Raw genomic sequence first — 55,036 nt, 5'->3', positions numbered from 1 at the left:
TTCAAAATCTATGACGGCAACCCGGAAAATCTTTAAACCCGCTTAGCCGGTCAAGTTCTTCGAGTGGCAAAGGCCCGCCCGCGCGGGCCTTTTCGCTTTTGAGTTCCGTCTTAAAAGAAAAGCCGCCAGACGAGCGGCAGCAAGAGCGCGGTCAAAATCCCGTTCAGCGTCATGGCAACACCCGAGAACGTCCCCATGAGCGGGCTTACCTGAAAGGCGCGCGCCGTGCCGATGCCGTGCGCGGCAACGCCAAGGCCAAGACCGCGCGCGCGCTCGTCCCTGACGCCCAAGAGCGTCAGAAGCGGGCCGCCAAGCGCCGCGCCGATAATGCCCGCCGCGATCACGAAGCCTGCAGTCAGCACCGGCAACGCGCCGATTTCTTCCGACACGCCCATGGCTATCGGCGTCGTGATGGATTTGGCCGACATGGAAAGAACTGTTGCTTTATCCGCCCCAAGCAGAAAGGCGATACCTACGCCGCTTAAAATAGCGGTGAGCGAGCCTGCGCTGAGCGCAACGAGGAGCGGGCCGATGACATGACGCACCCGCTGAATGTTACGGAAGAAGGGGATGGCGAGCGCCACCGTTGCCGGGCCCAAAAAGAACAGCAGCACCTGTCCGCCAAGATCGTAAGAGGCAAAAGGCGTATCGCTGAGCGCCAGGAAGGCGATGATGGGCGCAGACGCCACCAGCACCGGATTGGCAAGCGGCGAGCCGCCCAGCTTCCGCTGCAGATGCAATGCGCCCCAGTAAAGCGCGAGCGTGACGCCGAGCCAGAAGAAAAGCTGATAGCCCATGAGCCAGTTTTCGATCCTCATTTCCCCTCCTCCCGCCTTTTGAGAGCCCAAGAGAAAACCAGCGCCGTGACGGCGAGGCCCAAAAGCGTGCTCAAAAAGAGCGCGGCGAGAATGGGCCAAAGATCGCGCGCCACGAGCCCCGCATAGGCCATGAGCCCGACACCGGCGGGCACGAAAAAGAGATTGAGATGGCGCAGCAGAAAAGCCGACACATCTTCCAACGATTGCGGGACGTGATGCGCAAGAAAAAGCGCGCCGAGCAGCAGGAGGAGCCCCATCACCGCGCCCGGCACGCCGATGCCTGCCCAGGCGGCAAGCTGGCTGCCCGCCACAAGGCAAAGGCACAGGCCTGCAAAAGCCAGCGCGCGCGGCAGAAAGCTGAGAGGATCGCCGCCCACGGGATCAGGACTTGAAATGTTTGGAGAGCTTGAGACCCTGGCGCTGATAATTCGAGCCGATGCCCGTGCCGTATAGCGCCGTGGGTTTGCCCGTCAGCCGCTCATAGACGAGCCGGCCGATGATCTGCCCGTCTTCGAGGATGAAGGGCACTTCATGGCTGCGCACTTCCAGCACCGCGCGCGAGCCCGTGCCGCCCGCCTCGCCCGCGCCGAAACCGGGATCGAAGAAACCGGCATAATGGACGCGGAATTCACCCACCAGCGGATTGTAAGGCACCATTTCGGCGGCATGGGTGGCGGGCACATGCACCGCCTCGCGGGACGCCAGGATATAAAATTCATCCGGATCGAGAATAATCCGCTTTGCCCCTCGCACATAGACCGGGTCCCAGAAGTCGAGCACCTCGTAAGCGCCGGGCCTGTCCACATCGATGACCGCGGAATGACGCTTGGCCCGGTAGCCGACAAGGCCGGTTTCCCGATCGCCCGACAGATCGACGGTCAGGCCGAGCCCGCCATCGATATTGGGCTCGCCTCCATCCACGAGCTTGTGCTGCTCATGCAAGTGGCGCAGCTCGGTATCCGAATGGCGCGCCTCGCCCCGGCGGAAGCGGATTTGCGAGAGCCGCGAGCCCTGGCGCACGAGAATGGGAAAGGTGCGCGGGCTGACTTCGAGATAAAGGTGGCCCTTGTAGCCCGGCTCGACCTGATCGAACTCGGTGCCGAAATCCGTAATGACGCGCGTGAAAATATCGAGCCGGCCGGTGGAGCTTTTCGGATTGGCGGCCGCCCCCGTGCGCTCGGAAAGGGCGAGCGCCTCCAGAAGCGGAACGAGATAGACGCAGCCCGTCTCCAGCACCGCGCCTTCGGAAAGGTCGATCTTGTGGAGCGCAAATTCCTCCACCTTGTCCATCACCGCGCTCCCCTCGCCGGGCAGGAAGCTCGCCCGCAAGCGGTAGGCGACGGGGCCGAGGCGCAGATCGAGGCTTGCCGGCTGCACCTGCGCATCCTCGATTTCCTTGGCCGCCCAGATCTCTTTTTCGCGGATCAGCGCGCGGATGGCATGGGCAGGCAGAATGCCCGTGGCATGGGTCGCATCACCGCGCACTTCCTTCAGGGAGGCGCCGTCATGATCGGGGAAAAGGTCGCTGGCTGCTTTCGTCATGCCCCCCTTATAAAAGGGCAAGAGGGCGGCTCCAAGCAAAACCGCCACCCCCGCTCCGCGCGCCCTCACGGCCTCTTTTCTTGACGCGGGGGGCCAAAAAGCGTATCAACCTTGCCATTCCCGTGGTGATTTGAGCCGACCGGCTTGCGGCCACGTTAAAGAAACCGCTAAAAAGGTCGGAGGATGCATCCCCGGCCAAAGGTCGGGGTTTTTTATTTGAGGCATCGTCCGATGAGCGCGAAACAAGGCAGCGGCACCCCCAAAACTCCCTCTCAGAACTGGCGCCCCCGCACCAAGGCGGTGCATGGCGGCACCGCCCGCAGCCCCTTCGGGGAGACCGGCGAGGCGATGTTCCTGACCTCCGGCTATGTCTATGACAGCGCGGAAGACGCCGAAGCCCGCTTCAAGGGCGAAGAGCCGGGCTTCATCTACTCGCGCTTCGCCAACCCGACCGTGCGGATGTTCGAAGAACGGATGATCGCGCTCGAAGGCGCGCCCGGGGGACGGACCATCGATGCACGCGCCACGGCAACGGGCATGGCGGCGGTGACGGCGGCCATGCTCTGCCAGCTTTCGGCGGGCGACCATGTGGTGGCCGCCAAGGCGCTGTTCGGCTCCTGCCGCTATATCGTGGAAGATCTTCTGCCGCGCTTCGGTATCACCTCGACGCTGATCGAGGGCACGGATCTGGCGCAATGGAAGGCGGCGGTGCAGCCCAACACGAAAGTCTTTTTCCTCGAAACGCCGTCCAACCCGACGCTGGAAATCATCGATCTTCAGGCCGTCGCCGACATTGCCCATGAGGCGGGCGCGCGACTGGTGGTGGACAATGTTTTCGCCACGCCCGTGCTGCAGCGGCCCTTCGAATTCGGCGCCGATATCACCGTCTATTCGGCCACCAAACATATCGATGGGCAGGGGCGCTGCCTCGGCGGTATTGTGCTCGCCGATGAGGAGTTCATCGCCGAGCATTTGGGCAATTTCCTGCGCCAGACGGGCCCGGCACTCAGTCCCTTCAATGCCTGGGTCATGCTGAAAAGCCTGGAAACGCTGGACTTGCGCGTCAGCGCCCACGCGGCAAACGGGGAGGCGGTCGCCCGCTTTCTCGACGCCCATCCCAAAGTGCAAAAGACGCTCTATCCCACCCTCGACAGCCACCCGCAGGCCGCCCTTGCGCGCCGGCAGATGGCGGCGGGCGGCAATATTGTCGCGCTCGAGGTGAAAGGCGGCAAGGAAGCGGCCTTCCGCCTTGCCAATGCGCTTCAAATCATCCTGATTTCCAACAATCTGGGCGATGCCAAAAGCCTCATCACTCATCCGGCCACCACCACCCATCAGCGCCTTTCCGAGGAAGCGCGGGCGGAGCTGGGGATCAGTGCGGGTCTGCTGCGGCTTTCTGTCGGCTTGGAGGATTCCCAAGACCTGATAGAAGACCTGGACCGGGCGCTCGCCGCCGTTTAAGCGCTGGAAAGCCATATTTCCGCCCGCCCTGCCCGCTAGATTGGTACTGCGAATCGGGACCAAGGGCGGACAGCTTTCCTAGCTGCCCGGTAACCTGGAATTAGGGGCATTTTCATAAACTGTACGTATCGGCCTTGGCGGATGCGTCCAGGGCTCCATAGCTGCCAATGGGATTGGGCCATGTTCTCTGCCACCACCCGCGCCATCAGGGTCGAGGTTGAACCGCATTATCTGGACGATCAGTCGGACCCGGATGAGGACTATTATGTCTGGGCCTATACGGTCGTCATCCGCAACGAAGGCGCGGAGCCCGTGCAGCTGAAAAGCCGCCACTGGCAGATCACCGATCAGCGCGGCTATACGCATGAAGTGCACGGCGAAGGTGTGGTGGGCGAGCAGCCCGTCATTCCGCCCGGTGAATCCTTTCAATATACAAGCGGCACCCCGCTCACCACGCCGTCGGGCATCATGCTCGGCAATTACGAAATGGCGCTGGACGGGGGCGACAGCTTCGAGGTTGACATTCCCGCCTTCTCGCTCGACTGTCCTCACGCAGTCCGGCTCGTGAACTGAGCGGAAGCGCCCCGCGCTCCCAAGGTCTGCACCTTTTTTGGAGAAGGCCCCACCTTCTCTCAGCGGTTGGCCCCCAGCTAGCTTAAGAGGTCAGACCCAAGGCGTTATGATCGACTTCAGACCCATCATTCTCGTCACGGGCATTTTGCTGACCACGCTGGGCAGCGCCATGCTGATCCCGGCGGCCATCGATGCAGGCGCCGGCAATCCCGACTGGCAGGTCTTCGCCCTTGCCGCCACGCTCACCCTTTTCACCGGCGGCAGCATGACGCTCATGACCTGGGGCCATGCGAGCGATCTCACCCTCAAGGAAGCCTTTCTGCTCGTCACCTTCATCTGGGTCTTTCTTCCCGGTTTCGGCGCGCTGCCCTTCGCTTTTTCCGAACTGTCCTTGAGCTATACCGACGCTTTTTTCGAGGCTATGTCGGGCCTGACGACAACGGGGGCGACGGTGGTGGTGGGGCTCGACACCGCGCCGCCCGGCTTTCTTCTTTGGCGCTCTCTGCTGCAATGGCTGGGCGGGCTCGGCATTGTGGTCATGGCCATCGCGCTCCTGCCCATCCTGCAAATTGGCGGCATGCAGATGTTCAAGGTCGAAGCCTTCGATACGGCGGAAAAAGTGCTGCCCAGCGCCGCCCAGCTTGCCGGCTCGCTGACGAGCTTTTATCTCGCAGCTACCGCCGTCTTTGCCTTCTTTCTCTGGCTTGCCGGGCTCAATGGTTTCGACGCGGTCAATCATTCCATGACTTCCATCGCCACCGGCGGTTTTTCGACAAAGGACGCCTCTGTGGGGCATTTCGAAAGCGCCGCGGTCGACTACACCATAGTCGCCGCCATGATCGTCGGCTCCCTGCCTTTCGCACTTTATCTCAGGGCACTGCGCGGCGATGCGCGCCCACTGCTGCGCGATGCGCAAGTGCATATGTTCTTTTATGTCGTGGCCACTCTCGCCATTATCCTCACCGCCTATCAGATGCTCCAAGGCATCAATGGGGCGCTGCCCGACCAGTTCCGCTACGCGCTTTTCAATTCGATCTCCATTCTCACCGGCACCGGCTATGCCACCCATAATTTTTCCGAATGGGGCCCGCTCGCGGTCGCAATCTTCTTCGTCATCATGTTTATCGGCGGCTGCTCAGGCTCCACCTCTTGCGGCATGAAGATTTTCCGCTTCCAAATCGTCTTCGCCTCGCTCTTTACCGAAATGCGCCGCATGGTGCATCCGAACGGGGTTTTCGTACCGCGTTATAACGGCAATCCCATCGGCGACGGTGTCATCGCCTCAGTGATGAGCTTCATGTTTCTTTTCATGCTTTGCTTTTCCGTGATCGCCGTGCTGCTCAATCTGATGGGCCTCGACGTGCTGACCTCGATTTCGGCGGCCGCCACGACCATGGCCAATGTCGGCCCCGGCCTTGGCGAGATTATCGGCCCGGCGGGCAATTTCTCCACGCTGCCCGATGCGGCCAAATGGCTGCTTTCCCTTTCCATGCTGATGGGGCGGCTGGAAGTCTTTACCGTGCTGGTGATTTTCATGCCCTCTTTCTGGCGCAGCTAGGCAGGCCTGAAACTGGTTCTTGCGCCCGCCATCCGGCCCGCTAGGATGCGCGCAAAGGAGCCGCCCATGCCGCAGCATTTCACCCCGCGCCAAATGATAGACAAGCTGATCTCGTTCGACACGGTCAGCCGTCATTCCAACCTGGCGCTCATCGAATTCGTCGAGGATTATCTTTCCGGCTGGGGCATTCCCTCCCGCCGGGTGATGAGCGAAGACGGCACCAAGGCAAATCTCTTTGCAGCCCTTGGCCCGGCGGAAAAGGAAGGCGGGATCGTGCTCTCCGGCCACACGGACGTCGTGCCGGTCGATGGACAAGACTGGTCGAGCGATCCTTTCACCGTCACCGAAAAAGACGGCCGCCTTTACGGGCGCGGCACCAGCGACATGAAATCCTTCATCGCCATCGCGCTTGCCTTCGTGCCGCAGTTCCTGGAACGCGGGCTTAAAGTGCCGCTCTATTTCGCGCTTTCCTATGACGAGGAAGTGGGCTGCCTCGGCGTGCGCTCCATGATCGACGAAATCATCCGCGCCCTGCCCCGGCCCGAAATCGTCATCGTCGGCGAACCCTCGGACATGAAAGTCGTGAACGCGCATAAGAGCATCCATGCTTTTCACACCAAGGTGACGGGCCTTGAGGCGCATTCAAGCGCCATGGATAAAGGCGTCAACGCCATCGTCTATGCCGCCGAGCTGATCGGCTTTCTCGCCCGGATCGGCGCGGAAATGCAGGCCAAGGGCGATGCGTCGGGCCGTTTCGATCCGCCTTATACGAGCATGCAGATCGGCACGATCGAAGGCGGCACAGCGGTCAATATCATTCCGCGCCACTGCGATTTTCGCTGGGAGTTCCGCGCCCTGCCCGACCAGGACCCAGAGGAAATTCCAACCCGCTTCAAAGCCTTTGCCGAGGAAAAACTTCTGCCGCGCATGCGCGCCGTCTTTCCCGGCGCCGCCATCGAAACGGCGGCCCGCGCCTTCGTACCCCCGCTCAAACCGCAAGAAGGCGCACCGGGCGAGGCGCTGGTGCTGCAGCTTGCCGGGCGCAACGAAACCGAGGCAGTCTCCTACGGCACGGAAGCGGGGCTTTTTCAGATGGCGGATATTCCCACCGTCATTTGCGGGCCGGGCAGCATTCAGCAGGCGCATAAGACGGATGAGTTTATCGAGCTTGCGCAAGTCGCCGCCTGCGAGCGCTTTTTCGCGCGGCTCGCGGCGCATCTGGCAAGCTGACGGGAAATCTAACGCAGAATAATGGGAGCAAACGTGCTTTCGACATCCGGCGTCAGCCTATTGTCGAGCTCGCTTGCCACCCGTTCCATGAGCTGGAAATAGGCGATGTCGCGCTCATTGAGCGAGGCGCTTTCCAGCACGTCCCGGCGCGCCTCCACTTTCACGTCCACCGCGCCGGAGCCCTGTCCCGGCAATTGGTATTCAAGCCGCGCGGCCAGCACCGCATGAAGACGCGTGTCCACTTCATCCTTGAAAAGATCGGTAAAGCCCGCCGTCACTTCCAGGCGCTCTTCGCGCACGGACGCCTCATCGATAATGAGCGTTGCCTGGCCGCCCGTACCGCCGGCGCGCAGGCGTTCCTCTGCCCAGCGGCGCGCGAGGCTTGCCGGGTTTTGCCGGTGCAATTGTTCGAGCCGGTTTGCGCCCGAGCCTGAACCCGAGCGGTCCACCACATCGATGGCGGCGACGTTCAAGGTAATGGGCGTGCGGTGCTGATAGGTTATGTCCACGGGACTGGCCGGCGGCGGCGCACTGGTGCAGCCGGCAAGGGCGATGCCCGCGCTTGCCAAAACCAAAACCGCGACTTTCCGGCACAGTGTCATTCGGTTTTTTCCTTCCCCGCTCTCTTCAGCGCTTCCGGATCGAAATGATAAACTTGCGCGCAGAACTCGCAACGCGTTTCGATCGCCCCATCCACCGTCATCTCGTCAATATCGGCGTCATCGAAACGTGTGAGCACTTCTTCCATGCGCTCGGCCGAGCAGCGGCAGCCAAAAGCCACCTCATGAGGCGGATAAACCCTGACCCCGTCCTCATGATAGAGCCGGAAGAGCAGGCGGTCGGGGGTTACCTGCGGGTCCAGCAATTCATGATCCTCGACCGTGTCGAGCAGCACGGCGGCGTGTTCCCAGTCTTTTTCTTCCTGGGTGAGCGGCTGCGCTTCTTCTTCGTCTTCCTTATGACCGGTCAAGCCGCCGTCGCGGGCCAGATGCTGGATCATGATCGCCCCGGCGCGCCATTCGGTCTGGCCGTGGCCTTCCGCGTCCCGGTCGAAAAGCGGGGCGACGGCAAGCCGGATCGAGGTGGCGATCTGTTCGGACTGAGCGAAGTAAGCGTGCGCGCATTCGGCAAGGCCGCGCGGGTCGAGCTCGACAATGCCCTGATAACGCTCCATGTCCGGGCCCTGATCGATGGTCATGGCAAGATAGCCGCTGCCCACCAGGTCCGCGCTCGTCACGCGCCCGTCCGCAATCGCCGCCTCAAGCGCCTCTTCATCCGTATGGGCATAGCCGCGCAGTCTGCCCGGCGCTTCATAATCGGCCACCAGCATGGAGACGGGCCCGTCGCCCTTGGTTTGCAAGGTCAGCCGCCCGTCGAATTTCAGCGCGCTGCCGAGAAGCGCCGCGAGCGTCAGCGCCTCGCCCAGCAGAACCGAGACAGGTTCTTTGTAATTGTGGCGGGTCAGCACTTCATTGACGAGCGGGCCGAGGCGCGCCACACGCCCGCGCACGCTCATACCCTCGATCTGGAAGGGCGTAATAAGATCGTCACCGATATAGGACACGTAAACTCTCGTCCCTTAGTTGAGATTTAAGCGAGGCACCAGGCCAGCACGCCCTTTTGCGCGTGAAGCCGGTTCTCGGCCACATCGAACACCACCGATTGCGGCCCGTCGATCACCCCTTCGCTGGCTTCCTCGCCCCGGTGGGCGGGCAGGCAATGCATGAAAAGCGCATCCTTGGCGGCAGCCGCCATAAGCTTTTCGTTGACCTGATAAGGCGCCAGCAAATTGTGCCGGCGCTCGGCGGTCGCTTCATCGTCGCCCATGGACACCCAGGTATCGGTAACGACGCAGTCCGCCCCGTCCGCCGCGGCAAAAGGATCGCGCGTCACACTTACCTTGCCGCCGGCCTTGCGCGCCCAATCGATCACGTGTTCGGGAATGTCGAGCTCGGGCGGGCAGGCCACGCGCAATTCGAAATCGAATTGCACCGCCGCCTGCACCCAGGTCGTTGCGACATTGTTGCCATCCCCGGACCAGGCCACCACATGCCCGGCAATGGGGCCTTTGTGCTCCTCGAACGTCATGACATCGGCCATGAGCTGGCAGGGGTGGGAATGATCGGTCAGCCCGTTGATCACCGGCACGCTCGCGCATTCGGCCAGCTCTTCCAGCATCTCATGGGCATGGGTGCGGATCATGATCGCATCCACATAGCGCGAGAGCACGCGGGCGGTATCGGCAATCGTCTCGCCCCGGCCGAGCTGCATGTCATTGCCGTTCAAGAGCATGCTTTCCCCGCCGAGCTGGCGCATGGCCACATCGAAGGAGACGCGCGTGCGCGTCGAGGGCTTTTCGAAAATCATCGCCAGCATTTTGCCATCGAGCGGTGCATCCGCATCGCGCGCGCCGTGCGGCAGCCCCTTGCGCTTGCGTTTGCGCGCATGGGCGGCATCCAAAATCCGGCGCAGGGTTTTCTTGTCGATGGCATCCAGATCGAGAAAATGTCTCGCCGTGTCTTTTACCGGCATGTCGATAACGGGCGCACTGCTCATGCCACGCCCTCCTTTTTGTCTGTGTCACCTGCACCTGCCGCCTCCAGTTTGGCGCAGGCCCGGTCGATGGCGCCGATCGCTTCGTCGATCTCGGCATCGGTGACGATGAGGGGGGGAATGACGCGCACGACATTGTCGCCCGCGCCGACCGTCAAAAGATGTTCGCCGTAAAGCGCCCCGATCAGATCCCCGTTCGGCGCTTTGCATTTGAGGCCGAGCAGCAGCCCTTCCCCGCGCACCCCTTCGATGATGGAAGGATGCTCGTCGGCCAGCATGGCGAGTTTCTGTTTCAGCTTGATGCCGGTCTGGCGGACTTTCTCCAGAAAGCCTTCTTCCAGCACCACATCGAGCACGGCATTGCCGACGGCCATGGCGAGCGGGTTGCCGCCATAGGTCGAGCCGTGGCTGCCGGCGGTCATGCCCTTGGCCGCTTCCTCGGTGGCAAGACAGGCGCCGAGCGGAAAGCCGCCGCCAATACCTTTCGCCACGCCCATAATGTCGGGTGTAACGCCGGAAGGTTCATGGGCAAAGAGCCAGCCCGTGCGGCCCATGCCGGTCTGCACTTCATCGAAAATCAGGAGGATACCCGCCTCATCGCAGATTTTGCGGATGGCGCGCAGCTGCTCGTTGGAGAAGGGACGAATGCCGCCTTCCCCTTGCACGGGCTCAAGCAGCACAGCAGCGGTCTTCTCGCCGATCGCCGCTTTCAGCGCATCCATGTCGCCATGCGGCACTTGCGGGAAGCCTTCGACCTTGGGCCCGAACCCTTCCAGATGTTTCTTCTGCCCGCCTGCCGCGATGGTTGCGAGCGTGCGGCCGTGGAAGGCGCCTTCGAAGGTGATGATCTCATAGCGCTCGGGATGGCCGCTCGCAGAATGGTACTTTCGCGCCATCTTGATCGCGCATTCCATCGCCTCGGCGCCGGAATTGGTGAAAAAAACGCTGTCGGCGAAGGTGGCCGCGACAAGCCGCTCGGCCAGTTTCTCCTGGCCCGGCACGCGGTAAAGATTGGAGGTGTGCCAGAGCTTGCCCGCCTGCTCGCCAAGAGCGGCGACAAGGCGCGGATGCGCGTGGCCCAGAAGGTTCACGGCGATGCCCGAACCGAAGTCCAGGTATCTTTCCCCTTCAGGCGTAAAGAGATAGGGCCCTTCGCCCCTCTCGAACTCGATATTTACCCGCGCATAAGTTGGCAGGACTGGCGTAATCATTTCCCGATGCTCCCGAACAGAATAGAAAAAGCCGCCTTTCCTGGCGGCGTCCGAGAAGCGCTAGAGTATGTTGGAGAAGTCTTGCCCTGTCAATCGTTCTTGGATCGGGCGGGCAGGTATTTTCTCTTTCATCTCAATCACTTACTCGTGCCTTGAGAGGTCCCCGCCTCAAACGCCCGAGCTGTGCTCAGGCTTTGAGACGGTATCCTCGTCGCAGCACATAGTCCGTGATGAGCCAGAGAACCACATTCAGCCCCAGTGTGAAGACAACGCCCACCGCCACCGAGCCGTCCGCATGGCCGGTCATGCCGTAGCGGAAGCCGTCGATCAGATAGAAGAAGGGGTTATACATCACCGCTTCCTGAGCGAAATCGGGCAATTGGCGGATCGAATAGAACGTGCCCGAGAGAAAGGCAAGCGGTGTGATGATGAAATTCGTGACTGCCTGCAAATGATCGAATTTTTCCGACCAAATGCCGCCCAGCATGCCGAGCAGCGAGAGCATGAGCGAGGCGGCAATGGCGTAATAAATCACGGCCCAAAGATGCACGATGGCGATATCGACAAAGGCGATCATGCCGAGCGCGGTCACGATACCGACCATCACCCCGCGCGTCACCCCGGCCATGGCGATGCCGACATTCAGCTCGCCCGCCGACAAGGGCGGCATGAGAATATCGACGATATTGCCCTGCACCTTGGAGATCAGCAGCGAGGAAGAGGTATTGGCAAAGGCGTTTTGCAGCATGGTCATCATGATGAGACCGGGCGCAATGAACTCGGCAAAGGGCACGCCCTGCACGTCCGGGCGCAGCCGGCCAAGCGCCAGCGAGAAAATCGCCAGGAACAGCAGGGTCGTGATGACGGGCGCGGCCACGGTCTGCGTGATGACCTTGATGAAGCGGCGCACTTCTTTCACGTAAAGCGTCCACATGCCGAGCCAGTTGACGGCCCCGAAGCGGCGCGTTCCCTGCGGGGGATAATCCTGAAAACTCATCTGCCCTGCCTTCCCATTGCGACCCCAAATAGTCACTCGCAGGCGATTTGGCAATGCACACGCGCGTCAAACTGGGGATAATTCGGGGTCTTGAGCCCATATTTTGTGGTTTTGCGTTCGCTAAGCGCGATTTTTTGTGGATAAGGCGCCTTTGCAGGCCCACGCGCCTTGCGGAAACCTGCCCCTATCTTGTAGTGTTAACCCAATCGCAACACGATATGTAGTGGCGGCGCCGCCAGCGCGTACCGGGCACGGCGCCGGAAATCTCGGGGAAACCTGGGGCACGCAGGCGCGCGCCCGCAGACGAGGGATAAAAGGCATGTGGACGGAAGACAGGGTCGAAACTCTCAAGAAATTGTGGGCCGAAGGCCTGAGCGCCAGCCAGATTGCCAAGCAGCTGGGCGGCGTCACGCGTAATGCGGTGATCGGCAAGGTCCACCGGCTGGGTCTTTCCGGCCGCGCCACCTCGAACCGGCCGAGCCGGGCCCGCCAGCAGCCGGCTGCTGCCGCAGCGCCCGCCGCCCGTCCGCAGCCCGCCCAGGCGAGCGAAGCCCGCGAAAGCGCAGCGCTTGCCAAGGAAAAGCCGCTGCCCGCCCCCGCCCCGCAGCGCCGCCTGACGGATGTGGCCATCGGCGACGGGGCGACCGTTCTCTCCTTGACCGAGCACACTTGCAAATGGCCGATCGGCGATCCGGGCGAGGAAAGCTTCCATTTCTGCGGCGACCGCTCGGCGCCCGGCATGCCTTATTGCGCCGAGCACGCCCGGCTTGCCTACCAGCCCGTGCAGGCCCGCAAACGCAACGACCGGCGGCGTGACTTCGCCGTCTAAGCCCCGTTTCTTGGCGGTGCGCTTGCCTGTCTTTGTTCAGGCGTATTCTGCAAAGGCAAGAGGCGCGCAGGGGAAGAAAGCCGGCCCGATACCTCGAGGGGGAGGTGGGCCGGCTTTTATTTTGCGCTACCGTTTTTCTGAAATTCCGGGGCCGATCACTCGCTCGACGCGCCGGGCACCTGCTCGTCGAGCGCATAGCCCGCGGCCCGCACGGTGCGGATCGGGTCGTGCTCGCCCTTGGCGTTCAGCGCCTTGCGCAGCCGGCCGATATGCACATCCACCGTGCGCGCTTCCACATAAACATCCGAGCCCCAGACCGTGTCGAGAAGCTGAGCGCGGGAGAAGACGCGGCCGGGATGCTGCATGAGATGTTCGAGGAGACGGTATTCCGTCGGCCCCAGATGCACCTCGCGGTCGGCGCGGCGCACGCGGTGCGCGGCGCGGTCGATCACGATATCCCCGAAAGTGACGATATCCTCGGCCAGCGCCGGGCGGATGCGGCGCATGACGGCGCGGATGCGCGCCAGAAGCTCGCTCGTGGAAAACGGCTTGGTAATGTAATCGTCGGCGCCGGTGTCGAGACCGCGGATCCGGTCCGCCTCCTCCCCGCGCGCAGTGATCATGACGATGGGCAGGTTCCGGCTTTCGGGCCGCCCACGCAAGCGCCGGCACAGCTCGATGCCGGAAACGCCCGGCAGCATCCAGTCCAAGAGCACGAGATCGGGCAGATGCTCGCGCACCTGAATTTCCGCTTCCTCGCCGTCCATGGCCACGGCCACGTCATAACCTTCTTTTTCAAGGTTGTAGCGCAGGAGAGTGGAGAGCGCTTCTTCGTCTTCGACAATCAGAACTGTTGGTTTCATGGGCGTGCGTTTCGGCCGTGAATCACTGGCTGCATGGATATCGACCGTGCGGGGGGCGGTGTGCGTCCAGTTCGTTTCAAGTTGCATGACATGCGTCCTTCCCGAGGTTACTGCGTGTCCCTCAAAGCGGAAATAGCGGTTGTGGTGGTCTGGTCGCTTTTCGGCCGCTCATCCACCAGCATTTCCCCGGTCACGAGGTAAGACACCGTCTCGGCGACATTGGTCGCATGATCGCCGATCCGTTCGATATTCTTTGCAATGAAGAGAAGATGGGTGCAGGCGCCGATGGTGCGCGGGTCTTCCATCATATAGGTAAGCAATTCGCGGAAGATGGAATTGTACATCTCGTCGATTTCCGCATCCGAACGCCAGACATGCAGCGCCTCTTCCGCGTTGCGCCCGGCATAGGCATCGAGCACGGCTTTGAGCTGGCCTTGGGCGAGCTTGCCCATGCGCGCCAGCCCCTGCATGAGGCGGGCCGGGGTTTCATAATCGCCGATCACGATGATCGAGCGCTTGGCGATGTTTTTGGCAAGGTCCCCGATCCGTTCCAGATCGGCGGAAATCTTGATGGCTGAAATCGCCTCGCGCAGATCGAGTGCCATGGGCTGGCGCAGCGCGATAAGGCGCACCGTCTGCTCTTCGATGTCGTGCTCCATCTCGTCGATGCGCCGGTCTTCCAGCACCGTGCGTTCGGCCAGCGCGATATCGCGGCGCGTCACGCAGTCGATGGCTGCGGCAAGCTGCGCCTCGGCCATACCGCCCATTTGCGCGATCTGCGTTGAAATCGCCTCGAGTTCTTCCTCGAAGGATTTGACGATATGTTCCTGCTCTCTCACACCTGCCTCCTTGCGCCGGTCGCCTTGGACGTTTTGCCTTAGCCGAACCGGCCGGTGATGTAATCCTGGGTGCGCTTGTCGCGCGGATTGGTGAAGATCTGATCCGTCTCGTCTTCTTCCACCAGATTGCCGAGATGGAAAAACGCCGTGCGCTGGGAAACGCGGGCCGCCTGCTGCATGGAGTGCGTGACGATGACGATGGTATAGTTTTCTCTAAGTTCGTCGATCAGCTCTTCCACGCGCGCCGTCGCGATCGGGTCGAGCGCCGAGCAAGGCTCGTCCATCAAAATGACTTCCGGGTTCACCGCAATCGCGCGGGCAATGCAAAGACGCTGCTGCTGGCCGCCGGAAAGGCCGGTGCCCGGCTCCTGCAAACGGTCCTTCACCTCGTCCCAGAGCGCGGCCTTGCGCAGGCTCGTCTCGACGATTTCATCCATTTGCGCGCGCCGCTCCGCCATGCCGTGAATGCGCGGGCCATAGGCGATGTTCTCGTAAATGGATTTCGGGAAGGGATTGGGTTTCTGGAACACCATGCCGACGCGCGCGCGCAGCAGCACGGGGTCGATATGGGCGCCGTAAATATTCGTGTCGCCAAGCCTGATTTCCCCGCTCACCCGGCAATTGTCGATCACATCGTTCATGCGGTTGAGGCAGCGCAGGAAGGTGGACTTGCCGCAGCCGGAAGGACCGATCAGCGCGGTGACGGCATTGTCCCGGATCTCCAGATCGACGTCGAAAAGCGCCTGCTTGGCCCCGTAGAAAACGTTGACCTTGCGGGCCGTCATTTTGACGGGATGCGTTTCAGCCGCTTGCGGCGATGCTTTTTCGACTGGCGTCATGGTTGCCCCGTTGGTTGCGGTCTGGCTTTCAGCCTGAGCAGTTTTCATTCCGGTTTCTCCGTTCCTACCAGCGGCGCTCGAACTTGCGGCGCAGATAAATGGCAATGGCGTTCATCGCGATCAGGAACCCGAGCAGCACGAGAATGGCCGCCGAGGTGCGCGAAACGAACCCGCGCTCCGGACTGTCCGCCCAGATGAAAATCTGCGTGGGCAGCGCGGTCGAAGGATCGAGGATGCCGCCGGGCGGCGAGGTGATAAAGGCATTCATGCCGATCAGCAGCAGCGGCGCGGTTTCCCCGAGCGCCTGAGCAAGGCCGATGATCGTGCCGGTCAAAATGCCCGGCATGGCAAGCGGCACCACATGATGCATCATCACCTGGTGTTTGGAGGCGCCGATGCCGAGCGCGGCTTCGCGGATGGAGGGCGGCACCGCTTTCAGCGAGGCGCGCGTCGTGATGATGATGGTGGGCAGCGTCATCAGCGCCAGCGTCATACCGCCGACAAGCGGGGCGGAGCGCGGCAAGCCGAACGTGCCGAGGAAAACCGCAAGACCGAGAAGACCGAAGACCACCGACGGCACGGCGGCAAGGTTGTTGATGTTCACCTCGATGAGATCGGTGAACTTGTTCTTCGGCGCAAACTCTTCCAGATAGACCGCCGCGGCAATACCGGTCGGGAAGGAAATCAGGAAGCAGACGAGCAGCGCGAAGAACGAGCCCGTGATCGCGCCGGCAAGGCCCGCCATTTCCGGGAAACGGCTGTCGGCATTCGTCAAAAGCCCGGTATTGAAGGGCTTGGAAAGGCGCCCATCGGCCATCAGCCGGTCCACCCAGGCAATTTCCTGATTGGTGACGCGGCGATCGTCTTCCGCCGTCTCGCGCTTGATATTGCCCTTCATGAACTGATCGAAGGGATCGGAGACCGGTACCGTGAAGTCGATGGTCTCACCGATCAACTCCGGATCGGCCACCACTTTGTCGCGCAGAATGTAAGGCGCGGCGGAAGTGAGAATATCGCTCAGGGCGCGTTTCTCGCGCACCCCCGTCACGTCCGGGAAAAGCGCGGCAAAGCTGTCGCGCACGATCGAGCGGTAATTTCCCTTGTCCGGGTCCTGCGCATCGATCTTCGCCGGATCGAGATAGACCGGATAGGTAACATGGGTCTGGAGAAACGCCGTGTGACCCGTGATGATGAGCGAAGTCACCAGCGTTGCCAGCAGCAAAAGCGCGATGCCAATGGCACCGAGGCCGTAATATTTAAGCCGCCGGTCCGCCGCTTTGCGCTTTTGCAAGCGCTTCAGAGCGGCATCGGAAACAAAACTGGCCGGGGCTGCGCCCGTTGTCATTACGGCCTCACTCATAACGTTCCCTGTATTTTTGAACGACGCGCAGCGCCACGATATTGAGCAAGAGCGTGGCGATGAAGAGCACCAGGCCCAGCGCAAAGGCGGCGAGCGTCTTGGGATTGTCGAATTCGGTATCGCCGATCAGCAGCGTGACGATCTGCACCGTCACGGTGGTCACGGCATCGAGCGGATTGGCGGTCAGCTTGGCGATGAGCCCGGCGGCCATCACCACGATCATCGTTTCGCCAATGGCGCGGGAGACGGCAAGCAGAATGCCGCCCACAATGCCGGGCAGCGCGGCGGGCAAAAGCACACGCATGATGGTTTCGGCTTTCGTTGCGCCCATGGCGTAAGAGCCATCGCGCATGGCGCGTGGCACCGCGGTGATCGCATCGTCCGAAAGCGAGGAGATGAAAGGAATGATCATGATGCCCATCACCGCGCCCGCGGCAAGGGCGCTGTTGGGCGCGACGTCGAGCCCGACCGCGGCGCCCGCCTGGCGCAAGGCCGGAGCGACGGTCAGCACTGCGAAGAAGCCGTAAACCACGGTCGGCACGCCGGCCAGCATTTCCAGCACCGGCTTGATGACGGAGCGGAAACGGTCGCCGGCATATTCCGTCAGGTAAATCGCCGAGAAGAGCCCGATGGGGATGGCAACGGCCATGGCGATCGCCGCGATGAGAAGCGTACCCGTGAAAACCGGCACCGCGCCGAAGGCCCCTGTGCCCGCCACCTGATCGGCGCGGATGGCGATTTGCGGTTCCCAGGAAAGGCCGAAAAAGAACTCGCCCACCGGCACTTTTTCGAAGAAACGGATCGCTTCGAATAGCAACGAGGCGATGATGCCGAGCGTCGTGACGATGGCGATGACCGAGCAGAGGATCATCAAACCGTCCATCGTCAGGCCCACTTTCTGGCGGGCGCGGAAATCGACGGAAAGGTTGCGGCGCGCATAACCAAGCCCAAGAATGGCCAGCGCCAGCACGACAACCAGCATCGCCTTTTCGGCGGTGTTGTTGAGAATATTATAATGAGCGGCGGCTTCCAGCACATATGGCTGCGGCTCGACGAAGATGCGGCCGGCGGCAACGCTCTTGATTTCGGAGATCAGAAGATCGATGCGGTTGCCGCTCATCCCTTGCGTGATTTCCGCGGGAATGGCGGAAATCACCAGCCCTTCGACCACCGCATCCTGAAAAAGCAACCAGAAGAGGACGAGAACGAGGCTCGGCAGCCCCACCCAGAAGGCGACATAGGCGCCGTGATAACCGGGAAGCGAATGGAGCCGCGTATTCTGGCTGGCCGCCAGGCCCCGCGCCTTGCGCTGACCGAAGAAATATCCGGCGGCGGCAACGGCAACAAGGCAGATAAAAAGAGTGGTCAGCATGGATACGCCTGCTCCGTGGGTCTTGCGGGGTTTGCCCGGCCAGCGTCTTTGCGGTCTTTGGGCAAAGAAGGAGGGTGAGCGGTATGCCGCCCACCCTTCTCCATAGCGGTTTAGTTCGTCGTTTCGTAGCGGGTCATGTGCTTACCGTTTTTCACGGCGTCCTGCACTTCGGCCCGCTTGTCGTCGGCCAGGGCAACGAGACCGCGCTCATTGAGGTAGCCGCCGGGGCCCATGGCTTCTTCGCTGACATATTCAGCCAGGAACTCGTCGAGGCCCGGGATCACGCCGCGATGCGCGTTCTTCACGTAGAAGAAGAGCGGGCGGGAAACGGAGTAGGAGCCATCGGCGATCGTATCGAAAGACGGCGCAACACCGCCCACATTGATGCCCTGGAGCTTGTCCTGGTTCTCATAGAGGAAGGAGTAACCGAAGATGCCGTAAGCCGTCGGGTCGGCTTCCAGGCGCTGCACGATCAGGTTGTCGTTTTCACCGGCTTCGATGAAGAGACCGTCCTGACGCATGCGCGAGCAGTTCGCCTTGATGTATTTCTTGTCCTGGCCTTTGTAGAAATCCATCTCTTTGCAGCCTTCCCGCATCACCAGCTCGACGAAAGCGTCGCGCGTGCCGGAGGTGGGGGGCGGGCCGAAAACCTGGATCTTGGTGTCCGGAAGCGACGAATTTACGTCTTTCCAGGTCTGGTTCGGGTTGGCGGCGAGCTTGCCGTCAACCGGCACTTCGGCGGCCAGCGCCAGGAACAGGTCTTTCTTGGAAACGTCGAGCTGCTCGCCTTTTTTGGAAACGGCGATGGACAGGCCGTCATAGCCGATCAGCACTTCGGTGATGTCGGTGACGCCGTTCTGCTGGCACAGCTCATACTCGGACTGCTTCATCGCCCGCGAGGCGCCCGTGATGTCCGGGTTGGCTTCGCCCAGGCCCTGGCAGAAAATTTTCATGCCGCCGCCCGTGCCGGTGGATTCCACCACGGGAGCCGGTTTGCCGGTCTTGTTGGCAAATTCTTCCGCGACCGCCTGCGTGTAAGGAAACACGGTCGAAGAACCTACGATTTGAATTTGGTCGCGCGCCTGCGCAACACCCGCCGTAGCAGCGGTCGTGACAGCAAAAGTCGCCGCCATCGCCAGTTTGTTGAGTTTCACGATTTCTCTCCAGTCAATTGGATCGGATATCCCTGTCGATCAGACCGCTGCTTTGCCCCCCAAACTTGCAACCGGGGATGAGGCTGCCAGCTAACCGGTCTCATCGTGCCCTTGAGCGCGATGACCGTAGGAGCGGCTCACAAAGGGTTTACGACATTTATGTGACACTTGTGTGACACCGTCAAACCATTGAAACAGTTATTGTTTTTCCGTTAATGGCCGTCAGCGCCCATCGGCGGTCTCGCCAACACGGTCACAAACGGGACGGGTGCAGAGACAGGGGCAGGGGCAGGGGCCGGTGGCAAGACTCAGCCGGGCGCGCGCAGATATGAGATGGAGGCAGGGCTGAAATGGAGGCTCAGGCGCGGGTTTGCGCGCGCACAGGGAGGCGGACCGTGAATGTGCTGCCCTCGCCCACGTGGCTGTCGATGGTCAGCGTGCCGGAATGGCGGTTGACGATATGTTTGACGATGGCAAGGCCGAGCCCCGTACCGCCCCGCTCCCGGCTTTTGGCGACATCGACGCGGTAGAAGCGCTCGGTGAGGCGGGGGATATGCTCGCGCGGGATGCCGGGCCCGTAATCGCGAATCGCAAGCTCGGTCATCTTGCGCCCGGCCTGATTGAGCGCAGGAGCAATGGTAATGTCGATGCGCTTGCCCGAGCGGCCGTATTTCAGCGCGTTTTCGGTGAGGTTCTGCACCACCTGGTGAAGCTCGTCCCACTCCCCGCGCACCGGCTCGACACCTTCTTTCACATCGACATTGATCTCGACGCCATGGGAAGCAGCGAGCGGCCCCAGCCCGTCCGTCACATCGCCCGTGAGCGCGGCCAAATCCACCTCGCCGGAAGGGGGCACATGTTCGCGCATCTCGATCCGGCTTAAGGAGAGAAGATCCTCGATCAGCCGCTGCATCCGCGCGGCCTGCTCGGACATGATGCCGAGAAAGCGCGCCTGCGCCTCCGGGTCGTCCTTGGCATGGCCCTGAATGGTTTCGATGAAGCCGGAAAGGGAGGCGAGCGGCGTTTTCAGCTCATGGCTGGCATTCGCCACGAAATCCACCCGCATCTGCTCCACCCGGCGCATGTCGGTCAGATCATGCAGCATGATAAGAAGCGAGGCTTCGGGCAGCCCGTTCAGTTCCTTGGAAAGCTCGCCGCCCGTCTCCGGACCAAGCTCGGAAATCATGGCCCGGAAATGCCGCTCGACCGGCACCGGCATTTCATAATCGATGGAAAGCGTGCCGCCTTCCTCCTGCACCTTCTGAATGGCGGAGAGCAGCGCGGGCGCGCGCAAGGCGGAGGCGACGGGCCGGCCTGCGGGAACATGCCCCATCAGATCGTGAGCGGCGCGGTTGGCATAAAGAATGCGGCTCGATTTATCCAGAAGAACGACGGGATCGGGCAGATGCTCCACCACCAGCGCGCCGAGGCGGCCATTGGGCGGCAGGGCATGGCGCTGGCCGAGCTCTGCGGGGCTTGCCGCGGTTTTCACCTCCTGCGCTTCCTCGCCCATCAAAAGCGCTGAAAGGCCGAGAAAGGCGAAAAAGGCGATGGGCGGGCTCATGGCGCCTGCGCCCGCCAGTGCGGCAAACAGCAGAGCGGCGCCCGCCAGCCGGTAGCGCTGTTCTTTCAGGCGCCGGACGAATTCGTCCCGCCGCGTGCCGCGCCGGCGCGCACCCTCATATATGCTCTGGCTGCCTTGAAGATCGGCCATTTGTCCTGCCGCCACTTACAGCGCCCCCGAATCATAAAGGCGCAGTCACTGAAGCTTCCTTTTACCAGTCATTCTATGTCACTTCCGTGAAAGCGGGGATAAGCCTTTGTCTTAAACGCCGAAATCCCAGCTTTCCCCTGCATGATAGGCTTTAAGCACCGTGCGGGCGATGAGAATGCGGTGCACCTCGTCCGGCCCGTCGGCAATGCGCAGCGTGCGCGCGCCGGTATACATGCCCGCAAGCGGCAAATCGCCGGAAACGCCCATCGCGCCGTGCGCCTGGATCGCCCGGTCCACCACCCGGGAAAACGCGGCGGGCACGAAAATCTTGATGGCGGAAATATCGGCCCGCGCATCCACCCCCGCCTCGATGCGGTTCGCGCAGTGAATGGTCATCAAGCGGGCCGCTTGAATGTCCATGTAAGAATCGGCGATATCGCCTTGCGTGAACTGTTTCGTCTCCAGTTTACCGCCATGCACGTCCCGGGAAATGGCCCGTTTGCAGTGCAGATCGAAGGCACGCCACATGGAGCCGATGGCATTCATGCAGTGAAAGACGCGCCCCGCGCCCAGCCGGTCCTGGGCTGCCTGATGGCCGGAGCCGGTGCGCCCGAGCTGGTTTTCCTTCGGCACGCGGACATTTTCATAAAGGATCTCGGCATGATCGCCGTGCGTGTGCCCCCAAACGGGCACGGAGCGCACATATTTCACGCCGGGCGCATCCATGGGCACGATGATTTGCGTCATCTTGTCCTTCGTGCCCCCCGCCCCGTCATCCTGTTCGGTGCGGCACATGACGATGGCAAAATCGGCGCGCTTGCCGTTCGAGGTGAACCACTTATGCCCGTTGATCACCCATTCATCGCCCTCCAGCACGGCGCGGGTCTGAATGGCGTAAGGATTGGAGCCGGGCTGGTCGGGCTCGGTCATGGAAAAGCAGCTTTCAAGCTCGCCGGCGATGAGCGGTTCGAGCCATTTCTTCTTCTGCTCCGCCGTGCCGTATTTCACCAGGATCTTCTGATTGCCGGCATTCGGCGCCACCACGCCGAAGAGCCGCGCGGAAAACGGGCTCCAGGCCAGGATCTCGTTCATGTAAGCATGCTTCAAAAAGCCGATGCCCATGCCGCCATATTCTTCCGGCAGATGCGGCGCCCAGAGGCCTTCTTCCTTCACCTTGGCGGAAATATGCGCGCGCGCCTCCTTCGCCTCGTCGCCGCCCGCATAAAGCGCGGGCTCGGCGGGGATAACCTCCTCCGTCACGATTTTGGCCGTACGCAGACGGATTTCATTCACCTCATCGTCCAGATCCGCAATGGGCTGCACCTGCATGACATCCTCCTCCCTCTGTCATTTTTGATGGCGCCAGCCTAAGGGCGGGGCCGGGAAAGGTCTAATTTTCCGGGACAAGCAACGCGTCAGACGCTATACAGGCGTAAATGACAATTTGTCATATAGTGATAAGCGAAAGAGGGGAGCCCGCCATGACCGACATCACCCGCAAGACCGCATTGATCACCGGCGCCGGCAGCGGCATCGGCCGCGCCCTGGCGCTCTGCCTCACGCAGGAAGGGGCGGCGCGCGTCATCCTGACCGATGTGAACCGGGAGGGGCTCGAAGAAACCGCCGATCAGGTGCGCAACGCGGGCGGCACGGCGGAAACTTTTCTTCTCGACGTGTCGGACAAGGACGGGGTTTACGATTTTGCCGAAACGGTAGCGCGGGAGTTCGGCGGCGCGGATATCGTCATCAACAATGCCGGCGTCGCCCAGGTCGCAAATGTCGATGAGCTCACTTACGACGATTTCGAATGGGTGATGAATATCGACTTCTGGGGCATGGTCTACGGCACCAAGGCCTTCCTGCCGCAGCTTCAGCAAAAAGGCGCAGGTCACATCGTCAATGTGTCGAGCCTTTTCGGCATCATCGCCGCGCCCCGCCAGGCCGCTTACAATTCGGCGAAATTCGCCATCCGCGGTTTCACCGAAGCGCTTGCCCATGAAATGCGGGAAACGGCGATCCGCGTTTCCTCCGTTCATCCCGGCGGCATCAAAACAAATATCGTGCGCAATGCCCGCTTTCTGCAAAGCACGAGCGCAGGCGAGCGCCAAGAAGCGGCGAGCAATTTCGACAAGATCGCCCGCACCTCCCCTGCCAAGGCCGCCGAGATTATCGTGCAAGGCATCAAGAAAGACCGGCGGCGCATTCTTATCGGCATGGATGCACGGCTAATTGATTTGATTCAGCGCCTCTTCCCGTCACGCTACGGTTTCATTTTCAAGAAAGGCCTGCTCGGTCCCGCCGATTGATCGGGCAGCTTTTAGGGAGGCAGCCATGATTATCGTAACGGGCACCATCGATCTCGATGAAGGCAGCATCGCCCCGGCCAAAGAACTTGCCGGCGCCATGGCCAAGGCCACGCGCGGCGAAAACGGCTGCCTTTCTTACGCCTTCTATCAGGATATCGAAAATCCGGCCCGCTTCCGCATTTATGAAGAATGGGAAGACGAAGCCGCGCTGCAAGCCCATTTCAAACAACCGCATATGGCTAAATTCAACGAAGGCCTTTCCAAGCTCAAAGTGCTGGGCGCGGATGTGAAGAAAGCGGAGACCGAGGGCTTTAAAAAACTCTGAAGCGCATCGCTCTCAAGAAGCAGGATCGGCGGCTTCCTCGGCGAATTTTTTCAGCTCGCGGGTGAGCACGCGCCGCCCCGCCTTTTCAAAACTTGGGTCGAGATAAGGCGCGAGAATATCGAGAAGCTGCCCGACCCCTTGAATGAGATGGTCGCGCCTCACCTCGCCGCTCGGATCGGAAACTTGAATGAAGCGAATCCAGTTACTCCAGACGATCCATAGATTGATCGCCATGGAGCGCAGGCCCGTCTTCGCCTTGGGACGGGTTAGACTGCGGTCTTTTATGAGCTGTGTGAGAATGCCCTCGATCGTATCGATCGCCCAGGCCTGCAGCCCGGCATAGCGCGCCGCCAGTTCCTCGTCCCGGCGCAAGAGATGCAGCATACCGCCGAAAAAGAAGCGGTACTCCCAGGCAACCTGAAGCGTGCGCAGAAAGAACCCGGCAAAGCGCTCCGGTGAAATGGGCGCGTGCACATCTTCCACCAGCGCGGCACGGAAATCGGCGTCGAGATCTTCATAGATGACCATGACGATCTCTTCGCGGTTCTTGAAATGATAATAGAGATTGCCCGGGCTTATCCCGAGCTCGTCCGCAATACGCGAGGTGCCGACCGCCCGCGAACCCTCTTCGTTCATCAGATCCAGACACATCTCGACGATGCGTTTGCGATTCCCCATCTCATCCTCCCGCCCAATGTGAATACATTCCGCAGGCGGGAATGGAAAGGTATTTACCCTGAACTCCGAGCGCTTTCGCAATTTGAAATTGTTCTAAGACAGCGCCGGCCTATTCACGGCACATGGGAGAGCGGCTCGCTTGGCGCTCTCCCCAAAAGCTGCACGCCAACGCAGCTTAATGCCCGCGATGCGTGAAAGCCCGGTCGAGCAAGGCGCGCTGTGTTTCGTCGAGCGTGGCATAGAATGCCTCGAAGCTCGGGCGCACTTTCTGCATCGTCGCCGCTGCCGCCTGAATAGCCTCTTCGGCAAGCGCCAGGCGGCCGGGAGCCGTGCTCTCACGCTCCGCCGTTTCCAGCTCGGCGCATACATCGTTGAAAAGCAGAACGGAGGCGCGCAGCGAGCCCACAAGATCGTCCCAGGCCGCGCGCTGAGGGGCGGTGAAGCCGCCGAAAGCATCGACATATTCTTCCAGTTTGTCGATATGCCGCTCTGCGCCATCTTGGCAAAAGCCGCCTGCGCGCCCGTGCCGCCAGCCGCCGTGGCCCGCGCCGAAAATAGAAGCGGCGACCAGCGGCGGGCCCGCATCCGACCAGGCCCGCTCACTCTGACTAAGCACAATGAAAACCGTGCCGAGCAATAACGCGCTCGCAATCACCAGAACATAGGTTCTCCCAATTCTAGCCATACCCTCTCTCCTTAGGTTTCGCGCCGGTGCGCAGATGTCCGGCAAGCGCCGATGGGAGGCACTATCAAGGGGCGGCGTTTCCGCGGCATGTCGCGCGCTTTACGAAATGTAACGCAAGGCAAAGAGAAGGATGGCGCGCGCCCTCTGACCCGTTACACTTCGTTACATGGCGGCAAGACTCTGTTTGGGGAAGGGGGTTATGCTTGCGGCATGGAACAAAGCGCACATCTTCTGCTGGTCGATGACGACAAGGAAATCCGCGAACTGGTGACGGGCTTTTTGCAAAAGCACGGCTACCGGGTCACGGCGGCGGCCGATGGCAAGCAAATGGATAAGGCGCTCGAGAGCGGTCTTTTCGATCTTGCCATCCTGGATCTCATGCTGCCGGGCGAAGACGGGCTGTCCATCTGCCGCAGGCTGAATGCCGACGAACGGCGCCTGCCGATCATCATGCTGACCGCCATGGGCGAGGATATGGACCGTATCGTCGGGCTCGAAATGGGCGCGGATGATTACATCGCAAAGCCTTTCAATCCGCGCGAGCTTTTGGCGCGCATCAAGGCGGTGCTGCGCCGCAGCGCCCCTGCCGAGACGCCGGGCGGGGAAACCATATTCGGTTTTGAAGGCTGGGTGCTTGATACCGGGCGGCGCACGCTTACCGATCCGGAGGGCGCGCTGGTGGAGCTGACCGCAGGCGAGTTCGATCTCCTCGCCGCTTTTCTGGAGCGCCCGCGCCGGGTGCTCAACCGCGACCAATTGCTGGATATCACGCGCCGGCGCATGGCCTCCCCCTTCGACCGCTCCATCGATGTGCAGCTCAGCCGGCTGCGCAAAAAGATCGAGCCCGATCACAAGAACCCCGCCTTCATCAAGACCATCCGGGGCGGCGGCTACATGCTCACCGCCGAAGTGGTACGCCATTGACCCGCCGCCCTTCCAGACGCAAGACCATGTCCCGGCACAAGGACCGTTGCGCAGGACAGGGCCGGCGGCGCGGGCGCTGGCAGGCGCGCAGCCGCGCCATGCGCAAACGCATGGCGCTAGGGCTTGCCGGACGCATCATCGTTTCCATTCTGCTGCTGCTTTTCATCGTGCAGATTTTCGATTGGATGCTTTCCGATGATCCTCCCGTGGATCAAAGCCCGGAAATGCGTATCGCACGGCAAGTCATCGCGGCAACGGACGTCATCAATAAGACACCGCCCGCCGAACGCCCTGCCCTGGCGGAGGCGCTGACCGGCGTCGCGCTCATCGTTTCGGTTGCGCCCGAGGCCGTTCAGCCGAAAGAACGCTTCGATGCCGAGAGCGGCGAAGACGAAGAGGACGTGAAGGCGCTTGCCCTTCTCAACCGCGAATTCGGCAGGGAGGGCTATATTTTCGGTATGGCGGAAGAACCGCTCGGGCGCTGGCATGGCGTTATCTCCATCGCACTTGAAGACGGCAATTGGGCGGTCTTCCGGGTGCCGGTGGAAGCCTTTTTCGTCGATGAATATGAAGACGGCTGGTTTACGCGCACGCTTTTCTGGCTGCTCATTCTCATGCTCGTCTTCTGGGCGGGCAAACGGCTTGCCCGGCCCGTGCGCCGCTTTGCCGATGCCGCAGAACGGCTCGGCAAGGATTTGAACGCCCCGCCCCTGCCCGAAACCGGCTCGCGCGAGCTGCGCCGGGCCAGCCGCGCCTTCAATGAAATGCAAAAGCGTATTCGGCGTATGGTGGACGATCGCAATTTGATGCTTGCCGCCATTGCGCACGATCTGCGCACGGTGCTGACACGGCTGCGCCTGCGCACCGAATTCATCGAAGAAGAAGAGCAGCGCGACAAAGCCGCCCGCGATATCGAGGAAATGCAAAGCATGATCGATGTCTCCATTTCCTTTGCCCGCGGCGAGGCGGAAACGGAAACGCGCGAGCCCTGCGACATTGCGGCGATGCTGAAGGAACTGGCCGGCGATCTCGGCGCGCCTGCCGAAGGCAGCAGCGAAGAAGCGCCGCGCCTGACATATGATGGCCCCGATTATCTTTCCTATCCATGCGGGCCGACGGAGCTGCGGCGCACGTTCCGCAATCTTCTCGTCAATGCGCTCGGCTATGGCAAGCGTGCTCATGTCACCCTCAGCAAAGACGAAAGCGGCATCGAGATCCGCATCGAGGACGAAGGCCCCGGCATTCCGGATCCCCAGCTTGAGCATGTCTTCCGCCCCTTTTACCGGGTGGAAGGCTCGCGCAACCGGGAGACGGGCGGCACCGGGCTCGGCCTTGCCATCGCCCGCACCGTCATCCTGCGCCATGGCGGCGAGATTGCGCTTGCCAACCGCCCGGAAGGCGGGCTTGCCGTCACCATCACGTTGCCGCCGGCAGGCTAAGCCCGCCGCGCCTTCACATTTGCAAGGCAAAGACCCCGTCAAGCCGGTTGGGCGCGCCGCCACCTTCCGGTAAAGTGCGCGCACCGGAATTTAAGAGGCCGCCATGACATCTTTCATCGAGCACGGACCCACATCCCATACTTATTTCTCTCAGCGGCTTCGGCTGCATTATGTCGATTGGGGCAATGAAGGCGCGCCGCCGCTCCTGCTCGTCCATGGCGGGCGGGACCATTGCCGCAACTGGGACTGGGTCGCTGAGGCGCTGCGCAAGGATTATCACATCATCGCGCCGGATTTGCGCGGCCATGGCGACAGCCAATGGATGGTGGGCGGCACCTACGACCCGATGGATTTCGTCTACGACATCGCTCAGCTCATTCACCAGAAGAACCTTGCGCCGCTGCGCATTATCGCCCATTCCTTCGGCGGCAATCTGTGCCTGCGTTATGCCGGGCTTTACCCTGAAAACGTTTCGAAGCTGATTGCCATTGAAGGGCTTGGCCCCTCGCCCAAAATGCTTGCCGAGCGCTCGAAAACGCCGCGCGATGAACGCTTGCGCAAATGGGTGGAAGAAATTCGCGGTCTTTCCAGCCGCCTGCCGCGCCGCTATGCCTCGATCGAGGAAGCCTTCAAGCGCATGCAGGGCGAGAACCCGCATTTGAGCCCGGAGCGCGCGCGCCATCTTACCGTCCACGGCGTCAGCCAGAACGAGGACGGCACCTATAGCTGGAAATTCGACAATTACGTGCGCGCTTTTTCGCCCAACGGCTTCAGTCCGAAAGAGGCCGAGCAGCTTTGGGCGCGCATCACTTGCCCGGCACTTCTCGTGCGCGGCACGGAAAGCTGGGCGAGCGACCCGGAAAAGGACGGCCGCGCCGCCCATTTCCAGAACGCCAAAGTCGTGAATGTGGAAGGCGCCGGCCACTGGGTGCACCATGACCGGCTGGAAGAGTTTCTGGGCCTGGCAGAAGATTTCCTGAAAGACTGACGCTTAGCTGCCCGCCAGCGCCGAGCCGTCGCATTGCAGAAGTTTCTGGAAGGCAAGGCCGGCTTCGCGGTGTTTCGCCGCTTCCTGATAATCGGGCATGGCGATCATGCGCAGGAAAGCGGCGCGGGAGGGATAGAAGACGAGAGCGGCGGCGTCATATTCATCGTCCGCATCATCCCCGATCATGACCATGTGCTGCGGGGCGGACCAAACGATGCGCCCGCCCACTTCCTCGATCTTTTTTTGCGCCACCGCGCCGTAGCGCCCGTAAGCTTCGGCACCGGAAATGTCACTATCGGGCGTGCCGGCCGGATACTCCGCCTTCTCCTTGAATTTCAGAAGATTGATCATGACGAGCGGGGCGTCCTGATCGGCTTTCATGAAGCGGTTGAGCTGGTCTTGCGTCGGTGCGATGGCCATGAATGTTTCCCTGTTTTTGTCCCGCGCCTTTTAAGACGCGGTTTCTTTTATTATGCGGGCGCTTTCTCCGGAAAGCGGCGCGCGCAGAATAGCTTCTGCGGTGTCGAGCAAGTTCGAGACGAACAGCGCTTGCGCGTGACTGTCCGGCGCCGTTTCCGCCCGGATCCAGCGTGCCATTGCGCCTATCGACGTTTCAATGGCAAGCCGCAGGCGCATCCCGAAAACGTGATCGGGAAGGTCCGGCACCGCCGCGCGTATCCAGGAAACGGCGCGGCCGAGCCCGTCCATGGAAGGCGCTTCGATAAAAGACGGCAAATCGAATTTGGGATCGAAGAGCGCCTGCACAGCAAAGAGAAGATAATATTTATCCTCGCTGTCCATCACCTCAACGAGCGGCCCGAGCGCTGCGCCGAGGACTGCGCGCAGATCGCCGCTGCGCCCTTCCGCTTCCAGCGCGTTCAAAAGCTCGATACGGCGCGCCTCGATCTGATCCACTCTATAGGCAAAGACTGCCGCAATGAGCCCGGCGCGGGAACCGAAATGATATTGCAGCGCGCTTTCATTGCGCTGGCCCGCCGCCGCCAGAATTTCCTTCACCGACACATGCTGAAAGCCGCGCTCGCCCAAGAGCCGTTCCGCCGCCAGGATGAGCTTTACCCGTGTCGGCAGGTCCTGTTTTACATTTTCCATGAGAACAAATTAATGACTAACATTAAACGCGTCAATCGCCCCATGCGACTGCCCCAGAGACTCGCAACGGCGAGCCAAGGACCAGACTAAAGCGGGCGGCGCCTCAAGCGCAATGCATTGCCGACCACGGAAACGGAGCTGAGCGACATGGCCGCTGCTGCAATCATGGGGCTGAGCAGGATGCCGAAAAACGGATAGAGGATACCGGCGGCGACCGGCACACCCGCGCCATTATAGACAAAGGCGAAAAAGAGGTTCTGGCGGATATTCGCCATGACGTTCCGCGAGAGCGTATGGGCTTTGACGAGCGCCAGAAGATCACCGTGCAAAAGCGTGACGCCGGCCGTCTCCATCGCCACATCCGACCCGTCGCCCATGGCAATGCCGACATGGGCGGCGGCAAGGGCGGGCGCATCATTGATGCCGTCGCCGGCCATGGCGACCCGCTCGCCTTTCGCGGTGCGCTCGCTCACAAGGCGGTGCTTGTCTTCAGGCAGAAGCTCGGCATGCACCTCATCGATGCCAAGCGCGCGCGCCACGGCCTTAGCCGGGCCCTCGCCGTCGCCGGTCATCATAACGATCTTGAGGCCCCTCGCATGAAGCGCGTCCACCGCCTCGCGCGCCGTTTCCTTTACCGGGTCTTTGATCGCAAGGAAGCCGAGGGCGCGGCCGTCGAGCGCGGTGAAGATGACCGTCGCCCCGTCTTCCGCCTGGCGGGCGGCGGCCTCTGCAAGCGCACCCGTATCGATGCTGTTTTCTTTCATGAAGCGGGCATTGCCGATCAGCACATTCTTGCCGGAAAGAGAGGCGCGCACGCCCTGCCCGGTTTCCGCCTCAAAGGCGCTGACTTCTTCGAGCTCGAGCCCTTCTTCCTCAGCCGCGGCAAGCACCGCATCGGCCAGCGGATGCTCGCTCGCCCGCTCGGTGCTGGCGGCAAGACGCAAAAGCTCGGCGCGGTCCTCACCTTCTGCCGTTTCGATATGGACGAGTTTCGGATGCCCTTCCGTCAAGGTGCCGGTCTTGTCGACGACAAGCGTTTCGATCTTCTCGAACTGCTCCAGCGCTTCGGCGTCGCGGATGAGAATGCCCGCTTTCGCGCCCTCGCCCATGCCGACCATGATGGACATGGGCGTTGCCAGACCGAGCGCGCAGGGACAGGCGATGATGAGCACGGAAACCGCCACGATCAGCGCATAGGAGAGCGAAGGGGCGGGCCCGTATAGGCCCCAGATGATCGCTGCCACGATGGCAATGGCGATGACGCCCGGCACGAAAAGGCCGGCCACTTTGTCCGCCAGGCCCTGAATAGGCGCGCGCGAGCGCTGGGCATCGGAGACCCGCTGCACGATGCGCGAGAGAAGCGTGTCGCGGCCCACATGATCGGCCTGCATGACAAAGCCGCCGCGGCCATTGACCGTGCCGCCAATAACCTTGTCGCCTTCCTGTTTTTCGGCGGGCACCGGCTCGCCCGTCACCATGGATTCGTCGATCGTGCTGCGCCCTTCCACGACGTGCCCGTCCACCGGCACTTTGGCGCCGGGTTTGACGCGCAGCTTGTCGCCTTCGCGCACCTCGCTCGCCGCGACCTCTTCTTCCTTGCCGTCTTCGATGCGCAGCGCGGTTTCCGGCGTCAGATCCAGAAGCGAGCGCAAGGCATTGCCCGTCGCCTCGCGGGCGCGCAATTCCATCACCTGGCCGAGCAGCACCAGCACGATGATGACGGCCGCCGCTTCGAAATAGACCGGCGGCGTGCCGCCTTCCCCCAAAAAGGCCTCAGGATAAAGGCCGGGGGCGAGCACCGCCGTCACGGAGGCGAGATACGCCGCGCCCGTGCCGATGGCGATGAGCGTGAACATGTTGAAATTCATGCCCCGGAGCGAGGCCCAACCGCGCTCGAAAAACGGCGCGCCGGAATAAAGCACGACGGGGCTCGCGAGCGCGAACTGCGCCCAGTTCGACATTGCCGGCGACAGAATATGAAGCCCCGGCAGAAGGTGAGCGCCCATCTCCAGAATGAAGACCGGTACAGTCAACACCAAACCGATCCAGAAGCGGCGGGTGAAATCCACTAGCTCCGGATTGGGCCCGGCATCGCGGCTCACTTCTTTGGGCTCGAGCGCCATGCCGCAAATCGGGCAGGAACCGGGGCCCACCTGCTCGATTTGCGGATGCATGGGGCAGGTGTAAATAGCATCCGGGTCTTGCCGCTCCGCCTCTTCCGGGCGGAGATAGCGCGCCGGGTCCGCCTCGAATTTTTCAAGGCAGCGGGCGGAGCAGAAATAGTGCATTTCCCCTTCCGCCTTCGTCTTATGCGCGGTTTTCTCCGGGTCCACGTCCATGCCGCAGACGGGGTCCTTCACCATGCCCTCGTTAGGGGTGGCGGGGGCGGAATGATCGTGATGGGCGCAGCAAGACATGGGGCTACCTCGAAACCTGACAATGGTGGCTCAGATGTAATCTTTCCAGCCACTGGAAGGTCAAGCCCCTCCCAAAATTTAGCTTGCCGCTTGACCTTCCAGTAAGAAGAACCTCTATCTTACGCCCAATCACGTATTTTTGAGGGAGAAAAGGCAGATGCGGTCAAAGCGCGCCGGATGGCTGAACGGATTGAGGCTCGGCATTCTCATGGCGGCGGGCCTTTCCACCGCGGCGGCCGCGGGCACTTATGAGCTGACGATCGGGGAGACCGAGGTCTCCTTCTCAGGCGACAACGCCAAGGCTTTTGCCGTGAACGGAGAGGTGCCGGGGCCGCTTCTGCGCTTTAAGGAAGGCGAGGACGTCACCATTCATGTGACGAACACGCTGGACGTGCCGACCTCCGTTCACTGGCACGGGCTGCTGCTTCCCGGCGACATGGACGGCGTGCCCGGCTTTAACGGCTTTCCGGGGATCGCGCCCGGCGAGACCTTCACCTACCGTTTCCCCATCCGCCAGGCAGGCACCTATTGGTATCACGCCCATTCCGCCTATCAGGAACAGGAAGGGGTCTATGGGCCGCTCGTCATCGACCCCAAGGGCGCAGACCCGGTGAAAGCCGACCGCGAGCACGTCATCTTTCTTTCCGATTGGACGGATGAGCGCGGGGCACAGGTGCATGCCAACCTGAAAGCGATGCCGGATTATTACAATTACGCCCAGAACACGCTGCTCGGCTTCTTCCGCGAGGCAAGCGAAGAAGGCTTCAGCGAAACGCTTGCCGAACGCGCCGCCTGGGGCGAGATGCGCATGATGCCAAGCGATATTGCCGATGTCTCGGGCTACACGTTCCTGATGAACGGCCAGCCGGAGCGCACGCCCTGGGCCGGCACGTTCAAACCGCATGAGCGGGTGCGCCTGCGCCTCATCAACGGTTCGGCCATGACCTATTTCGATTTCCGCATTCCCGGCCACAAACTGCAGGTCGTGCAGGCGGACGGGCAGAATGTCGAGCCCGTCAGCGTGGACGAACTGCGCATCGCCGTTGCCGAAACCTATGACGTGATCGTCACGCCCCACTCCGCCGCGCCCTTGCAGCTTATCGCCGAAGCCATGGACCGCAGCGGCTTTGCGCTCGGCACGCTGAGCACGGACGGCGCGCCGGCAAACCTGCCCCGGCCAGAGCAGCGCCCGCGCGGCGAGCTCGCGATGAGCGATATGGGCATGAACCATGCCGGCATGGATCATGGAAGCATGGATCAAGGGGATATGGATCACGGGAGCATGGACCACAGCCAGATGCCCCATGACGCGATGCCTCAGGAAGAAATGAGCCACACGATGGATCATGGCTCGATGAACCATGGCGAGATGGACCATGAAGCGATGGGCCATGAAGCGATGGGCCACGGGAAAATGGACCATGGTGCCATGCCTATGAAGAATGACGGCGCGCCGCCTTCCGCCCTGTCGCGCGACCACGAACTGGTGCCGAGCGTGGGCGCGCCTGAAGGCGCGCGCGTGCTTTCCTATGCCGATTTACGGGCGCTCGAAGACAACGACGATTTGCGCGCGCCCATGCGCGAAATCGAAGTGCGGCTCGGCGGGACGATGGAACGTTATTTGTGGACCATCAACGGCAAGAAATTCTCCGAAGCCGAGCCCATCAAACTGAATTACGGCGAGCGGGCCCGCCTCACCTTCATCAATGAAAGCATGATGAACCACCCGATGCATTTGCACGGCATGTTCGTCGAGCTTGAAAACGGCCAGCCGCGCGAGAAGCAGCCGCGCAAACACATCGTCAATGTGGGACCGGGGCGCAGCTATTCGGTGGAGATCACGGCGGACGAACCCGGCGAATGGGCCTTCCATTGCCACCTCCTCTATCACATGGCCTCCGGCATGATGCGCAAGGTCGTGGTGGCCGAACTGCCGGAAGGAGCGTGATCCATGAATATGAAGACGCTTATAGCCGCTATCCTCGGGCTTTCCCTGATGAGCGCGCCCGCGCTTGCCATGGAAGACGACAGGCTCTTCCATTACTTCTCTCTTGAAACAGACTATGCCGATTGGGGCGAGGCGGAGCGCGAGGTCACCTTCGAAGGGGAAGGCTGGCTCGGCAACGATACTCACCGCGCTTGGCTGAAAACGGAAGGCGAATGGGAAGACGGCTCCTGGCACGAGGCGGAAATTCAGCTGCTTTACAGCAAGCCTATTGCCGATTTCTGGGATGTGCAGGCAGGTGTGCGGCACGATTTCAAACCGCACCCCACCCATTATGCCGTTCTCGGCGTGCAGGGGCTTGCGCCTTACTTCTTCGAAACGGAAGCGGCGTTCTTTTTAAGCGACGAAGGAGACAGCAGTTTCAGGGCGGAAGTCTCTTACGATCTCCTGATCACCCAGCGCCTCATTGCGGAGCCCTACGGCGAAGCGAATTTCTATTTCCAGGATGTGGACAAACAGGAAAAAGCCTCCGGCCTTGCCGATATCGATGCGGGCCTGCAGCTGCGCTATGAAATCACGCGCAAATTCGCGCCTTATCTCGATTTCAATTACCGCAGCACTTTTTCAGGCACGCGGGATATTGCCGAGCGCGCCGGTGAAGACCCGGAGAGTTTCGTGGTGAGAGCGGGCCTGCGTTTCTGGCTCAATTAGGCGTAAGCGCGGCTTCCGCCTCCTCGCCCACAAGCAGGATCTGCAAGGAGCGCGGCCCGTGCGCGCCCATCACAAGGGTTGCCTCGATATCGCCGGTGCGTGAGGGCCCGCCGACAAGCGAGAGCGCGCGTGGCAATCTGTTGCCGCCCGCCTTGTGCGCAAGGGGCCAGATATCTTCCATGCCCGCGACGATCTGATCGGTCCGGAGCACGGCGACATGCACATCCGGCAAGAGCCCCATGGCGAAGGGATGCACCGCGCTTGACTGCATGATGACGGCGCCGGTTTCGGCAAGGCCCGCAAGCGCGCCGGTGACGGAGATCACCCCGTCGAGATCGTCTTTGCCGCGCTCGCTATGAAGCAAGAGCCCGGCTTCCTGCCAGCTAAGCGCAGTCAATTGCGGCTCATCGTTCAGCCAGATATCACCCTTCAGATTTTGCTCGCTAAGCGCATGGGCGAGCGAGGCGGGCACGGCACGCATCTCACGCACCGGCACAATGGTACAGCCGAGCGAGAGGGCGAGATGGCAGAACTGCGCAAGCCGCGCCGCGCCTTCCTTGGCGGCGAGCGCCGGGCGGAGCGGGACGGGCTTTGCCGTGCCAGCGCTTGCCCCGCGCGAGCGGGCGATCTTGCCGAGAATATCTTCACGCGCGCTCATGCCCGCTCTCCTTTTGCGCCGCCGCGCCGTTTGCGCTGCTTATATTGCTCGAGGAAGGTCGCGCCTTCTCCCACGTTCAAATCGCGCTTCTCGCTCCATCCCTTTCCGATAAAGGGCAAAGCATGGACAACGCGTTTCTTACCGCCCATCAGCGCCAGAACCTTGCGGCCCCATGTGGTCGCCAGCCGGTAGGCCCAGGGGGTACGCGCGGCATAGGCCCAAAGCCCGAGCCCCCAGCGCTGGGCGGCAGGCGAATAATGTTTGGAAAACTCCTCCTCGCGCCAATGCCGCATCATGGAAGGAAGGGGAATGCGCACGGGGCACACTTCCTCGCACTTGCCGCAGAAGGTGGAGGCATTGGGCAGCATGGCGGCCTGCGAAACGCTGGTGAGCGCCGGGGTGAGGACCGAGCCCATCGGCCCTGAATAGACCGAGCCATAGGTCTGCCCGCCGACGCTGGTAAAAACCGGGCAGGCATTAAGGCAGGCCCCGCAGCGGATGCAGCGCAGCATGTCTTCCACCGCCGTGCCCAACATGTCCGAGCGGCCATTATCCACGAGCACGATGTCGAAACTTTCCGGCCCATCCGCATCGCCTTCCCGCCGGGGGCCGGAATAAAGCGAGAGATAATTCGCCGTGTCCTGGCCTGTGGCCGAGCGCGGCAGCACGCGCCAGAAGAGCGCCAGATCGTCGAGCGTCGGGATGATCTTCTCGATCCCCGTCACGGCAATATGTTTGCGCGGCAAGGTGGCGCAAAGATCGGCATTGCCTTCATTCGTCACCAGCGCGATGGAGCCCGTTTCGGCGATAAGGAAATTCGCGCCGGTAATGCCGACATCCGCCTTCTTGAAGCGCTCGCGCAGCACGATGCGCGCTTCTTCCACAAGCTTGACCTTGTCTTCCACCCGCTCCGTGCGGCCATGGGCTTTATGAGCCTCGTAAAACGTGTCCGCCACCTCGCCCGCCGTCAGGTGCCAGGCAGGGGCGACGATGTGAAAGGGTTTTTCTCCGCGCAGCTGAATGATGTATTCGCCAAGATCGGTTTCGGTGACGGTCAACCCTTCAGCTTCCAAAGCCGGGTTGAGCTCGAGTTCCTCGGTCACCATGGATTTCGATTTGATGACGGTGCGCGCATCCACCTCTTTGCAGAGCTGCGCGATGATGCGGTTCGCTTCCTTCCCATCACGGGCCCAATGCACGCGCCCGCCATTTTCGATCACGCGCTCTTCGAACTGCGCAAGATAGGTGCCCAGATTTTCCAGCGTGTGGCGTTTGATGTCGCGAGCCTGGTCGCGCAGCGCCTCGAATTCTGGCATTTGCGCCATGGCATGATCGCGCATGGCGGTGAAGATCTTGCCGATGATGAAAAGCCCGCCCTGCAGGTTCTTGTTGGCGATGGCTTCTTTGGCGCGGCCGTGGAATTTTTCCGTCGTGACATGCATGGGGGCTACTCCGTCATATCCGCAAGAAGCTCGGCGATGTGCAGCGCCTTTATCTCCTTACCCTCGCGCAGGAGCGCGCCTTCCATGTTCAAAAGACAGCCGACATCGCCCGTCACCAGCGCCTCGGCGCCGGAGGCAAGGGCAGCTTCGGTTTTCCGCCGCACCATCTCGCCCGAGACTTCCGGATATTTGACGCAGAAGAGCCCGCCGAAGCCGCAGCACACTTCCGCATCTTCCATTTCCTTCACCTCGCATTTTTTCTGGCCCATCAGCGCGCGGGGCTGGGCTTTGATGCCAAGTTCACGAAGGCCCGAACAGGCATCGTGATAGGTGACGGAAAGAGGCGTTGCAGCAGGCGCAAGCTCGATGCCCACCACATCGCTTAAAAAACTCACCAGCTCATAAGTGCGTCCGGCCAGCGCCTCCATGCGGGGCTTCAGCGGATCGCCTTCTTCGAAAAGCTTGGGATAATGCACGCGCACCATCGCCCCGCAGGAACCCGAGGGCACGACCACATAATCGAAACCTTCATAGGTTTTCAGAAAATGCTCGGCCATGGCGCGCGCGCCGTTCCTGTCGCCGCTATTGTAATTGGGCTGGCCGCAGCAGGTCTGTTCCTTCGGCACTTCGACCTCAAAGCCTGCCTCTTCCAGCAGTTTGAGCGCGGCAAAACCGACGCGCGGGCGCATGGTGTTCACAAGGCAGGTGGCAAAGAGCCCCACCTTTTTTAAGGCGGCGGATGGATGCGGCATAAAGGTCCTCCCGGCCGGCCCGGCTTTTCCTGTTTTTGGCGGGTCCGGCTTTCTGATTTGCCCCAGCATAGCAAAAAATGACGCCGCGGCATTGCCCTTCGCCATAACATTCGCTATCGCGGAGGAAACCCGCCTTAAAGCGCAAAGGAAAAGATCATGGGACATTTGACATGGGACGTTTGAGAGGCCGAAACATCGCTCTGACCGGCGGCACCGGGGCGCTTGGCCGCGTCGTCGCCAAGCGCCTGACGGATGAAGGCGCTAAGGTGCATATTCCCGCCATCGAAAGCGAAGTGGACAAAACCGCGCTGGGGCTTGGTGAGGCGGTCTCCATAACCACTGGCATCGACCTTTCGGATGAACAGGCGGTCAAAGAGTTTTACGCGAAACTCCCCCCGCTCTGGGCCTCCATCCATATTGCCGGCGGCTTTGCCTTTGCCCCCATTAGCGAGACGGATGCCGCGACCCTGCGCCAGCAATTCGAGATGAATGCGGTGAGCGCCTATCTTTGCTGCAAGGAAGCTGCCGCCAACATGAAAGCGGGCAAGGCCGGCGGGCGGCTCGTCAATGTCTCCGCCCGCCCGGCGCTGGAGCCGCGCGTGGGCGCGAACATCACCGCCTACACGATGGCAAAAGCCGGGATTGCCGCACTGACGACGGCCCTTGCCGAGGAACTGAAAGACGAGCGCATCGCGGTCAATGCCGTCGCGCCGTCCATCATCGACACGCCCGCCAACCGGGAGGCCATGTCCGGGGCGGATTTTTCCACCTGGGTGACGCCCGGCGCGATTGCCGAGCTGATGCTGAGCCTTTGCGACCCGGATGCCGCTTCGGTCTCCGGCGCCGTGGTGCCGATTTACGGCTGGGTATAAGATTAGAATACTTCTAGGGTGATACCCCAAAAATTCTTGTGAGGGCAGGCCCGCGTTTGTATAAGGCCATACGCGCGGGCCAGAAGAGCGTTCAAACCGCCTGGCCGCGCCGTAAGCATCCGTTGGAGGAATACGGTGACTGCCCTCACAACACACAGCGCCTCTTTAGCAAGGGCCGGGTCCGCCACCCCGCATATCGCCATTCTGGGGGCAGGCGCGGCAGGCCTTTGCATGGCCATTCAGCTCAAAAAAGCCGGCATCAACAGTTTCACGATCTATGAGAAGGCGGGCAGCGTCGCCGGCACCTGGCGGGACAATACCTATCCCGGGTCCGGCTGCGACGTGCCCTCGCATCTTTATTCCTTCTCTTTCGAGCCGAAGCACGACTGGAGCCGCAAATTCGCGCACCAGCCGGAGATCGAAGCCTATTTCCAGCAATGCGCGGAAAAATACGGCCTCCTGCCTCATATCCGTTTCAACACCGAAATCGCCGAAGCCGCCTTCGATGAAGAAGAAGCGCTCTGGCGCATCCGCATGAGGGACGGCGAAGAGGTGAGCGCCACGCTTTTCATCTCCGGCGCCGGGCAGCTCAACCAGCCCTTCACGCCGCATCTGGACGGCATCGAAAACTTCAAGGGCGCGGCGTTCCACTCCGCCCGCTGGAACCATGAGATCGATCTGACGGGCAAGAAGGTCGCCGTTGTCGGCTCGGGGGCAAGCGCCATTCAGTTCGTGCCCGAAATCGCGCCGAAGGTGGCGCACCTCACGCTTTTCCAGCGCACGCCCAACTGGGTGGTGCCGAAAGCGGACCGGCCTTATACACGCCTTGAAATCGCGCTCTTCAAGCGCTTTCCGGCGCTCGCCAAGCTCCACCGCTATATGATCTATCTGACGCTGGAGCGTAATTTCCTCGCCTTCCTGAAGGACAGTTTCTTCGGCAAGCTGTTTGAAAAAGCCGCGCGCAAGGAAATCGAGACCCATATCGAGGACCCGGAACTGCGCCGGAAACTGACGCCGGACTTTCCGGCCGGCTGCAAGCGCATCCTGCTTTCGAACGATTGGTTCCCCGCCATGGCGCGGCCCAATGTGAGCGTGGAGACCGCCGGCATCGACCATGTGGAAGAAGGCGCGCTCATTGGCAAAGACGGCAGAGCACATGCCGCCGATGTCATCATCTATGGCACGGGCTTTAAAGCGACGGACTTTCTCTGCCCGATGGAAATCAAGGGCCTTGGCGGGCGCTCGCTGAACGAGGCCTGGCGGGAGGGGGCGGAAGCCTATCGCGGCGTTGCCGTTTCCGGCTTCCCGAACTTCTTCATGATGTACGGGCCCAATACCAATCTCGGGCATAATTCGATCATCTTCATGATCGAGTGCCAGGTGAATTACATCATGCAATGCGTGAAGGCGCTGATCGGCAAGGACCTGGCCTATGTGGATGTCAAACCCGATGCGATGAACGCGTTCAACACGCAGCTTCAGGAAGACATCAAGAAATCCGTTTGGGCGAGCGGCTGCACGAGCTGGTACAAGACCGAAAGCGGCAAGATCACCAATAATTGGTCGAGCTTCACCATGAAATATTGGTGGCAGATGCGCCGCGCCGATCTTGCGCACTTCGTGCAAGCGGTGAAACGCCGCCGCAAGGCCCCCGCCCTTCAAGCTGCCGACTAGAAGAACCCCTCCTCTACGGCACGAAGGGCTCATGCGTATCATGCAGCCCTTCTTTATTTCTAATCTGCTGCAAGGGCCCGCGCGGCAGCGACAATGGCCTCGCGCAGCCGCTCTGCCGCCGGGCTGAGCGAGCGCTCCTTCACCCGCAGCACCGCATAGGAACAAGTAACGGGGAAGGGAAAGGCGGCCATATGCACGCGCTCGGTCTCCCCGATGCGCCGGGCAACGGAAAGCGGCGCGCCGGTCAAAACATGGGCATCGAGCGCGAGGCGAATGCAGGCGGAAAGGTTTTCAAGTCTCAGCTGCGGAATGCCGCGCTCTTCCATCGCCTGGCGGAAGAAATCCGGAAAGCGCGCATAATCATCCGCAAAGAGCCGGGGCGCCGCCCAGAGATGGTCGAGATAATCTTCCGACGGCGCATCGGCAAGAACGAGCGGATGATCGGGCCGGGCCAGAATGACGGCAGGCTCACTGGAGAGAAACTGAATGGTGAGCGCGTCCTGATGGGCGATCGGCTGAAAGCTCACCCCGCCGAGCAGCACCATGTCGAGCTCGCGGTCCATGAGCCGGCGCATCAGCGCATCCTGATGATCGGTGACGACGGAAATTTCCGCATGCCAGTCCCCCGCCTTCACCAGCCGCTCGAGGGCCGGCGGCACCAGCGCTTCGGTCGGCAAGGGCGCCGCGCCAAGCGAGACGCGCCCCGCCTCCCCGCCTTTCAAGAGCCCCGCCTCTCGTGTCAGCTCGCGGGCGTCTTGCAGGAGCGCGCGGGCACGGGGGAGAAGACGCTCGGCGCCTGCGGTCGGGTGGACGGCGCGGGTCGTGCGGTCGAAAAGGCGCACGCCGAGACTCTCCTCCAGCTTCTGGATGGAGCGGGTCAGGGCCGAATGGGTCAGCCCCTGCTCCTCCGCCGCCAGGCGGAAGGAGCCCAAGCGGTAAAGCGCCTCGAAATGGCGGATTTGCCGTAGATCCATGGCCCGCGCACCAATTCATTCTCAAAACTCAATAATAAAACAACATAAATGAGTGTAATGAAAATGAAACAATCGCGACCATCTGGAAACGCCCGGAACACGTATGAGCCTGCCGCTTTTCTTCGGCCTCAGCGCTGCCCTGATCGGCGGCACCGTTCTTCTCTTGCACCTGCTTGGCCTTTCCAAGCGGGCGGCGCTTGATGAGGAAAAGGCGCGCGCGCTCTTCCTGACCGATTATCCGGATGCCGACATCAAAGCCGTGAATTTGAGCGCGGCAGGAAGCGATGCCGTGCTGGAACTTTCGGAGGCGGATCATATCGGCGTGCTGCAGAACATGGGCGCTTTCTGGGCGGCGCGCTGCCTTGGGGCAAGTGACATTGCCCGCGTCAGCCGTCCCGCGCCGGACACGCTGAAGATTGCGCTGAACGATTTCACCGACCCGTCCATCACGCTGCAGCTTGGGGATGAGCTTGCCGCCCGCTGGGAAGAAAAACTCAGCAGACTGCTTGGCGCGCCCAGCCGCGTCTCACTCCAACCCTCCTCGAAGGCCGCGCTATGACTGAAGTTCCTGCCTTTCCCGACGCATCCACATTGGCGGCGCCCATTTTCATCGGCGCTATTCTGCTGGAAATGACGCTGATCCTTTTCGGACGCGTCAAAGGCGTTTATGAAACGCGCGATACGGCGGCGAGCCTCATTATGGGGGTGGGCAGCGTTTTCTTCGGCGCGGCGCTTGGCGGGGCGGGCTACTATCTCCTGCTCGTCCTTTACGATTACCGCGTCATGACCATCGGCTTTTCGGCGGGCGCGCTCGTCCTCTGCTTCATTATCGACGACATGCGCTATTACTGGGCGCACCGGCTGATGCACCGCTCGCGCTGGTTCTGGGCGGCGCATGTGGTGCATCATTCCAGCCAGCACTTCAATCTTTCAACGGCGCTGCGCCAGTCCTGGACGGGGCCTATCTCCGGCCTCGTGCTGCTGCGCATGCCGCTCGTCCTGATCGGCTTTCATCCGGCGGCGATCGCCTTCGTTTATTCCTTCAATCTTGTCTATCAATTCTTCATTCATACCGAGGCTGTGGGGAAACTGCCGCGCCCTATCGAATGGCTGTTCAACACGCCTTCCCATCACCGGGTGCACCATGGGCGCAACGCGCGCTATCTCGATGCGAATTATGCGGGCACGCTGATCATCTGGGACCGGCTCTTCGGCACATTCGTGCCTGAAACCGAGCGCGAAGAGGTGCGCTACGGCATCGTGCGCTCGCTCGGCACGTTCAACCCGCTGCGGATCGGCTTTCATGAATATGTGGGAATCGCCAAAGACGTCTTTGCAAAAGGCCGCAGCGCGCGTGACCGGCTGCTTTATCTTTTTGCCCCGCCCGGCTGGAGCCATGACGGCAGCCGGCTGAGCTCGGAAGCGCTAAAGGAAGAATATGTGCGCGCGCACCCGGAAGAATCCGGCCAGCCCGGCCTGCCGGCTTTAAGCGCGCCGCCCGCAGAGAAAAGCGCGCAGCTTCCCCTGCGGGCGTAAACCGCTCTTAGAAGCAATGTTCTGCTTCAAGCCGTATCCTGCTGGGCTTTTTCCCCCGGGTCGTACTCACCGGCGACCAGCCGGTAAATGGCGAAGGCGGCAAACCCTGCAATGATGCCCGGCATCCCTTCAAAGATGTAGGACTGCCAGCCAAGCTCGCGCCAGAGAATGACCGTCATGGCCCCTGCCAGCACCATGATGATGGCATGAGGCTCGCTCAGCTTCACATCGCGGGCGAGCAGCACCAGAAGCGGGGCAAAGCTTGCGCCCAGAAGCGACCAGGCCAAAATCACCAGCGAGAAGACGCTTTGCGTGCCCGAAAGCGCAATGGCAAGCGCGAAGGCGGTGATCATGATGGTGACGAGTTTGAGATGGAACGGCTTTTCCATCCGCTGCGGCATCAGGTCATGGGTCAGCGCGGACGAACAGCTCAGCACAAGCGAGTCCGCCGTCGACATGGTGGCCGCGAAAATCCCTGCCAGCATCAGCCCCACAAGCAGCGCCGGCATCAGTTCGATCGCCATGGTGGGCAGCACGAGCTCGGGGTCCATGCCGCCGATGTCTGGCAGATGGATTTTCGTCATCAGCCCGACCACGGTCGCCAGCCCGTAAAAGAGTGTGAAGAAGCCATAATACCAGGCGCGGGTTTGCGTGAGCCGGTCGTCATTGTCGAGCGTCATGAAGCGCACCATGATGTGCGGCTGCCCGGCGACAGAGAACCCGGCAAAGAGCCAGCCAATGGCAAAGAGCGCCGGTCCCCAGAAATCCCCGAACGGCAGATCCGAGGGGAACCAGTCGAGGAAGCCGGGCACGGCGGCGAGCTGTTCATAAGAGGCATCGATGCCGCCTGCCGCCGTCACGGCGATATAACCCAGCAACACCATGGCAACGATCATGATCGCGGACTGCAAGACGTCGGTCCAGATCGAGGCGCGGATACCGCCCGCCATGCAATAGCCCGCCACCATGACGGCGGAGATGATGGCGCCCGTTGCCGGCGGCCAGCCGAGCAGCGCCTGCAGCGCCTTGCCGCCCGCGCTCATTTGCGCGGCGGCGTAAGCCCCGAGGAAGGCGAGCGTGATCAGCGCGATCAAGACGCGCAGCAGCCGGAAATTCGTGCCATGCCAGGAAGAAATCGCCCCGGCGAAAGTCACCTCGTTTTCCGCTTCCGAGCGGCGGCGCAAATGACGGTGAATGAAAAGCGAGGCAAGGAAGTCCCCGACGATCCAGCCCACCATCAGCCATATGGCGCTGAGGCCGACCGTGTAGGTGAAGCCCATCACGCCGATGAACATGTAGCCTGAATTATTCGTCGCCACCGCGGACAGGCCCACGAACATGGGCGAGACGTCGCGGCTGGCAAGGTAATAATCGTTTTTCGTGCCGCGTGAGAGAAAAACGGACGAAAGCCCGATCATCAAGATCAGGCCCAGACAAACGACGAAGCTGATAACGATCACGGTGCCCCCTTCCCGCAATGCGAAAAAGCCCCCCGCCATTTTTCGGGGCGGGAGGCTTTTCCGAAGCGTTTATGATCAATCCACGACAAGCGGGTAGGCCCCGGATTCATCGTGCACTTCCTGTCCTGTGACGGGCGGATTGAAAACACAGGCCATCTTCACTTCCTTATGAACCCGCAGGATGTGCTCATCATGCTGATCCAGGATGTAAATCGTGCCCGGCTTGATCTCGTACTTCTTGCCGTCGGCAAGCGTTTCGATCTCCGCTTCGCCTTCCATGCAATAGACCGATTCCAGATGGTTCTTGTAATGCATCCGGGTTTCCGTGCCCGCATAAAGGGTCGTGATATGGAACGAGAAGCCCATATTGTCGTCTTTCAAAAGAAGACGAACGCTGTCCCAGGTTTTGCTTTGCACTTTGCGGTCTGATTTTTCAGCTTCTTCCAGCGTTCTTACAATCATGCTTCTTCCTTAAGCGACAGAGACGAGATGCTTTTTCCGGCCGGCGATTTGCACGACTTCGGCAAAAGCGCGTTCCAGAATATCGAGACCTTCTTCCAGCGTTTCCTGATCGATGATCAGCGGAATGAGGCACTTTACGACCTCGTCGTTCGGGCCCGCCGTCTCGATGATCAGGTTTTCCTTGAAGCAGCGCGAGGTCACTTCGCTGGCAAACTCGCCGGTCGGGCATTCGATGCCCTGCATCATGCCGCGGCCCTTAAGCTTCAACTCGATGGCGCCCGCCTTCGCGATGATCGCTTCAAGACGCTTGGTGATATACTCGCCTTTCTCGCGCACGCTTTTGGCGAATGTATCGTCCTTCCAATAGGTCTTGAGCGCGGCCGTGGCCGTGACGAAGGCATGGTTGTTGCCGCGGAACGTGCCGTTATGCTCGCCCGGCTTCCAGATATCGAGCTCGGAGCTGATCAGCACGATGGCGAAAGGCAGACCGTAACCGCTCAGCGATTTCGACAGCGTCACGATATCCGGCGTGATGCCTGCAGGCTCCCAGCTGAAGAAGGTGCCGGTGCGCCCGCAGCCTGCCTGAATGTCATCGGAGATCAGCAGAATGTCGTGACGCTTACAGAAAGCGGCAAGCTTCTTGATCCAGTCCATGCTGGCGGCGTTGAGACCGCCTTCGCCCTGCACGGCCTCGAAGATGACGGCGGCCGGCATGTCGACACCGCTCGAAGGGTCCGTCACCATTTTTTCCAGAACGTCGATCGTATCGACATCTTCACCCAGATAATTGGCGAAGGGCATGCGCGTGACGCCGGAAAGCGGCAGACCCGCACCGCCGCGGTGATGGCCGTTACCGGTCGCCGAGAGCGCGCCCATGGTCACGCCGTGAAAGCCGTTGGTGAAGGAAATGATGTTGTGGCGGCCCGTGACTTTACGGGCAAGCTTCATCGCCGCTTCCACGGCATTGGCGCCCGTCGGACCGGTGAACTGCACCATATAGTCGAGCTTGCGCGGCTTGAGAATCAGCTCATCGAGCGCTTCGAGGAACTGCTCCTTGGCGTCCGTGTGCATGTCGAGACCATGGGCGATGCCGTCCGCCTCGATATATTCGAGCAGTTTCTTCTTCAGTTCGGGGTTGTTGTGCCCGTAGTTGAGCGTGCCCGCGCCGGCAAGAAAGTCGATATATTTTTTCCCGTCGACATCATAAAGATGCGCGCCTTGCGCCTTTCCGAACACGACCGGGAAGGAGCGCGCATAGGTCTGCACGTTCGATTCCTTGCGGGCAAAGATGGAAGTGTCGCTATCATCGATATCCGAAACAGCAGCTAAGGGATTCATGGACTAAGTCCTCTCTCGTTTGTGCCCCTGAAAGCAATTATTTTTATTGGACGGCGAAGGGGCCAATCTTGATGGCAAACTCGCTATCGTGCCGTCCATTGAAATGACGCTCGCGGTCGAACCGCGGGAAGGACTGGAACTCGGTGCCGAGTTTCTTGGCAGTCCCCTTGAACAAAGCCCAGGACGCTTCATTGTCCTCGGTGATCGTTGCCTCGATAAATTTCACATCTTTGTGGCGGGAAACGATGTCCAGCATCATCCGGCGCGCCAGGCCGAGGCCGCGCGCCTTTTCCGACACCGCCACCTGCCAGACGAAGAACGTGTCCGGCTTTTTGGGCGGGCAGTAACCGGACAGAAAACCGATCACTTCCCCGTCTTTTTCCGCAATCGCGCAGGTGTCCTGGAAATCAGAACACTGCAGCAGATTGCAATAAAGCGAATTCTCATCCAGCGGCTTGCAATTTGCGATCAAATCGTGAACGCGGTACCCGTCTTCCGCCGTCGGCGCCCTTAGAACTAGGCCGTCATCCGCGGGCGATTCCTTCCGGGAATCTATGGGTTTTGCTTGTGCCACCGTCAAATCTCGTTCCATTTCAATCAATTATCTAAATTTTTATACGAGAAAAATGGCTTTTTTCCGCCATTTGTCTCGCGACACCCTTTTAAATACACCATCAATCTATATTTTCAATCTATATATCTGTTTAAATGGTTGAACAGACGTGAAGAACGCCAAAGAAAGGAACAAGGTCCTTGACACTCACACCGAATGCACGGAAATGGCAGGATTCCGATGCGCGCGCCCGCACGCTGCGCGAACTTGTGGAGATGTCTATGGAATCGAAATTGGCCGCCGATGCCCTTGTCGCCCTCCGGCAGATCATCCGGGCGACGGATATGGACGGGCGTCAATTGGCCAAGCAGACAGGCCTGACCACCTCCCAGCTCGTCGTCATGCAGCTGCTCAAGCGCTCGCCGGGCCTGACCATCACCAAGCTGGCCGAACGCGTATCGCTGCGCCAGGCAACGGTAACGGCGCTTATCGACAAGCTGGAAAGCCGCAGCCTCGTGCAGCGCAAGCGCTCCGATCTCGACCGGCGGCGCGTCGAGCTTTATCTGACCGAGGAAGGCAGCGCCATGATCGAGGCGGCGCCGACCATCCTGCAGGAACGTTTCATCGTGCAGTTCGACCAATTGGAAGACTGGGAACAATCCTTCATCCTCGCCGCGCTGCAGCGGGTGGCAAGCATGCTGGATGCCGGCGAGCTCGATGCCTCGCCCGTGCTCTCCGTCGGCGCGCTCGACCGCACAGAAAAGCATCAACCCCACTGAAGCGAAAAGACCGGCCCGTCAGCGACGGCGGCTCGGCCCTTCGCCTTTTCCGGCCCCCGCTCGCCCAGAATGGGTCCGGACCGGGCCTAGACCGGGGGTCTGCCGCGCACGACATGCGCGATCAAAGAAATCACCAGCAGCGCCAGGAAGATAAAGAACAGGATTTGCGCGATCCCGGCAGATGCCGAAGCGATACCGCCAAAACCCAGAACACCGGCAATGATGGCGACGACAAGAAAAACCAAAGCCCAACCAAGCACGGCACTCTCCTTAATGTTGCGTCCTTGACCAACGCCGCCCCGCCCCTTTGGTTCCATCACCCGGAAGGCGGAACTTCCTGCCCCTTTCTCCGTTAATCGTGCTGACTGTTAGAATGACGACAAACGGAGTCGCGCTATGAAATCGAATGCCAAACGTGCCGCCCCTCTCGCTGTGCTCTTTCTTGCCGGCGGGCTGCTTGCCGCTTGCGAAGAGCAAGGCCCCGCCGAACAGGCCGGTGAGAATATCGACGAGGCGGCGGAAGACATGGGCAACGCCATGGATGAAGCCACGGAAGATCTGGACGATAACACCAATTAATTGCCCGCAGGCCGGTCCTTTGCGGAAGGAACATGTCATGTCTATTCTCGATAAAACGGTGAAAGCGTTTCTGGCTTTTGGGCTCATTGCCTCTTCGCTGGCGCTTGGCGCCTGCAACACGGTGGAAGGGTTCGGCCGGGATATGGAGAACGCCGGCGACGCCATTTCCAAAGAAGCGCAGGAAGCCAAGTAAGCCCTGCCCTTACTGGTCCGGACGCCGAAGGCGCCGGCAAGGCAGCAGTTTTGAGAAGGAGCGTGCGTCGGCACGCTCCTTTTCTTCTGTTTTACCGGTCATGTTTCGCCCCGCCGTCTTGCCTTGCCGGGCAAGACAGGCTTAGCTCCAGAAAAGACATGTTCGGGGGCCATGATGCTGGAAGAAATGGGTTTTGGTGAAATCGGTCACGGCATTCCGGCCCTGCGCGAAATTCTCACCTTCCTGCTTGCCTCGATCATTCTGGTGCCGCTCTTCCAGAAGCTGAAAGCCAGCCCCATTTTGGGCTTCCTCATCACCGGGGCGATTATCGGCCCCTCCGGCTTTGCGGTGATCGCGGATATAGAAGGGGTGCGCGTGATCGCCGAATTCGGCGTCGTCTTTCTGCTTTTCACCATCGGGCTCGAACTTTCGGTCGAGCGGCTGCGGGCCATGCGCCGCTATGTCTTCGGGCTCGGCGCGGCGCAGGTCTTCATCACCGCCTTTGCCATTGCCGCCATCGCCTATGCTTGGGGCAATGCGCCCGCCGCCGCGCTTGTCATCGGGGCGGGCCTTGCTCTCTCCTCCACCGCCATGGTGATGCAGACTTTGAGCGAGCGCGGGGAAATCGCCTCGCGCTTCGGCCGGGTGAGTTTCTCCGTTCTGCTCTTTCAGGACCTTGCGGTTGCGCCCATTCTCATTCTCGTCACCGCCTTCGGCAGTTCGGCGGAGGGCAGCAATCTTTTGACGGGCGGGCTCTGGACGCTCGGCAAAGCGGCGCTTGCCGTCGTCATTCTCCTCTTTCTCGGGCGGATCGTCCTGCGCGGGCTGCTCGGCATCGTCGCCAATGTGGGCAGCACGGAGCTGAATGCGGCCACCGCCCTTTTCATCATTCTCGGCATCGCGGCGGCAACCGAAATGGCCGGGCTTTCCATGGCGCTCGGGGCGTTTCTTGCCGGGCTCATTCTGGCGGAAACGGAATTCCGCCATCAGGTGGAAGCCGACATCATGCCCTTCAAGGGGCTGTTGCTCGGCCTCTTTTTCATCTCAGTCGGCATGGCGCTCGATCTTTCCGTATTGCTCGACAGTTTGGGCTGGCTGCTCTTCTCGCTTGCCGGGCTCCTTGCGCTGAAGACGGCCATTACCACCGGCCTCGCCCTTGCTTTCGGCCTGACGCGGCCGGAAGCGGTGCGTACGGGTCTCTCACTTGCCGAGGCCGGGGAATTCGCTTTCGTCATTCTCGCCTCGGCGCTGACTTTCAGGCTCATACCGCCGGAGACGGGCCAATTCATGGCGGTGCTGGCCGGGCTTTCCATGGCGCTCACGCCCCTCCTCGTGCCTTTCAGTGCCTGGCTTGTCAGAACTTACGAAGGGGCGCAAGCCGCGCGCGAGCGCCCGGCCCATGACGACACATTGCAGGACCATGTAGTGATTTGCGGCTATGGCCGGGTTGGGCAGACGGTGGCCGACCTTATGCGCCTGCAGACCGTGCCTTATGTGGCGCTCGATCTCGACCCCTCGCTCATCAAAGCCTGCCGGGCGCGCAGTGAGCCCGTCTTTTACGGCGATGCCATGCGTCCTGACGTGCTGGAGCGGTTCGGCGCCGCGCGCGCCGCGGCCATCGTCATCACGCTCGATGCGCCGCAGGCCGCCCATAAAGCATTCGAGATCGTGCGGGATATGTGGCCGGATGTGCCGGTCTTCGTGCGCGCGGCGAATGCGGAAGAAGCCGACCGCTATATGAAGCTCGGCGCCCGCCATGTGGTGCCCGAAACATTGGAGGCAAGCCTGCAGCTTTCCGGCCAGGTGCTGCATGCGCTCGGCACACCCATGGACGCGGTCAACACGATCATAGAGCGCATCCGTCAGGATCAATATGCGCCGATCGCGACCGTCATCGAAGGAGAGCGCGCTTCGCAGAAAGATACTTGATTAAGGCGCGCGCCTAACTGTCATACGCCTCGACCTTGGTCAGCTCCAGCGTGTAAGCGGCATTGCCGAGATCGTTGAGATGTTTGTCGGTTTTCAAGATCCCCTCGATCCAGACCGCATCCCAGGTAAAGAGCACGTCTTCTTTGGCCGTGACATAAATGATCTGGTTGGGCGGCGGCGGGGGTACGTGAATGCAGGCGCCGAAATAAGGCACGAGCAGAAATTCCGTCACCTCGCCCGCATTCAGCTCGAAAGGCACCATGAAGCCGGGGATACGGATGTTTTTGCCGTTCAGGTCTTCCACCACATTATAGGTGCCGAACTGTATGGGCTTGTCGGCGGCGCTGCCTTCGGGGATGAGGCTCATATCCGGCATGGTGCTCATCTGCTGCTCGTAAAGCTCCATGAGCCGTTCTTCCTCGCCGGGCGGCATCAGATCCTCCCAGGACAAGGTAATTTGACCGCCTTCTTCTTCCGCCGCGCTGAGCGGCAGCACCGCGCCCAGAGGCAAAAGAAGCGCCGCAAGAAACAGGAAGCGCCGGAGCAAAAACATCATCACCACCTTTAAACTCTGACCGTCAGACCGTCGGCAAGCGAATTGCGGTAGGCGCGCAGGGCCGGAAAGAGCCCGAGAAGCAGCGCCGCGCCGACGACGGCCAGGATAAGATAGAGATCATAGAGGCCGGGTTGAAGGGCGCCGAGGAAAATTCCAAGCTGCGCCTCGATAAAGGAACGGGCTGCGGTAAGCGCCGTATAGATGGCCGCAATGCCGCAAAGCGCGCCGGCCAGGGCCAAAAGCGCCGCCTCGCTCATCAAAAGCGCGAAAATCATCCAGGGCCGGGCGCCCACCGAGCGCAGGATCGCCATTTCCCGCCGCCGCTCATTCAGGCTCGTCATGATCGCGGTGAGCATGCCCAAAAGCCCGGTAAAGACGACGAAAGCGGCAATGGAGGTGAGCGCCGTTTCGGCCACCGAAACCACCCGCCAGAGCTGAGAAAGGGCAACGCCCGGAATGACGGCTTGTAAAGGCTCGCTCTTATATTGATTGATTTCGCGCTGCACTTTAAGCGCGGCGATGCGCGATTTCAGCCCCATGAAGAAGGCGGTGATCTCGGCGGGCTGCAATTCCATCTGGCGCACGCGCTCGGGCGTATAAAGCGCGGCAAGCGGGCTGCGTGCGCCGCTTTCCCAGCCCAGGTGAATGGCCTCGATCCCTTCAAGCGGCACATGCACGGTGCTGTCCACCGGCGTGCCCGTGCGCTTTAAAATACCGGCCACGCGGAAGGGCTTGTTTTCATGATTGGCAAAACTCGTCTCGCCAATGCCATGGGACAGCGTGATCGCATCCCCGAGCTCATAGCCGAGACGGCTTGCCACTTCCGCGCCGAGCACCGCATCGAAAACATCCTCAAAAGGCGCGCCTTCGCCAAATTCAAGCGGGCGGCGCTGGCCATATTGGTAATGTTCGAAATAGGCCCCCGTCGTGCCCATGACGCGGAAGCCGCGATGGGAATCGCCAAGGGAGATCGGCACCGTCCATGCCGTATCGGGATGTTCTGCAAATGCGCGGTAGCTTTCCCAGGTGATGTTGTTCGTCGCATCGCCGATCCGGAAGACCGAATAAAGCAGCAAATTGACCGAGCCCGAGCGCGCGCCGACGATGAGGTCCGTGCCCGAAATCGTGTTGTCGAAACTTTCTTTCGCGCCGAGGCGAATCTTCTCAACACCCAAAAACAGCATGACGGAAAGCGCTATGGCAAAAAGCGTGAGGAGCGCCGTGACACGCCGGTTCATCAGCGAGCGGGCGGCAAGAGGCAGAAAGAAGAACCGGTTCATGCTCCCTCCTCCTCCGGCGCCTGCGCCGCGCGGTTCACCTCAGGCAGCGCAATGGTGCGGGTGAAGAATCGGCTGAGCGCGGTGTCATGACTGACAAAGACGAGCGCGCTTTGCGCCCGCTCGCATTCCTCGATCAGAAGTTCCAGAAACCGCCCTTGCGCGCGCGCATCGAGGGCAGAGGTAGGTTCATCGGCGATCAAGATTTCCGGCCCGCCGATCAGCGCGCGGGCGGCAGCCACACGCTGCTGCTGGCCGACGGAAAGCTGCGTCACCGGGCGGCGCAGCAGCGCCTCATCTTTCAATCCAAGATGGGCGAGAAGACGGCGCGCCTCGCCGGTAAGCGTGCCCGTTGCGGCAAGGGCGGCCTCCCGGCGGCGCAGCGAAAAGCGGCAGGGAAGAATGACGTTGTCGATCAAGGAGAGATAGGGAAGCAGATTGAACATCTGAAAGACGATGCCGAGATGCTCCGCGCGGAACCTGTCACGGCCTGCCGCGCTGAGCGCGCCGAGATTCTGCCCAAGCAACATGACCTTGCCGCGTGCCGGCGTCAGCACCCCGCCTATAAGCCCCAGCAGCGTGCTCTTGCCGCTGCCCGAGGGCCCTTCGACAAAGACTTTCTCGTTTCTTGCAATATGAAGTTCGGGAATATCGAGCACCGGCGCGCCGCCCGGCCAGGCAAACGTGAGGTCTTGCACGGCAATGGCCGTCTCACCCGCGGGAGAGTGAGCAAGGCGCCGGCTCATATCGCCTCTCTGCAGCGGACCGGAAAATTCGGCCTCATTCAAACTCCCATCCGGACCTTGCAGGGGTGAGAATTTCCGCCGCCTGCCGGTCCGCGCTCAAGAACACCGCTTCGATTTTTTCAAAGCCGGGGAAAAGAGAAAAGAGCCGCGTTTCGATACGGGTGAGATTTTCAGGCGCGGCGCAGGTAAACGCATAAGTTGCCCTTATCTCGGCATGGTGGCTGTCCTTATCATGAGTTGCTTCATGATCATGATGGTGTTCGTCATGATGGGCATCATGGTTTTCTTCCATGCCGCCCAGCTCCTCAAAGCTGAGATCGGAAAGCGCTGCTTCTTTAAACGTGCAGGCCCCGCCTTCGAAGAGGAAAAGTCCAGCGCCGTCTTTCAGCGTCTGCCGGGCCGCGGCCAGTTTGGCGCGCTCCTCCTCCGTTTCCGGGCTGTGCTCGAACCCCGTCAGATTGGCAAGCGGGCTATGCAGCTCAATCTGCAGCGCCTCGCCGTCGAGCGCCATGGAAAGCTCAGCTTGCCCGTGCACATGAGCGCCTGTTTGCCGCCTTTCCTCTGCACCTGCCGAAAAAGACAAAACGCAAAGGGCAAGCGCCGCACAAGTGCTGCGCGAGGAGACGGAGAAAAAGAGACGCGGTCGTGCAGTGCCCGGCATGAGGCTTCCTCCGGCTGAGGGACGAAAATGTTATGTTGTAACATATTCGCCCGGCCGGCTCTTTTCAAGCCGCCTCCACCCCGCTCTCCCGTTTTCAGTTCGACCAGTAAATAAATGTCTCGCCTTCTTCCTGCGGCGTGTTCAAGGGCCGGTCGATGGCGATGGGCGCCTCGATAAGCGAGGGCCAGAGCGGCTTACCCTGACGCGCGTTAATCGCATCGAGTTTCGCCGTCATCTCCGCGAGCTTTTCCGGCGCCTGCTCGGAAAGGTCCTGCTGCTCGGTCGGGTCCTCATTCAGATTGAACAGCCAGACTTTGTCTTGCGTGCCGGAGCGCTGCAGTTTCCAGCCCTCATCCATGAGCACCATATAATTGCCCGAGCGCCAGAAGAGCGGACGGGACGGCGCCGTGGCCCCCTTTGCCAGGGCCGTGAGGTCGATGCCGTCAATCTCACGGTCCTGAGGCTGGGCGGCACCGGCCGCTGCCGCCACGGTCGAGAAAATGTCGATATGGGCGGCAGGTGCGGCAAGCTCCGCGCCGGAAGGCAGCACCTTCGGCCATTTCAAGAAGTAAGGCACATGGATGCCGCCTTCGAAGAAGGTCGCCTTCCAGCCGCGATATGGCCGGTTGAGGTCCGGCAGGCCGACATAATGGGCGCCGCCATTGTCGCTCGTGAAAATCACCAGCGTATTTTCCTCAAGGCCGTTTTCTTTCAGCGCGCCCAGCACTTCGCCCACCCCCCGGTCGAGGGCGCGGATCATTGCCGCATAAACGCGCTCGGTGTGATCCTCGATGTGAGAGAGCGCGTCGTAATCGGCGCGGGTTGCCTGAAGCGGTGTGTGCGGGGCGTTATAGGCCAGATACATGAAGAAGGGGCGGTTCTTGTTCGCCTCGATGGCTTTCACCGCCTCGGCGCTCAAATAGTCGGTCATATAACCATCCGGCTCGAAGCGGTCCGAGCCGTTGAAGCGGATGGCGTAAGGAAGATTGGCCCAGAGGAACGTGTCGATCGGGTCAAACTCCTGAATGGAGTTCACGGCGTCCGGATGATCCTTCGGCAGAAACATCGCCGCGCCCGGCATGAAGCCGAGATATTCATGGAAGCCATGGGCATCGGGGCGCATACCCGGCGCGCCGCCCAAATGCCACTTGCCGAGCATGAGCGTGTGATAGCCGTTTTCCTGTAGAAGCTCGGCGACGGTCACTTCGGAATGGGGGATGCCCATGTCATCGACCGGCGGCGTCTCAGCCTCACGCTCGGCATGGTAGAAGGCGGGCGGGTCCCGGTCCTCGCTGAAGCTCGCAATCAACCGGTGGAAGGGAACGGGCGCCGGCGTAAACTCGAAACCGAACCGCGTTGCATAACGCCCGGTCATGATCGCCGCGCGCGAGGGCGCACAGGTGGCATTGCCCGCATAACCGTTGGCAAAGGTGACGCCGCTTTTGGCAATGGAATCGATATGGGGCGTCGGCACCGTGCCGCCGGCAAGCCCGCCCCCTGCAAAGGTCAGATCGTTGAAGCCCAGATCATCGACCAGAATAAGCAGCACATTGGGCGCGCGCTCGCCTGCCGGCTGCGCTGCCTCTTCCGGCCCCTTCTCCCAGGCGACAGGCCGGTTCGGGCCAATAGGATCGCGCCATTCTGCAAGAATACCCGGCACATAAATCCAATACTGCGCCGCAAGATACCAAAGCGCGGCGCCCACCAGGACAGCTGCCGCCAAAAGGCCGCCGGTTTTCTTCCCAATTGCCATGATCATCCTCCACCCCAATATAATGCATTACATTAAGCTCGGGATGAAGACCTGTCCAGCCAGCTACGCAAAAGAAAAGAGCGGAGATGGATCGCTCCATCTCCGCTCTCAAATCGCTGCGCGGATGCGCATTTGAGGGATGCTGACATCGAGGCACAACGAAGAGGTCTTGGAAGAGGGCGGCCGGAACCGCCCTCTTCATGTCTTAGAACGAGTAGGACACGTTGACGGAGACGAAGTCGCGGTCGCCGTCTTTCGAGTATTTCTCGTTACCGAAGAAGTTCGTGTAGGAAATCCCGCCACGCCAGGAGCTCTGATACGAACCGTTCAGAGACAGGCTGACGCGCTTGCGGCCTTCACGGTAGTTGGCAAGCGGTGCCGGCGCGTTACCCGACACGTCA

Annotated in this window: 57 protein-coding genes and 1 riboswitch (1 of these 58 cut by a window edge); of the genes, 21 read left to right on the top strand and 36 right to left on the bottom strand. The window is 61.2% G+C overall.

What is annotated here, in order from left to right:
- Positions 1-36: the 3' portion of a hypothetical protein gene (locus tag M2A_RS10260; RefSeq protein WP_045446791.1), read on the top strand. The gene continues 378 nt to the left of window position 1, outside the view; 36 of the gene's 414 nt are visible here — the last part of the coding sequence; its start codon lies beyond the left edge, outside the window; it ends in the stop codon at positions 34-36.
- A gap of 74 nt (positions 37-110) precedes the next feature.
- Here M2A_RS10260 and M2A_RS10255 read toward each other — a convergent pair whose 3' ends face one another.
- From M2A_RS10255 to M2A_RS10245, 3 genes are read right to left on the bottom strand one after another with little or no spacing between them, the layout of a single operon-like run.
- On the bottom strand, positions 111-818 hold the full coding sequence (locus tag M2A_RS10255) for an LrgB family protein (protein WP_045446788.1): 708 nt from the start codon (positions 816-818) through the stop codon (positions 111-113).
- The gene (locus tag M2A_RS10250; RefSeq protein ID WP_197052905.1) at positions 815-1,195 is read right to left on the bottom strand and encodes a CidA/LrgA family protein; all 381 of its coding nucleotides are present in this window, start codon (positions 1,193-1,195) and stop codon (positions 815-817) included. The genes M2A_RS10255 and M2A_RS10250 overlap by 4 nt, the downstream gene beginning before the upstream one ends.
- Before the next feature lie 4 nt (positions 1,196-1,199).
- Positions 1,200-2,360, bottom strand: a complete 1,161-nt coding sequence (locus M2A_RS10245) for a 2'-deoxycytidine 5'-triphosphate deaminase (RefSeq protein WP_045447021.1) — start codon at positions 2,358-2,360, stop codon at positions 1,200-1,202.
- Positions 2,361-2,472: 112 nt separating this feature from the next.
- A riboswitch (SAM riboswitch) is annotated at positions 2,473-2,552 on the top strand.
- A gap of 39 nt (positions 2,553-2,591) precedes the next feature.
- On the opposite strand from M2A_RS10245, the gene metZ reads away from it, so the two are divergent.
- The 4 genes from metZ to argE all read left to right on the top strand — a co-directional run bounded on the left by metZ (position 2,592) and on the right by argE (position 7,182).
- Positions 2,592-3,821: an O-succinylhomoserine sulfhydrylase gene (metZ, locus tag M2A_RS10240; protein WP_045446785.1), complete on the top strand. Its 1,230-nt coding sequence runs from the start codon at positions 2,592-2,594 to the stop codon at positions 3,819-3,821.
- A 180-nt stretch (positions 3,822-4,001) separates the two neighbouring features.
- Positions 4,002-4,394: a Co2+/Mg2+ efflux facilitator ApaG/CorD gene (gene apaG / locus M2A_RS10235; protein ID WP_045446782.1), complete on the top strand. Its 393-nt coding sequence runs from the start codon at positions 4,002-4,004 to the stop codon at positions 4,392-4,394.
- Between the two features lie 106 nt (positions 4,395-4,500).
- The gene (locus M2A_RS10230; RefSeq protein ID WP_045446779.1) at positions 4,501-5,952 is read left to right on the top strand and encodes a TrkH family potassium uptake protein; all 1,452 of its coding nucleotides are present in this window, start codon (positions 4,501-4,503) and stop codon (positions 5,950-5,952) included.
- Between the two features lie 66 nt (positions 5,953-6,018).
- On the top strand, positions 6,019-7,182 hold the full coding sequence (argE, locus tag M2A_RS10225; RefSeq protein WP_045447019.1) for an acetylornithine deacetylase: 1,164 nt from the start codon (positions 6,019-6,021) through the stop codon (positions 7,180-7,182).
- A gap of 8 nt (positions 7,183-7,190) precedes the next feature.
- Here argE and M2A_RS10220 read toward each other — a convergent pair whose 3' ends face one another.
- The 5 genes from M2A_RS10220 to M2A_RS10200 form a co-directional block, all read right to left on the bottom strand.
- Positions 7,191-7,784 (bottom strand): hypothetical protein, encoded by a 594-nt coding sequence (locus tag M2A_RS10220; protein ID WP_045446777.1) that lies wholly within the window; start codon positions 7,782-7,784, stop codon positions 7,191-7,193.
- On the bottom strand, positions 7,781-8,746 hold the full coding sequence (locus M2A_RS10215) for an Hsp33 family molecular chaperone (protein ID WP_045446775.1): 966 nt from the start codon (positions 8,744-8,746) through the stop codon (positions 7,781-7,783). Before M2A_RS10215 ends, M2A_RS10220 begins: the two co-directional genes overlap by 4 nt.
- 26 nt (positions 8,747-8,772) lie before the next feature.
- Positions 8,773-9,738 carry an ornithine carbamoyltransferase gene (gene argF / locus M2A_RS10210; protein WP_244444424.1) on the bottom strand — a complete coding sequence of 322 codons (966 nt, stop codon included), beginning with the start codon at positions 9,736-9,738 and terminating at the stop codon, positions 8,773-8,775.
- Positions 9,735-10,946 carry an aspartate aminotransferase family protein gene (locus tag M2A_RS10205; protein WP_045446773.1) on the bottom strand — a complete coding sequence of 404 codons (1,212 nt, stop codon included), beginning with the start codon at positions 10,944-10,946 and terminating at the stop codon, positions 9,735-9,737. Before M2A_RS10205 ends, argF begins: the two co-directional genes overlap by 4 nt.
- Before the next feature lie 187 nt (positions 10,947-11,133).
- Complete coding sequence (locus M2A_RS10200) at positions 11,134-11,943, bottom strand: ABC transporter permease (RefSeq protein WP_045446771.1); 810 nt, start codon at positions 11,941-11,943, stop codon at positions 11,134-11,136.
- A 319-nt stretch (positions 11,944-12,262) separates the two neighbouring features.
- Here M2A_RS10200 and M2A_RS10195 point away from each other — a divergent pair, with 319 nt between their 5' ends.
- Positions 12,263-12,772, top strand: a complete 510-nt coding sequence (locus M2A_RS10195; RefSeq protein ID WP_045446769.1) for a GcrA family cell cycle regulator — start codon at positions 12,263-12,265, stop codon at positions 12,770-12,772.
- A 155-nt stretch (positions 12,773-12,927) separates the two neighbouring features.
- Here M2A_RS10195 and phoB read toward each other — a convergent pair whose 3' ends face one another.
- The 8 genes from phoB to M2A_RS10155 all read right to left on the bottom strand — a co-directional run bounded on the left by phoB (position 12,928) and on the right by M2A_RS10155 (position 22,242).
- Positions 12,928-13,635, bottom strand: a complete 708-nt coding sequence (gene phoB / locus M2A_RS10190; RefSeq protein WP_045447013.1) for a phosphate regulon transcriptional regulator PhoB — start codon at positions 13,633-13,635, stop codon at positions 12,928-12,930.
- 107 nt (positions 13,636-13,742) lie between these two features.
- Entirely contained in the window at positions 13,743-14,474 is a 732-nt protein-coding gene (gene phoU / locus M2A_RS10185) for a phosphate signaling complex protein PhoU (RefSeq protein WP_045446767.1), read from the bottom strand.
- Between the two features lie 38 nt (positions 14,475-14,512).
- On the bottom strand, positions 14,513-15,313 hold the full coding sequence (pstB, locus tag M2A_RS10180; protein WP_045447010.1) for a phosphate ABC transporter ATP-binding protein PstB: 801 nt from the start codon (positions 15,311-15,313) through the stop codon (positions 14,513-14,515).
- A 64-nt stretch (positions 15,314-15,377) separates the two neighbouring features.
- A complete protein-coding gene (gene pstA / locus M2A_RS10175; RefSeq protein ID WP_156101734.1) occupies positions 15,378-16,658 on the bottom strand; it encodes a phosphate ABC transporter permease PstA in 1,281 nt (426 codons plus the stop codon).
- Positions 16,659-16,665: 7 nt separating this feature from the next.
- Entirely contained in the window at positions 16,666-18,045 is a 1,380-nt protein-coding gene (gene pstC / locus M2A_RS10170; protein ID WP_045446763.1) for a phosphate ABC transporter permease subunit PstC, read from the bottom strand.
- 110 nt (positions 18,046-18,155) lie between these two features.
- On the bottom strand, positions 18,156-19,199 hold the full coding sequence (locus M2A_RS10165; protein WP_045446761.1) for a PstS family phosphate ABC transporter substrate-binding protein: 1,044 nt from the start codon (positions 19,197-19,199) through the stop codon (positions 18,156-18,158).
- A 358-nt stretch (positions 19,200-19,557) separates the two neighbouring features.
- Positions 19,558-20,913, bottom strand: a complete 1,356-nt coding sequence (locus tag M2A_RS10160; protein WP_052379390.1) for an ATP-binding protein — start codon at positions 20,911-20,913, stop codon at positions 19,558-19,560.
- Positions 20,914-21,024: 111 nt separating this feature from the next.
- The gene (locus M2A_RS10155) at positions 21,025-22,242 is read right to left on the bottom strand and encodes an acyl-CoA dehydrogenase family protein (RefSeq protein WP_045446758.1); all 1,218 of its coding nucleotides are present in this window, start codon (positions 22,240-22,242) and stop codon (positions 21,025-21,027) included.
- Between the two features lie 152 nt (positions 22,243-22,394).
- Between M2A_RS10155 and M2A_RS10150 the strand changes: the two genes are divergently transcribed.
- Together M2A_RS10150 and M2A_RS10145 are read left to right on the top strand one after the other, a co-directional pair.
- A complete protein-coding gene (locus M2A_RS10150) occupies positions 22,395-23,219 on the top strand; it encodes an SDR family NAD(P)-dependent oxidoreductase (RefSeq protein WP_045446755.1) in 825 nt (274 codons plus the stop codon).
- A gap of 25 nt (positions 23,220-23,244) precedes the next feature.
- A complete protein-coding gene (locus tag M2A_RS10145; RefSeq protein WP_045446752.1) occupies positions 23,245-23,544 on the top strand; it encodes a putative quinol monooxygenase in 300 nt (99 codons plus the stop codon).
- Positions 23,545-23,556: 12 nt separating this feature from the next.
- On the opposite strand, the gene M2A_RS10140 is transcribed toward M2A_RS10145, so the two are convergent.
- Together M2A_RS10140 and M2A_RS10135 are read right to left on the bottom strand one after the other, a co-directional pair.
- Positions 23,557-24,222, bottom strand: coding sequence for a TetR/AcrR family transcriptional regulator (locus M2A_RS10140; RefSeq protein WP_045446750.1), 666 nt, complete (start codon positions 24,220-24,222; stop codon positions 23,557-23,559).
- Positions 24,223-24,397: 175 nt separating this feature from the next.
- The gene (locus M2A_RS10135; RefSeq protein ID WP_081875551.1) at positions 24,398-24,907 is read right to left on the bottom strand and encodes a Spy/CpxP family protein refolding chaperone; all 510 of its coding nucleotides are present in this window, start codon (positions 24,905-24,907) and stop codon (positions 24,398-24,400) included.
- A gap of 210 nt (positions 24,908-25,117) precedes the next feature.
- On the opposite strand from M2A_RS10135, the gene M2A_RS10130 reads away from it, so the two are divergent.
- From M2A_RS10130 to M2A_RS10120, 3 genes are all read left to right on the top strand, one after another.
- A complete protein-coding gene (locus tag M2A_RS10130) occupies positions 25,118-25,831 on the top strand; it encodes a response regulator (protein ID WP_045446744.1) in 714 nt (237 codons plus the stop codon).
- Positions 25,832-25,857: 26 nt separating this feature from the next.
- Positions 25,858-27,270 carry an ATP-binding protein gene (locus M2A_RS10125; protein ID WP_197052904.1) on the top strand — a complete coding sequence of 471 codons (1,413 nt, stop codon included), beginning with the start codon at positions 25,858-25,860 and terminating at the stop codon, positions 27,268-27,270.
- A 103-nt stretch (positions 27,271-27,373) separates the two neighbouring features.
- Complete coding sequence (locus M2A_RS10120; protein WP_045446741.1) at positions 27,374-28,258, top strand: alpha/beta fold hydrolase; 885 nt, start codon at positions 27,374-27,376, stop codon at positions 28,256-28,258.
- A gap of 3 nt (positions 28,259-28,261) precedes the next feature.
- Here M2A_RS10120 and M2A_RS10115 read toward each other — a convergent pair whose 3' ends face one another.
- The 3 genes from M2A_RS10115 to M2A_RS10105 form a co-directional block, all read right to left on the bottom strand.
- Positions 28,262-28,678 carry a DUF1330 domain-containing protein gene (locus tag M2A_RS10115; RefSeq protein ID WP_045446738.1) on the bottom strand — a complete coding sequence of 139 codons (417 nt, stop codon included), beginning with the start codon at positions 28,676-28,678 and terminating at the stop codon, positions 28,262-28,264.
- Positions 28,679-28,708: 30 nt separating this feature from the next.
- The gene (locus M2A_RS17405) at positions 28,709-29,368 is read right to left on the bottom strand and encodes a TetR/AcrR family transcriptional regulator (protein WP_052379389.1); all 660 of its coding nucleotides are present in this window, start codon (positions 29,366-29,368) and stop codon (positions 28,709-28,711) included.
- Positions 29,369-29,454: 86 nt separating this feature from the next.
- Positions 29,455-31,785, bottom strand: coding sequence for a heavy metal translocating P-type ATPase (locus M2A_RS10105; RefSeq protein ID WP_045446735.1), 2,331 nt, complete (start codon positions 31,783-31,785; stop codon positions 29,455-29,457).
- Positions 31,786-31,942: 157 nt separating this feature from the next.
- Between M2A_RS10105 and M2A_RS10100 the strand changes: the two genes are divergently transcribed.
- Positions 31,943-33,733 carry a copper resistance system multicopper oxidase gene (locus tag M2A_RS10100; RefSeq protein WP_045446732.1) on the top strand — a complete coding sequence of 597 codons (1,791 nt, stop codon included), beginning with the start codon at positions 31,943-31,945 and terminating at the stop codon, positions 33,731-33,733.
- 3 nt (positions 33,734-33,736) lie between these two features.
- A complete protein-coding gene (locus M2A_RS10095) occupies positions 33,737-34,441 on the top strand; it encodes a copper resistance protein B (RefSeq protein ID WP_045446729.1) in 705 nt (234 codons plus the stop codon).
- On the opposite strand, the gene M2A_RS10090 is transcribed toward M2A_RS10095, so the two are convergent.
- The 3 genes from M2A_RS10090 to M2A_RS10080 are packed head-to-tail and all read right to left on the bottom strand — an operon-like array spanning position 34,434 to position 37,293.
- The gene (locus M2A_RS10090; protein ID WP_045446726.1) at positions 34,434-35,099 is read right to left on the bottom strand and encodes a LutC/YkgG family protein; all 666 of its coding nucleotides are present in this window, start codon (positions 35,097-35,099) and stop codon (positions 34,434-34,436) included. The genes M2A_RS10095 and M2A_RS10090 overlap by 8 nt on opposite strands.
- The gene (locus tag M2A_RS10085) at positions 35,096-36,541 is read right to left on the bottom strand and encodes a LutB/LldF family L-lactate oxidation iron-sulfur protein (RefSeq protein WP_045446723.1); all 1,446 of its coding nucleotides are present in this window, start codon (positions 36,539-36,541) and stop codon (positions 35,096-35,098) included. The genes M2A_RS10090 and M2A_RS10085 overlap by 4 nt, the downstream gene beginning before the upstream one ends.
- Before the next feature lie 5 nt (positions 36,542-36,546).
- Positions 36,547-37,293: a (Fe-S)-binding protein gene (locus M2A_RS10080; RefSeq protein WP_045446720.1), complete on the bottom strand. Its 747-nt coding sequence runs from the start codon at positions 37,291-37,293 to the stop codon at positions 36,547-36,549.
- A 170-nt stretch (positions 37,294-37,463) separates the two neighbouring features.
- Here M2A_RS10080 and M2A_RS10075 point away from each other — a divergent pair, with 170 nt between their 5' ends.
- Both M2A_RS10075 and M2A_RS10070 read left to right on the top strand, forming a co-directional pair.
- Positions 37,464-38,165 carry an SDR family NAD(P)-dependent oxidoreductase gene (locus tag M2A_RS10075; RefSeq protein ID WP_045446717.1) on the top strand — a complete coding sequence of 234 codons (702 nt, stop codon included), beginning with the start codon at positions 37,464-37,466 and terminating at the stop codon, positions 38,163-38,165.
- Between the two features lie 135 nt (positions 38,166-38,300).
- Positions 38,301-39,839, top strand: coding sequence for a flavin-containing monooxygenase (locus tag M2A_RS10070; RefSeq protein ID WP_244444423.1), 1,539 nt, complete (start codon positions 38,301-38,303; stop codon positions 39,837-39,839).
- A 59-nt stretch (positions 39,840-39,898) separates the two neighbouring features.
- Here M2A_RS10070 and M2A_RS10065 read toward each other — a convergent pair whose 3' ends face one another.
- The gene (locus M2A_RS10065) at positions 39,899-40,813 is read right to left on the bottom strand and encodes a LysR family transcriptional regulator (protein ID WP_045446714.1); all 915 of its coding nucleotides are present in this window, start codon (positions 40,811-40,813) and stop codon (positions 39,899-39,901) included.
- A gap of 103 nt (positions 40,814-40,916) precedes the next feature.
- Here M2A_RS10065 and M2A_RS10060 point away from each other — a divergent pair, with 103 nt between their 5' ends.
- A complete protein-coding gene (locus tag M2A_RS10060) occupies positions 40,917-41,372 on the top strand; it encodes a hypothetical protein (protein WP_045446711.1) in 456 nt (151 codons plus the stop codon).
- Positions 41,369-42,349, top strand: coding sequence for a sterol desaturase family protein (locus tag M2A_RS10055; RefSeq protein ID WP_045446708.1), 981 nt, complete (start codon positions 41,369-41,371; stop codon positions 42,347-42,349). Before M2A_RS10060 ends, M2A_RS10055 begins: the two co-directional genes overlap by 4 nt.
- 26 nt (positions 42,350-42,375) lie before the next feature.
- On the opposite strand, the gene M2A_RS10050 is transcribed toward M2A_RS10055, so the two are convergent.
- The 4 genes from M2A_RS10050 to ectA form a co-directional block, all read right to left on the bottom strand.
- Complete coding sequence (locus tag M2A_RS10050; RefSeq protein ID WP_197052903.1) at positions 42,376-43,809, bottom strand: sodium/proline symporter; 1,434 nt, start codon at positions 43,807-43,809, stop codon at positions 42,376-42,378.
- A gap of 75 nt (positions 43,810-43,884) precedes the next feature.
- Positions 43,885-44,271, bottom strand: coding sequence for an ectoine synthase (locus M2A_RS10045; RefSeq protein ID WP_045446701.1), 387 nt, complete (start codon positions 44,269-44,271; stop codon positions 43,885-43,887).
- A gap of 9 nt (positions 44,272-44,280) precedes the next feature.
- On the bottom strand, positions 44,281-45,609 hold the full coding sequence (gene ectB / locus M2A_RS10040; RefSeq protein ID WP_045446698.1) for a diaminobutyrate--2-oxoglutarate transaminase: 1,329 nt from the start codon (positions 45,607-45,609) through the stop codon (positions 44,281-44,283).
- 43 nt (positions 45,610-45,652) lie between these two features.
- Positions 45,653-46,183: a diaminobutyrate acetyltransferase gene (ectA, locus tag M2A_RS10035; protein ID WP_244444422.1), complete on the bottom strand. Its 531-nt coding sequence runs from the start codon at positions 46,181-46,183 to the stop codon at positions 45,653-45,655.
- A gap of 179 nt (positions 46,184-46,362) precedes the next feature.
- Between ectA and M2A_RS10030 the strand changes: the two genes are divergently transcribed.
- Complete coding sequence (locus M2A_RS10030; RefSeq protein ID WP_197052902.1) at positions 46,363-46,941, top strand: MarR family winged helix-turn-helix transcriptional regulator; 579 nt, start codon at positions 46,363-46,365, stop codon at positions 46,939-46,941.
- Positions 46,942-47,027: 86 nt separating this feature from the next.
- On the opposite strand, the gene M2A_RS10025 is transcribed toward M2A_RS10030, so the two are convergent.
- A complete protein-coding gene (locus M2A_RS10025) occupies positions 47,028-47,201 on the bottom strand; it encodes a DUF1328 domain-containing protein (protein ID WP_045446991.1) in 174 nt (57 codons plus the stop codon).
- Between the two features lie 136 nt (positions 47,202-47,337).
- On the opposite strand from M2A_RS10025, the gene M2A_RS10020 reads away from it, so the two are divergent.
- From M2A_RS10020 to M2A_RS10015, 3 genes are all read left to right on the top strand, one after another.
- Positions 47,338-47,520, top strand: a complete 183-nt coding sequence (locus M2A_RS10020) for a hypothetical protein (protein WP_045446695.1) — start codon at positions 47,338-47,340, stop codon at positions 47,518-47,520.
- A gap of 37 nt (positions 47,521-47,557) precedes the next feature.
- Positions 47,558-47,713 (top strand): entericidin A/B family lipoprotein, encoded by a 156-nt coding sequence (locus M2A_RS17780; RefSeq protein WP_121880962.1) that lies wholly within the window; start codon positions 47,558-47,560, stop codon positions 47,711-47,713.
- A gap of 171 nt (positions 47,714-47,884) precedes the next feature.
- Positions 47,885-49,642, top strand: a complete 1,758-nt coding sequence (locus M2A_RS10015) for a monovalent cation:proton antiporter-2 (CPA2) family protein (RefSeq protein WP_052379387.1) — start codon at positions 47,885-47,887, stop codon at positions 49,640-49,642.
- A gap of 13 nt (positions 49,643-49,655) precedes the next feature.
- Here M2A_RS10015 and M2A_RS10010 read toward each other — a convergent pair whose 3' ends face one another.
- The 6 genes from M2A_RS10010 to M2A_RS09985 form a co-directional block, all read right to left on the bottom strand.
- Positions 49,656-50,198, bottom strand: coding sequence for a DUF3299 domain-containing protein (locus tag M2A_RS10010; protein WP_052379386.1), 543 nt, complete (start codon positions 50,196-50,198; stop codon positions 49,656-49,658).
- Positions 50,199-50,206: 8 nt separating this feature from the next.
- Positions 50,207-51,478 carry an ABC transporter permease gene (locus M2A_RS10005; RefSeq protein WP_045446693.1) on the bottom strand — a complete coding sequence of 424 codons (1,272 nt, stop codon included), beginning with the start codon at positions 51,476-51,478 and terminating at the stop codon, positions 50,207-50,209.
- On the bottom strand, positions 51,475-52,221 hold the full coding sequence (locus M2A_RS10000; protein ID WP_045446984.1) for an ABC transporter ATP-binding protein: 747 nt from the start codon (positions 52,219-52,221) through the stop codon (positions 51,475-51,477). The genes M2A_RS10005 and M2A_RS10000 overlap by 4 nt, the downstream gene beginning before the upstream one ends.
- 34 nt (positions 52,222-52,255) lie before the next feature.
- Complete coding sequence (locus M2A_RS09995; protein ID WP_052379385.1) at positions 52,256-52,756, bottom strand: DUF2796 domain-containing protein; 501 nt, start codon at positions 52,754-52,756, stop codon at positions 52,256-52,258.
- 220 nt (positions 52,757-52,976) lie between these two features.
- Positions 52,977-54,635, bottom strand: coding sequence for a sulfatase-like hydrolase/transferase (locus M2A_RS09990; RefSeq protein ID WP_045446688.1), 1,659 nt, complete (start codon positions 54,633-54,635; stop codon positions 52,977-52,979).
- Between the two features lie 205 nt (positions 54,636-54,840).
- A partial coding sequence (locus tag M2A_RS09985; RefSeq protein WP_045446685.1) for a DUF1302 family protein occupies positions 54,841-55,036 on the bottom strand: 196 nt, incomplete at its 5' end.

The sequence above is a fragment of the Tepidicaulis marinus genome (genome assembly GCF_000739695.1).
Taxonomy (GTDB): Bacteria; Pseudomonadota; Alphaproteobacteria; order Parvibaculales; family Parvibaculaceae; genus Tepidicaulis; species Tepidicaulis marinus.
The sequence above is the reverse complement of the archived record's forward strand: the minus strand, read 5'-3'. Positions and strand labels throughout refer to the sequence as shown.

Bases quoted from the DNA above. Each gene is read 5' to 3' on its own strand.
- M2A_RS10255 (WP_045446788.1), bottom strand. From the start codon at position 818: ATGAGGATCGAAAACTGGCTCATGGGCTATCAGCTTTTCTTCTGGCTC.
- M2A_RS10245 (WP_045447021.1), bottom strand. From the start codon at position 2,360: ATGACGAAAGCAGCCAGCGACCTTTTCCCCGATCATGACGGCGCCTCC.
- metZ (WP_045446785.1), top strand. From the start codon at position 2,592: ATGAGCGCGAAACAAGGCAGCGGCACCCCCAAAACTCCCTCTCAGAAC.
- apaG (WP_045446782.1), top strand. From the start codon at position 4,002: ATGTTCTCTGCCACCACCCGCGCCATCAGGGTCGAGGTTGAACCGCAT.
- M2A_RS10230 (WP_045446779.1), top strand. From the start codon at position 4,501: ATGATCGACTTCAGACCCATCATTCTCGTCACGGGCATTTTGCTGACC.
- argE (WP_045447019.1), top strand. From the start codon at position 6,019: ATGCCGCAGCATTTCACCCCGCGCCAAATGATAGACAAGCTGATCTCG.
- M2A_RS10220 (WP_045446777.1), bottom strand. From the start codon at position 7,784: ATGACACTGTGCCGGAAAGTCGCGGTTTTGGTTTTGGCAAGCGCGGGC.
- argF (WP_244444424.1), bottom strand. From the start codon at position 9,738: ATGAGCAGTGCGCCCGTTATCGACATGCCGGTAAAAGACACGGCGAGA.
- M2A_RS10205 (WP_045446773.1), bottom strand. From the start codon at position 10,946: ATGATTACGCCAGTCCTGCCAACTTATGCGCGGGTAAATATCGAGTTC.
- M2A_RS10200 (WP_045446771.1), bottom strand. From the start codon at position 11,943: ATGAGTTTTCAGGATTATCCCCCGCAGGGAACGCGCCGCTTCGGGGCC.
- M2A_RS10195 (WP_045446769.1), top strand. From the start codon at position 12,263: ATGTGGACGGAAGACAGGGTCGAAACTCTCAAGAAATTGTGGGCCGAA.
- phoB (WP_045447013.1), bottom strand. From the start codon at position 13,635: ATGAAACCAACAGTTCTGATTGTCGAAGACGAAGAAGCGCTCTCCACT.
- pstB (WP_045447010.1), bottom strand. From the start codon at position 15,313: ATGACGCCAGTCGAAAAAGCATCGCCGCAAGCGGCTGAAACGCATCCC.
- pstA (WP_156101734.1), bottom strand. From the start codon at position 16,658: ATGACAACGGGCGCAGCCCCGGCCAGTTTTGTTTCCGATGCCGCTCTG.
- pstC (WP_045446763.1), bottom strand. From the start codon at position 18,045: ATGCTGACCACTCTTTTTATCTGCCTTGTTGCCGTTGCCGCCGCCGGA.
- M2A_RS10160 (WP_052379390.1), bottom strand. From the start codon at position 20,913: ATGGCCGATCTTCAAGGCAGCCAGAGCATATATGAGGGTGCGCGCCGG.
- M2A_RS10155 (WP_045446758.1), bottom strand. From the start codon at position 22,242: ATGCAGGTGCAGCCCATTGCGGATCTGGACGATGAGGTGAATGAAATC.
- M2A_RS10150 (WP_045446755.1), top strand. From the start codon at position 22,395: ATGACCGACATCACCCGCAAGACCGCATTGATCACCGGCGCCGGCAGC.
- M2A_RS10145 (WP_045446752.1), top strand. From the start codon at position 23,245: ATGATTATCGTAACGGGCACCATCGATCTCGATGAAGGCAGCATCGCC.
- M2A_RS10140 (WP_045446750.1), bottom strand. From the start codon at position 24,222: ATGGGGAATCGCAAACGCATCGTCGAGATGTGTCTGGATCTGATGAAC.
- M2A_RS10135 (WP_081875551.1), bottom strand. From the start codon at position 24,907: ATGGCTAGAATTGGGAGAACCTATGTTCTGGTGATTGCGAGCGCGTTA.
- M2A_RS10130 (WP_045446744.1), top strand. From the start codon at position 25,118: ATGGAACAAAGCGCACATCTTCTGCTGGTCGATGACGACAAGGAAATC.
- M2A_RS10125 (WP_197052904.1), top strand. From the start codon at position 25,858: ATGTCCCGGCACAAGGACCGTTGCGCAGGACAGGGCCGGCGGCGCGGG.
- M2A_RS10120 (WP_045446741.1), top strand. From the start codon at position 27,374: ATGACATCTTTCATCGAGCACGGACCCACATCCCATACTTATTTCTCT.
- M2A_RS10115 (WP_045446738.1), bottom strand. From the start codon at position 28,678: ATGGCCATCGCACCGACGCAAGACCAGCTCAACCGCTTCATGAAAGCC.
- M2A_RS17405 (WP_052379389.1), bottom strand. From the start codon at position 29,368: ATGGAAAATGTAAAACAGGACCTGCCGACACGGGTAAAGCTCATCCTG.
- M2A_RS10105 (WP_045446735.1), bottom strand. From the start codon at position 31,785: ATGTCTTGCTGCGCCCATCACGATCATTCCGCCCCCGCCACCCCTAAC.
- M2A_RS10100 (WP_045446732.1), top strand. From the start codon at position 31,943: ATGCGGTCAAAGCGCGCCGGATGGCTGAACGGATTGAGGCTCGGCATT.
- M2A_RS10095 (WP_045446729.1), top strand. From the start codon at position 33,737: ATGAATATGAAGACGCTTATAGCCGCTATCCTCGGGCTTTCCCTGATG.
- M2A_RS10090 (WP_045446726.1), bottom strand. From the start codon at position 35,099: ATGAGCGCGCGTGAAGATATTCTCGGCAAGATCGCCCGCTCGCGCGGG.
- M2A_RS10085 (WP_045446723.1), bottom strand. From the start codon at position 36,541: ATGCATGTCACGACGGAAAAATTCCACGGCCGCGCCAAAGAAGCCATC.
- M2A_RS10080 (WP_045446720.1), bottom strand. From the start codon at position 37,293: ATGCCGCATCCATCCGCCGCCTTAAAAAAGGTGGGGCTCTTTGCCACC.
- M2A_RS10075 (WP_045446717.1), top strand. From the start codon at position 37,464: ATGGGACGTTTGAGAGGCCGAAACATCGCTCTGACCGGCGGCACCGGG.
- M2A_RS10065 (WP_045446714.1), bottom strand. From the start codon at position 40,813: ATGGATCTACGGCAAATCCGCCATTTCGAGGCGCTTTACCGCTTGGGC.
- M2A_RS10060 (WP_045446711.1), top strand. From the start codon at position 40,917: ATGAGCCTGCCGCTTTTCTTCGGCCTCAGCGCTGCCCTGATCGGCGGC.
- M2A_RS10055 (WP_045446708.1), top strand. From the start codon at position 41,369: ATGACTGAAGTTCCTGCCTTTCCCGACGCATCCACATTGGCGGCGCCC.
- M2A_RS10045 (WP_045446701.1), bottom strand. From the start codon at position 44,271: ATGATTGTAAGAACGCTGGAAGAAGCTGAAAAATCAGACCGCAAAGTG.
- ectB (WP_045446698.1), bottom strand. From the start codon at position 45,609: ATGAATCCCTTAGCTGCTGTTTCGGATATCGATGATAGCGACACTTCC.
- M2A_RS10020 (WP_045446695.1), top strand. From the start codon at position 47,338: ATGAAATCGAATGCCAAACGTGCCGCCCCTCTCGCTGTGCTCTTTCTT.
- M2A_RS17780 (WP_121880962.1), top strand. From the start codon at position 47,558: ATGTCTATTCTCGATAAAACGGTGAAAGCGTTTCTGGCTTTTGGGCTC.
- M2A_RS10015 (WP_052379387.1), top strand. From the start codon at position 47,885: ATGATGCTGGAAGAAATGGGTTTTGGTGAAATCGGTCACGGCATTCCG.
- M2A_RS10010 (WP_052379386.1), bottom strand. From the start codon at position 50,198: ATGATGTTTTTGCTCCGGCGCTTCCTGTTTCTTGCGGCGCTTCTTTTG.
- M2A_RS10005 (WP_045446693.1), bottom strand. From the start codon at position 51,478: ATGAACCGGTTCTTCTTTCTGCCTCTTGCCGCCCGCTCGCTGATGAAC.
- M2A_RS10000 (WP_045446984.1), bottom strand. From the start codon at position 52,221: ATGAGCCGGCGCCTTGCTCACTCTCCCGCGGGTGAGACGGCCATTGCC.
- M2A_RS09990 (WP_045446688.1), bottom strand. From the start codon at position 54,635: ATGGCAATTGGGAAGAAAACCGGCGGCCTTTTGGCGGCAGCTGTCCTG.